At 70.2% G+C, this 53,351-nt stretch carries 58 protein-coding genes and 1 riboswitch (2 of these 59 cut by a window edge); of the genes, 24 read left to right on the forward strand and 34 right to left on the reverse strand.

The features are described 5' to 3' along the window. The 5 genes from recF to aroC form a co-directional block, all read right to left on the reverse strand. Window positions 1-27, reverse strand: partial view of a DNA replication/repair protein RecF gene (gene recF / locus DFP88_RS05270; protein WP_110813428.1) — the 5' portion only. Its footprint begins 1,128 nt before the window's first position; the window shows 27 of its 1,155 coding nt (coding positions 1-27); it begins with the start codon at window positions 25-27; its stop codon lies off the left edge, out of view. Continuing rightward, complete coding sequence (dnaN, locus tag DFP88_RS05275) at window positions 24-1,139, reverse strand: DNA polymerase III subunit beta (RefSeq protein ID WP_110813429.1); 1,116 nt, start codon at window positions 1,137-1,139, stop codon at window positions 24-26. Before dnaN ends, recF begins: the two co-directional genes overlap by 4 nt. A 90-nt stretch (window positions 1,140-1,229) precedes the next feature. After that, entirely contained in the window at window positions 1,230-2,600 is a 1,371-nt protein-coding gene (gene dnaA, locus DFP88_RS05280) for a chromosomal replication initiator protein DnaA (protein ID WP_110813430.1), read from the reverse strand. A gap of 746 nt (window positions 2,601-3,346) precedes the next feature. After that, window positions 3,347-3,610, reverse strand: coding sequence for a 30S ribosomal protein S20 (gene rpsT / locus DFP88_RS05285; protein ID WP_110813431.1), 264 nt, complete (start codon window positions 3,608-3,610; stop codon window positions 3,347-3,349). Between the two features lie 89 nt (window positions 3,611-3,699). Beyond that, window positions 3,700-4,800, reverse strand: coding sequence for a chorismate synthase (aroC, locus tag DFP88_RS05290; protein ID WP_110813432.1), 1,101 nt, complete (start codon window positions 4,798-4,800; stop codon window positions 3,700-3,702). A 133-nt stretch (window positions 4,801-4,933) separates the two neighbouring features. Continuing rightward, window positions 4,934-5,041: riboswitch (TPP riboswitch) on the forward strand. 34 nt (window positions 5,042-5,075) lie between these two features. Between aroC and thiB the strand changes: the two genes are divergently transcribed. The 3 genes from thiB to DFP88_RS05305 are packed head-to-tail and all read left to right on the forward strand — an operon-like array spanning window position 5,076 to window position 8,254. After that, window positions 5,076-6,062, forward strand: a complete 987-nt coding sequence (gene thiB / locus DFP88_RS05295) for a thiamine ABC transporter substrate binding subunit (protein WP_110813433.1) — start codon at window positions 5,076-5,078, stop codon at window positions 6,060-6,062. 1 nt (window position 6,063) lies between these two features. Further along, on the forward strand, window positions 6,064-7,572 hold the full coding sequence (locus DFP88_RS05300) for an ABC transporter permease family protein (protein WP_110813434.1): 1,509 nt from the start codon (window positions 6,064-6,066) through the stop codon (window positions 7,570-7,572). Continuing rightward, window positions 7,559-8,254, forward strand: coding sequence for a thiamine ABC transporter ATP-binding protein (locus DFP88_RS05305; RefSeq protein WP_110813435.1), 696 nt, complete (start codon window positions 7,559-7,561; stop codon window positions 8,252-8,254). Before DFP88_RS05300 ends, DFP88_RS05305 begins: the two co-directional genes overlap by 14 nt. A gap of 59 nt (window positions 8,255-8,313) precedes the next feature. Here DFP88_RS05305 and DFP88_RS05310 read toward each other — a convergent pair whose 3' ends face one another. The 3 genes from DFP88_RS05310 to petA are packed head-to-tail and all read right to left on the reverse strand — an operon-like array spanning window position 8,314 to window position 11,129. Next, the gene (locus DFP88_RS05310) at window positions 8,314-9,168 is read right to left on the reverse strand and encodes a cytochrome c1 (protein ID WP_110813436.1); all 855 of its coding nucleotides are present in this window, start codon (window positions 9,166-9,168) and stop codon (window positions 8,314-8,316) included. Between the two features lie 11 nt (window positions 9,169-9,179). Further along, window positions 9,180-10,523 carry a cytochrome b gene (locus DFP88_RS05315; RefSeq protein ID WP_110813437.1) on the reverse strand — a complete coding sequence of 448 codons (1,344 nt, stop codon included), beginning with the start codon at window positions 10,521-10,523 and terminating at the stop codon, window positions 9,180-9,182. A 9-nt stretch (window positions 10,524-10,532) separates the two neighbouring features. Then, the gene (petA, locus tag DFP88_RS05320; protein ID WP_220032293.1) at window positions 10,533-11,129 is read right to left on the reverse strand and encodes a ubiquinol-cytochrome c reductase iron-sulfur subunit; all 597 of its coding nucleotides are present in this window, start codon (window positions 11,127-11,129) and stop codon (window positions 10,533-10,535) included. A gap of 277 nt (window positions 11,130-11,406) precedes the next feature. Here petA and DFP88_RS05325 point away from each other — a divergent pair, with 277 nt between their 5' ends. Continuing rightward, window positions 11,407-12,054: an outer membrane beta-barrel protein gene (locus tag DFP88_RS05325; protein ID WP_110813439.1), complete on the forward strand. Its 648-nt coding sequence runs from the start codon at window positions 11,407-11,409 to the stop codon at window positions 12,052-12,054. A 4-nt stretch (window positions 12,055-12,058) separates the two neighbouring features. Here the strand turns inward: DFP88_RS05325 and DFP88_RS05330 are convergent, their stop codons facing one another. Beyond that, complete coding sequence (locus tag DFP88_RS05330; RefSeq protein WP_110813440.1) at window positions 12,059-12,664, reverse strand: glutathione S-transferase; 606 nt, start codon at window positions 12,662-12,664, stop codon at window positions 12,059-12,061. A 68-nt stretch (window positions 12,665-12,732) separates the two neighbouring features. Then, complete coding sequence (pip, locus tag DFP88_RS05335) at window positions 12,733-13,698, reverse strand: prolyl aminopeptidase (protein WP_245904704.1); 966 nt, start codon at window positions 13,696-13,698, stop codon at window positions 12,733-12,735. Window positions 13,699-13,775: 77 nt separating this feature from the next. On the opposite strand from pip, the gene ubiG reads away from it, so the two are divergent. Beyond that, entirely contained in the window at window positions 13,776-14,525 is a 750-nt protein-coding gene (gene ubiG, locus DFP88_RS05340; protein ID WP_110813442.1) for a bifunctional 2-polyprenyl-6-hydroxyphenol methylase/3-demethylubiquinol 3-O-methyltransferase UbiG, read from the forward strand. Here the strand turns inward: ubiG and DFP88_RS05345 are convergent. The 5 genes from DFP88_RS05345 to DFP88_RS05365 are packed head-to-tail and all read right to left on the reverse strand — an operon-like array spanning window position 14,522 to window position 17,586. Next, on the reverse strand, window positions 14,522-15,307 hold the full coding sequence (locus DFP88_RS05345; protein ID WP_110813443.1) for a GNAT family N-acetyltransferase: 786 nt from the start codon (window positions 15,305-15,307) through the stop codon (window positions 14,522-14,524). The genes ubiG and DFP88_RS05345 overlap by 4 nt on opposite strands. Further along, window positions 15,307-15,750, reverse strand: coding sequence for a MarR family winged helix-turn-helix transcriptional regulator (locus DFP88_RS05350; protein WP_110813444.1), 444 nt, complete (start codon window positions 15,748-15,750; stop codon window positions 15,307-15,309). Before DFP88_RS05350 ends, DFP88_RS05345 begins: the two co-directional genes overlap by 1 nt. A 1-nt stretch (window position 15,751) precedes the next feature. Beyond that, complete coding sequence (locus DFP88_RS05355) at window positions 15,752-16,582, reverse strand: carbon-nitrogen hydrolase family protein (protein ID WP_110813445.1); 831 nt, start codon at window positions 16,580-16,582, stop codon at window positions 15,752-15,754. Next, complete coding sequence (gene grxC, locus DFP88_RS05360) at window positions 16,582-16,839, reverse strand: glutaredoxin 3 (RefSeq protein WP_110813446.1); 258 nt, start codon at window positions 16,837-16,839, stop codon at window positions 16,582-16,584. The genes DFP88_RS05355 and grxC overlap by 1 nt, the downstream gene beginning before the upstream one ends. A gap of 33 nt (window positions 16,840-16,872) precedes the next feature. After that, window positions 16,873-17,586 carry a ComF family protein gene (locus DFP88_RS05365; protein ID WP_110813447.1) on the reverse strand — a complete coding sequence of 238 codons (714 nt, stop codon included), beginning with the start codon at window positions 17,584-17,586 and terminating at the stop codon, window positions 16,873-16,875. 28 nt (window positions 17,587-17,614) lie between these two features. Here DFP88_RS05365 and DFP88_RS05370 point away from each other — a divergent pair, with 28 nt between their 5' ends. Beyond that, window positions 17,615-18,424, forward strand: coding sequence for a methyltransferase domain-containing protein (locus DFP88_RS05370; protein WP_110813448.1), 810 nt, complete (start codon window positions 17,615-17,617; stop codon window positions 18,422-18,424). 13 nt (window positions 18,425-18,437) lie between these two features. Then, window positions 18,438-19,508: a ferrochelatase gene (gene hemH, locus DFP88_RS05375; RefSeq protein WP_110813449.1), complete on the forward strand. Its 1,071-nt coding sequence runs from the start codon at window positions 18,438-18,440 to the stop codon at window positions 19,506-19,508. 71 nt (window positions 19,509-19,579) lie between these two features. Here hemH and DFP88_RS05380 read toward each other — a convergent pair whose 3' ends face one another. Both DFP88_RS05380 and DFP88_RS05385 read right to left on the reverse strand, forming a co-directional pair. Continuing rightward, window positions 19,580-20,176: a L,D-transpeptidase gene (locus tag DFP88_RS05380; protein ID WP_110813450.1), complete on the reverse strand. Its 597-nt coding sequence runs from the start codon at window positions 20,174-20,176 to the stop codon at window positions 19,580-19,582. Beyond that, window positions 20,176-20,586, reverse strand: a complete 411-nt coding sequence (locus DFP88_RS05385; RefSeq protein WP_181418566.1) for an ACT domain-containing protein — start codon at window positions 20,584-20,586, stop codon at window positions 20,176-20,178. The genes DFP88_RS05380 and DFP88_RS05385 overlap by 1 nt, the downstream gene beginning before the upstream one ends. A gap of 177 nt (window positions 20,587-20,763) precedes the next feature. Between DFP88_RS05385 and dalA the strand changes: the two genes are divergently transcribed. Further along, the gene (dalA, locus tag DFP88_RS05390; RefSeq protein ID WP_110813452.1) at window positions 20,764-21,276 is read left to right on the forward strand and encodes a divisome-associated lipoprotein DalA; all 513 of its coding nucleotides are present in this window, start codon (window positions 20,764-20,766) and stop codon (window positions 21,274-21,276) included. Window positions 21,277-21,309: 33 nt separating this feature from the next. On the opposite strand, the gene DFP88_RS05395 is transcribed toward dalA, so the two are convergent. The 5 genes from DFP88_RS05395 to DFP88_RS05415 all read right to left on the reverse strand — a co-directional run bounded on the left by DFP88_RS05395 (window position 21,310) and on the right by DFP88_RS05415 (window position 28,684). Then, on the reverse strand, window positions 21,310-21,807 hold the full coding sequence (locus DFP88_RS05395) for a L,D-transpeptidase family protein (RefSeq protein WP_110813453.1): 498 nt from the start codon (window positions 21,805-21,807) through the stop codon (window positions 21,310-21,312). A 73-nt stretch (window positions 21,808-21,880) separates the two neighbouring features. After that, complete coding sequence (locus DFP88_RS05400) at window positions 21,881-23,083, reverse strand: class I SAM-dependent RNA methyltransferase (protein WP_110813454.1); 1,203 nt, start codon at window positions 23,081-23,083, stop codon at window positions 21,881-21,883. Next, window positions 23,080-24,915, reverse strand: coding sequence for an ABC transporter ATP-binding protein (locus DFP88_RS05405; protein ID WP_110814143.1), 1,836 nt, complete (start codon window positions 24,913-24,915; stop codon window positions 23,080-23,082). Before DFP88_RS05405 ends, DFP88_RS05400 begins: the two co-directional genes overlap by 4 nt. A 38-nt stretch (window positions 24,916-24,953) precedes the next feature. Continuing rightward, on the reverse strand, window positions 24,954-26,846 hold the full coding sequence (locus DFP88_RS05410) for an ABC transporter ATP-binding protein (protein ID WP_110813455.1): 1,893 nt from the start codon (window positions 26,844-26,846) through the stop codon (window positions 24,954-24,956). Continuing rightward, on the reverse strand, window positions 26,846-28,684 hold the full coding sequence (locus DFP88_RS05415) for an ABC transporter ATP-binding protein (RefSeq protein ID WP_110813456.1): 1,839 nt from the start codon (window positions 28,682-28,684) through the stop codon (window positions 26,846-26,848). The genes DFP88_RS05410 and DFP88_RS05415 overlap by 1 nt, the downstream gene beginning before the upstream one ends. Before the next feature lie 308 nt (window positions 28,685-28,992). Between DFP88_RS05415 and DFP88_RS05420 the strand changes: the two genes are divergently transcribed. Genes DFP88_RS05420 through DFP88_RS05430 form a run of 3 tightly spaced genes read left to right on the forward strand, consistent with a single transcriptional unit; the run spans window position 28,993 to window position 31,539 of the window. Continuing rightward, the gene (locus tag DFP88_RS05420) at window positions 28,993-30,102 is read left to right on the forward strand and encodes an isochorismate synthase (protein ID WP_110813457.1); all 1,110 of its coding nucleotides are present in this window, start codon (window positions 28,993-28,995) and stop codon (window positions 30,100-30,102) included. A gap of 19 nt (window positions 30,103-30,121) precedes the next feature. Continuing rightward, window positions 30,122-30,772, forward strand: coding sequence for an isochorismatase family protein (locus DFP88_RS05425; protein WP_110813458.1), 651 nt, complete (start codon window positions 30,122-30,124; stop codon window positions 30,770-30,772). Continuing rightward, entirely contained in the window at window positions 30,772-31,539 is a 768-nt protein-coding gene (locus DFP88_RS05430) for an SDR family oxidoreductase (protein ID WP_110813459.1), read from the forward strand. Before DFP88_RS05425 ends, DFP88_RS05430 begins: the two co-directional genes overlap by 1 nt. 65 nt (window positions 31,540-31,604) lie before the next feature. On the opposite strand, the gene DFP88_RS05435 is transcribed toward DFP88_RS05430, so the two are convergent. From DFP88_RS05435 to hslO, 3 genes are read right to left on the reverse strand one after another with little or no spacing between them, the layout of a single operon-like run. Then, window positions 31,605-32,774 (reverse strand): CCA tRNA nucleotidyltransferase, encoded by a 1,170-nt coding sequence (locus DFP88_RS05435; protein ID WP_110813460.1) that lies wholly within the window; start codon window positions 32,772-32,774, stop codon window positions 31,605-31,607. Beyond that, window positions 32,765-33,382: an NUDIX hydrolase gene (locus tag DFP88_RS05440; protein ID WP_110813461.1), complete on the reverse strand. Its 618-nt coding sequence runs from the start codon at window positions 33,380-33,382 to the stop codon at window positions 32,765-32,767. The genes DFP88_RS05435 and DFP88_RS05440 overlap by 10 nt, the downstream gene beginning before the upstream one ends. Continuing rightward, window positions 33,375-34,388 (reverse strand): Hsp33 family molecular chaperone HslO, encoded by a 1,014-nt coding sequence (hslO, locus tag DFP88_RS05445; protein ID WP_110813462.1) that lies wholly within the window; start codon window positions 34,386-34,388, stop codon window positions 33,375-33,377. The genes DFP88_RS05440 and hslO overlap by 8 nt, the downstream gene beginning before the upstream one ends. Window positions 34,389-34,462: 74 nt before the next feature. Here hslO and DFP88_RS05450 point away from each other — a divergent pair, with 74 nt between their 5' ends. Beyond that, window positions 34,463-34,912: an NUDIX domain-containing protein gene (locus DFP88_RS05450; protein ID WP_110813463.1), complete on the forward strand. Its 450-nt coding sequence runs from the start codon at window positions 34,463-34,465 to the stop codon at window positions 34,910-34,912. Here the strand turns inward: DFP88_RS05450 and DFP88_RS05455 are convergent. The 3 genes from DFP88_RS05455 to motA are packed head-to-tail and all read right to left on the reverse strand — an operon-like array spanning window position 34,909 to window position 36,442. Further along, window positions 34,909-35,334, reverse strand: coding sequence for a hypothetical protein (locus DFP88_RS05455; RefSeq protein WP_110813464.1), 426 nt, complete (start codon window positions 35,332-35,334; stop codon window positions 34,909-34,911). The two genes, DFP88_RS05450 and DFP88_RS05455, sit on opposite strands and share 4 nt — an antisense overlap. Beyond that, window positions 35,334-35,579 carry a hypothetical protein gene (locus DFP88_RS05460; protein WP_110813465.1) on the reverse strand — a complete coding sequence of 82 codons (246 nt, stop codon included), beginning with the start codon at window positions 35,577-35,579 and terminating at the stop codon, window positions 35,334-35,336. The genes DFP88_RS05455 and DFP88_RS05460 overlap by 1 nt, the downstream gene beginning before the upstream one ends. Beyond that, on the reverse strand, window positions 35,576-36,442 hold the full coding sequence (gene motA / locus DFP88_RS05465; protein ID WP_110813466.1) for a flagellar motor stator protein MotA: 867 nt from the start codon (window positions 36,440-36,442) through the stop codon (window positions 35,576-35,578). The genes DFP88_RS05460 and motA overlap by 4 nt, the downstream gene beginning before the upstream one ends. 123 nt (window positions 36,443-36,565) lie before the next feature. Here motA and DFP88_RS05470 point away from each other — a divergent pair, with 123 nt between their 5' ends. From DFP88_RS05470 to DFP88_RS05500, 7 genes are all read left to right on the forward strand, one after another. After that, window positions 36,566-37,546, forward strand: a complete 981-nt coding sequence (locus DFP88_RS05470) for a hypothetical protein (protein ID WP_110813467.1) — start codon at window positions 36,566-36,568, stop codon at window positions 37,544-37,546. Between the two features lie 430 nt (window positions 37,547-37,976). Next, window positions 37,977-38,432: a Ros/MucR family transcriptional regulator gene (locus DFP88_RS05475; protein WP_110813468.1), complete on the forward strand. Its 456-nt coding sequence runs from the start codon at window positions 37,977-37,979 to the stop codon at window positions 38,430-38,432. Window positions 38,433-38,493: 61 nt separating this feature from the next. Further along, the gene (locus DFP88_RS05480) at window positions 38,494-39,435 is read left to right on the forward strand and encodes a flagellar motor protein MotB (protein WP_110813469.1); all 942 of its coding nucleotides are present in this window, start codon (window positions 38,494-38,496) and stop codon (window positions 39,433-39,435) included. 179 nt (window positions 39,436-39,614) lie between these two features. Continuing rightward, window positions 39,615-40,361 (forward strand): hypothetical protein, encoded by a 747-nt coding sequence (locus tag DFP88_RS05485; protein WP_146227427.1) that lies wholly within the window; start codon window positions 39,615-39,617, stop codon window positions 40,359-40,361. An 89-nt stretch (window positions 40,362-40,450) separates the two neighbouring features. Next, entirely contained in the window at window positions 40,451-41,194 is a 744-nt protein-coding gene (locus DFP88_RS05490) for a sigma-70 family RNA polymerase sigma factor (protein ID WP_110813471.1), read from the forward strand. Window positions 41,195-41,211: 17 nt separating this feature from the next. Then, window positions 41,212-42,336, forward strand: coding sequence for a flagellar hook-length control protein FliK (locus DFP88_RS05495; protein WP_181418567.1), 1,125 nt, complete (start codon window positions 41,212-41,214; stop codon window positions 42,334-42,336). A gap of 8 nt (window positions 42,337-42,344) precedes the next feature. Continuing rightward, complete coding sequence (locus DFP88_RS05500) at window positions 42,345-43,004, forward strand: flagellar hook assembly protein FlgD (RefSeq protein ID WP_110813473.1); 660 nt, start codon at window positions 42,345-42,347, stop codon at window positions 43,002-43,004. Between the two features lie 4 nt (window positions 43,005-43,008). Here the strand turns inward: DFP88_RS05500 and DFP88_RS05505 are convergent, their stop codons facing one another. From DFP88_RS05505 to flgF, 5 genes are read right to left on the reverse strand one after another with little or no spacing between them, the layout of a single operon-like run. Next, complete coding sequence (locus DFP88_RS05505) at window positions 43,009-43,509, reverse strand: hypothetical protein (protein WP_110813474.1); 501 nt, start codon at window positions 43,507-43,509, stop codon at window positions 43,009-43,011. Window positions 43,510-43,549: 40 nt separating this feature from the next. Next, window positions 43,550-44,299, reverse strand: a complete 750-nt coding sequence (locus DFP88_RS05510; RefSeq protein WP_245904705.1) for a flagellar basal body L-ring protein FlgH — start codon at window positions 44,297-44,299, stop codon at window positions 43,550-43,552. Beyond that, window positions 44,296-44,988 carry a flagellar basal body P-ring formation chaperone FlgA gene (flgA, locus tag DFP88_RS05515; RefSeq protein ID WP_110813475.1) on the reverse strand — a complete coding sequence of 231 codons (693 nt, stop codon included), beginning with the start codon at window positions 44,986-44,988 and terminating at the stop codon, window positions 44,296-44,298. The genes DFP88_RS05510 and flgA overlap by 4 nt, the downstream gene beginning before the upstream one ends. After that, the gene (gene flgG, locus DFP88_RS05520) at window positions 44,985-45,770 is read right to left on the reverse strand and encodes a flagellar basal-body rod protein FlgG (RefSeq protein ID WP_110813476.1); all 786 of its coding nucleotides are present in this window, start codon (window positions 45,768-45,770) and stop codon (window positions 44,985-44,987) included. The genes flgA and flgG overlap by 4 nt, the downstream gene beginning before the upstream one ends. A 19-nt stretch (window positions 45,771-45,789) precedes the next feature. Further along, complete coding sequence (gene flgF, locus DFP88_RS05525; protein ID WP_110813477.1) at window positions 45,790-46,530, reverse strand: flagellar basal-body rod protein FlgF; 741 nt, start codon at window positions 46,528-46,530, stop codon at window positions 45,790-45,792. A 130-nt stretch (window positions 46,531-46,660) separates the two neighbouring features. On the opposite strand from flgF, the gene DFP88_RS05530 reads away from it, so the two are divergent. The 4 genes from DFP88_RS05530 to DFP88_RS05545 all read left to right on the forward strand — a co-directional run bounded on the left by DFP88_RS05530 (window position 46,661) and on the right by DFP88_RS05545 (window position 52,124). Further along, window positions 46,661-48,301: a hypothetical protein gene (locus DFP88_RS05530; protein ID WP_110813478.1), complete on the forward strand. Its 1,641-nt coding sequence runs from the start codon at window positions 46,661-46,663 to the stop codon at window positions 48,299-48,301. A 77-nt stretch (window positions 48,302-48,378) separates the two neighbouring features. Beyond that, window positions 48,379-49,671, forward strand: a complete 1,293-nt coding sequence (locus tag DFP88_RS05535) for a flagellar hook protein FlgE (protein ID WP_110813479.1) — start codon at window positions 48,379-48,381, stop codon at window positions 49,669-49,671. Window positions 49,672-49,689: 18 nt separating this feature from the next. Further along, entirely contained in the window at window positions 49,690-51,105 is a 1,416-nt protein-coding gene (gene flgK, locus DFP88_RS05540; protein ID WP_110813480.1) for a flagellar hook-associated protein FlgK, read from the forward strand. An 11-nt stretch (window positions 51,106-51,116) separates the two neighbouring features. Continuing rightward, window positions 51,117-52,124: a flagellin gene (locus tag DFP88_RS05545; RefSeq protein ID WP_110813481.1), complete on the forward strand. Its 1,008-nt coding sequence runs from the start codon at window positions 51,117-51,119 to the stop codon at window positions 52,122-52,124. Window positions 52,125-52,134: 10 nt separating this feature from the next. Here the strand turns inward: DFP88_RS05545 and DFP88_RS05550 are convergent, their stop codons facing one another. Continuing rightward, window positions 52,135-52,851 (reverse strand): response regulator transcription factor, encoded by a 717-nt coding sequence (locus DFP88_RS05550; RefSeq protein ID WP_110813482.1) that lies wholly within the window; start codon window positions 52,849-52,851, stop codon window positions 52,135-52,137. Window positions 52,852-53,057: 206 nt separating this feature from the next. Between DFP88_RS05550 and DFP88_RS05555 the strand changes: the two genes are divergently transcribed. Further along, window positions 53,058-53,351 carry the 5' end (the start) of a flagellar basal body P-ring protein FlgI gene (locus tag DFP88_RS05555; RefSeq protein ID WP_425450819.1) on the forward strand. It continues 789 nt past the right edge of the window, so the window shows 294 of its 1,083 coding nt (coding positions 1-294); it begins with the start codon at window positions 53,058-53,060; its stop codon lies off the right edge, out of view.

The following is a 53,351-nucleotide window of genomic DNA, read 5'->3' on the forward strand; positions in this document are numbered from 1 at the left end:
GGGATCGGCCTGATCGCCCGGCGTCACACGCGCATCGGCATCACGACGTAGACGGCGCTGGTGTCATTGCCTTCGCGCATCAATGTCGGATCGCCGGAGGAATTGAACAGGAAGACCGCGTTCTCGCGATCAACCTGAGAGGCGATCTCGAGCAGGTACTTCGCGTTGAAGCCGATCTCCAGCCGCTCGTCGCCATAGGCCACGGCCAGCTCTTCCTCGGCGGCGCCGCTGTCGGGCGCATTGACCGACAGCACCAGCCGATCCTCGTCGAGCGCCAGCTTCACCGCCCGGCTCCGCTCGGAGCTGACGGTGGCGACGCGGTCGACGGCGCGGGCGAACTCGCTCGCGTCGACCTCGAGGCGCCGGGTGTTGCCCTGCGGAATGACGCGGCTGTAATCGGGGAAGGTGCCGTCGATGACCTTCGAGGTCAGGGTGATCCCCGGCGCGACGAAGCGGACCTTGGTCTCGCTGACGCTGACCACGATCTCGGCCTCGTCGTCGTCCAGCAGCTTGCGCAGCTCGCCCACGGTCTTGCGCGGGACGATGACGCCCGGCATCCCCTCGGCCCCGTCGGGCAGCGGCGCGTCGATCCGCGCGAGCCGGTGCCCGTCGGTCGCCACGCAGCGCAGCATCTGCCCGCCGTCGCCCTCGGCGACATGCATGTAGACGCCGTTCAGGTAATAGCGCGTCTCCTCGGTCGAGATGGCGAACTTCGACTTGTCGAAAAGCCGCCGCAGCACGGGCGCGGGGGCGCTGAAGCTCACAGCGTATTCCGAGCTCGCCATGACCGGGAAATCCTCGCGCGGGAGCGTCGCGAGGTTGAAGTTCGAGCGGCCCGCGTCGATCGTCACGCGGCCCTGCCCGGTATCGGTCAGGGTGACCAGCGCGCCGTCGGGCAGCTTGCGCACGATCTCGTTCAGCAGGACGGCGGCGACGGTCGTGGCGCCGCTGCGCTCGACCTGCGCCGGGGCGCTGTCGACGACCTCGACGTCAAGGTCGGTCGCGCGGAAGCAAACCTCGGACCCCTCGGCCTCGATCAGCACGTTGGCCAGGATCGGGATGGTGTTGCGGCGCTCGACCACCGACTGCGCCTGGGCGACCGCCTTGAGAAGCGCCGCGCGCTCGATGCTGAATTTCATGTCTCTCGCTCCGCTGTCCGGCACGCATGCCGCCCGAAGGGAAAACCTGACCGGTTTTCCAATCACGCTCAAGTGTTAGCCTGTGGAAAGTTATTCTTCCAGCGCCCGGCGCAACAGCTCCAGGTCATCGGCGATCTGCGCGTCGGTCTGCTTCAGCTCTTCGATCTTGCGCACCCCGTGCAGGACGGTGGTGTGATCGCGCCCGCCGAAGCGGCGCCCGATCTCGGGCAGGGACCGGCTGGTCATGGATTTCGCGAGGTACATCGCGATCTGCCGCGGCCGCGCGATGGAGCGCAGGCGCTTGGGCCCGACCAGATCGCTGAGGCGGATGTTGAAATGGTCCGAGACCTTCCGCTGGATCACCTCGATGCTGATCTTGCTGTCCGAGCTGCGCAGGATGTCCGACAGGCAGTCCTGCGTCATCTCCATCGTGATCTCGCGCCCGACGAGCGATGCGAAGGCAAACAGCCGCGTCAGCGCGCCTTCCAGCACCCGCACGTTCGACGAGATGCGATGCGCAAGGAATTCGAGCACGCCCGGCGCGATGGTCAGCCCCGGGTACTGCTGGCGGTAGAGGTCGGCCTTGGACTGCAGGATACCGACGCGCAGCTCGTAATCGGTGGGATAGAGATCGACCACGAGCCCCGAGGCGAGGCGCGAGGTGATGCGCTGCTCGACGTCCTTCATCGCGCCCGGCGCCCGGTCGGCAGAAATGATGATCTGCTTGCCGCCCTCGATCAGCGCGTTGAAGGTATGGAAGAATTCCTCCTGCGTGCTGTCCTTGCCGGCGAGGAATTGCACGTCGTCGACCATCAGAACGTCGACGCTGCGGTAGAGCAGCTTGAAATCCATCATCCGCTTGTCGCGCAGCGCGGTGATGAAGCGGTACATGAACTGCTCGGCCGAGGTGATGACGATCTTCACCTCCGGATCGCGCGCCTTCAGCTCATGCGCGATGGCATGCATCAGGTGCGTCTTCCCGAGGCCGACGCCGCCGTAAAGGAACAGCGGGTTGAAGCCAGAAGGACCGCCCTCGGCCACGCGCTTGGCGGCGGCATGGGCCATCTCGTTCGGCTTGCCGACTACGAAGCGGTCAAAGGTGAAGCGCGCGTCGAGCGCGGTGCTCAGCCCCGACTCATCGGCGACGGCAGGCGCCGCGGCTTCGGCGGGCGCCGGCGCGGCGGGGGCCGGTGCCGAGGGGCGCGGCGCGGCGCGGCGCGGCTGGCCGGCGGTAAAGGCGACACGCTGCGCCTCGGCGCCGTGACGTTGCAGCTGGCTCAGGATGCGGTCGGCGAATTCTTTCTGAACGAAGCTTCCGTGGAATGTCGTCGGCGCCACGAAGCGCGCGACACCGTCTTCGATCCCGTCGAAGCAGAGCGGCGCGATCCAGCTCTTGTAGTTGTTGTCGCCGACTGCGGGAATCAGGGTCTCACTGACCCGGGCCCAATCCTGTTCGTTCATCTGTCCCATCCGTCCGTCTCTTATGCCTGCTCCGCAGCCCTCTGCCGGGGCCACCTGGCGAGACATGCCGTTCCGGCACAGGACGACCGTTCCGCGGACAGGAGTCCGCGGCCACAGATCGAAATCGCAAGTCGGGACGTCGCAACAGAGACTTCGCGGATGCACCGAGCCCGAGGTGGGCGGTGCTCATCCGCGCAGACCCGCAACATCCCTCGGCGATGGACAGGGTGTCTGCGCGGACCGCCCTCGGGCAGCCCGCGCAAGACACGGACAACAGCACTGCAAGGGGTGGCAGCCCCTCGCCTCGCCGGTCCGAGGCGCCGCACGGCCCTTGCCCCTTGTCCGATCCCTGGCAGGGGATCAGCGGCAAAGTCGGTGCGGCCCCTCGCCATGTTCCCCCAGGAACGACGTGAATCGCTTGAGCAAGCTACCCGCGCCGTCTCGCCCCCTCAACCGAACAAGGCGCTTGACCGGCAACTGGCTCGCAGCGAATCCCGCGACTCGCTGAATCCGCTACGGCATCCTGAGGCCGCCTTGCGCAGCCGACACGCAGCGCCGCAATTGTCATGAAGGGATCGTCACGGCTGCTTGACAACTGCGCGTCAGCGCACAGCCGCAGCCCCGGCTGCTGAGTCTCGGAAGACGCCGCCACAGGGGGGAGCGAACGACAGAAAAGGGGGCGCGGCAGATGCCGCGCCCCCTGGGCCGTCAGAAACTGGCGTCGCGCCGGAAGACCGGCCGATAGATCAGGCCAGCGCCTTCACGCGATGCGTCAGGCGCGACATCTTCCGCGCCACGGTGTTCTTGTGCAGCACACCCTTGGTGACGCCGCGCATCATCTCGGGCTGGGCCTCGCGCAGCGCCGTCGCGGCGACGGTCTGATCGCCGGAGGCGATCGCCTCCTCGACCTTGCGCAGGTAGGTGCGGATGCGCGAGCGGCGCATGCGGTTGATCGTTTCACGACGCTCGTTCTGGCGGGCGCGCTTCTTGGACTGGGGCGTATTTGCCATGTCGGATAGGTCCCGTCTTACTGGACTGCGTTCTGAAGTCGCGCACTTACAGGCGACTCGCCGCCAGGTCAACAGCCCTGCACAGGCTGTCAGCCGATGAGGCCTCGTTTTCCGCCCGTCTGACCCCGGTCCAGCAGCAGGTGGTCCAGAAGGACGCAGGCCATCATCGCCTCGCCCACCGGCACCGCGCGGATGCCGACGCAGGGATCGTGGCGGCCCTTGGTGACGATCTCGGTCTCGGTCCCGTCCTCGCGGATGGTCCGGCGCGGCGTCAGGATCGAGGAGGTCGGCTTCACCGCAAAGCGCAGGACGATCTCCTGTCCCGTCGAAATGCCGCCCAGAATGCCGCCGGCGTGGTTCGACAGGAACTCCGGGCCGTCCGGCCCCATGCGAATCTCGTCGGCATTGTCGCGCCCGGTCAGGGCGGCGGCAGCCATGCCTTCGCCGATCTCGACGCCCTTCACCGCGTTGATCGACATCATCGCGGCGGCGAGATCGGTGTCGAGCTTGCCGTAGACCGGCGCGCCCAGGCCGGCGGGCACGCCGCTCGCCGTCACTTCGATCATCGCGCCGACCGAATCGTGGTCCTTGCGCAGGCGCGTGATCTCCTCGGCCCATTCGGCGGCGCGCTCGGCATCGGCGCACCAGAAGTCGTTGCGCTCGATCTCGGCGGCGTCGTAGCGTGCGGGATCGATCCGGCTGGCGCCCATCTGCACCATGGAGCCGGTGATCCGCAGACCCGGCACCAGGTCGGCCAGCACCGCCCGCGCCACGCCGCCGGCCGCGACCCGTGCCGCCGTCTCGCGCGCGCTGGACCGTCCGCCGCCGCGGTAGTCCCGCAGCCCGTACTTCAGGTGATAGGCGATGTCGGCATGGCCGGGGCGAAAGGTATTGGCGATCTCGCCGTAATCCTTCGACCGCTGGTCGGTGTTGCGGATCATCAGCTGGATCGGCGTGCCGGTGCTGCGCCCCTCGAAGACGCCGGAGAGGATCTCGACCGCATCGGCCTCCTGCCGCTGGGTGGTCATCTTCGACCGCCCCGGCCGCCGCCGCTCCAGCCAGTGCTGGATCGCCTCCGCCTCGATGGTGACACCCGGCGGGCAGCCGTCGATCGTCGCCCCCAGCGCCGGCCCGTGGCTTTCGCCCCAGGTGGTCACGCGAAAGAGGTGACCGAAACCGTTTAGCGACATGCACGCACCCTCCTGACAAGCGCCCATAGCCCTAGCCCAAGCGCCGCGCTGGGGCAATTCGCGCGCCGCCCCGCTTCATGTTTCCACAAATACTCAGGCCCGGCTTGCCGCCGCGCGCCGGCCTGCTAGTCTTCGCGCCACCTCGGGGTGCCCGTCACGGGCTGAGATGCGGAAGATACTCCGCGAACCCGTCGAACCTGAACCGGCTCATACCGGCGGAGGGAAGGCACAGGGCTTCGGCTCCTCCCTTGCTCCGCCCGCAACAGGAGGATGCCATGCATCGCACCATTGCGGGTCTCGCGCTCGGCCTCATTGCAGGTCCCGCGCTGGCCCAGGACTCCGCGTCCCAAACGCTCACCGTCTACGCCCCCGACTATTTCGCCTTCGAATCCGGCCCCGGACCGGCGATCAAGCAGGCCTTCGAGGCCGAATGCGGCTGCACCCTCGATTATGTCCTGGGCGAGGTCGTGCCGCAGATCCTGCTCGAAGGGGACCGGACCGAGGCCGACATCGTCATCGGCATCGATTCGACCCAGGCCGCGCAGGCGCGCGGCACCGGCCTTTTCGCGCCGCATGGCGTCGATGCCGCGGCACTGACGCTGCCGATCGGTTGGGAGGACGAGACCTTCCTGCCCTTCGACTGGTCCTACCTCGCCTTCGTCTACGACACCGAGGCGGTGGATAACCCGCCGACCTCCTTCGCCGAGCTGATTGCGCGGGACGATCTGTCCATTGCAATCCAGGATCCGCGCAGCTCTGTCTCCGGCCTCTCGCTGGCGCTCTGGATGGATACCGTCTTCGACGATGCCGAGCAGGCCTGGGCCGATCTCGCGCCGCAGATCGTCACCGTCACGCCCGGCTGGTCGGAAAGCTACGGCCTCTTCCTCGATGGCGAGGTCGACATGGTCCTCAGCTACACCACCTCGCCCGCTTACCAGAGGATGGCCGAGAACGACGATACCGTCGCCGCCGCCATCTTCGACGAGGGGCACTACATGACGATCGAGCTGGCGGCACAGGTGGCCGGCACGGACAATCCGGAGCTTGCGCAGCAGTTCATGGACTTCATCGTCACGCCCCAGTTCCAGTCGATGATCCCGACGGCGAACTGGTCCTATCCCGCCGCCCTCCCGCGCGAGGACTGGCCCGAGGGCTTCCGCGAGCTGCCGATCCCCGACAGCGCGATCTGGCACGACGAGGAGACCGCCGCCGAACGCCGCGATCCGGCGATCGAGGCCTTTCGCAGCGGCATGACCCGCTAGCATGCGGCGGCTGGCCGGCTGGCCCGGCGCCGCGGCCTCCGGCCTCGTGCTGGCGCTCGTCCTCGCGCCGCTCGGGGCCGTCCTCTGGCGCGCGGGCGGCGCCGGCTGGCCCGAGCCCGCCGATTGGGCGGCGCTGCGTTTCACCCTCTGGCAGGCGGCGCTCTCGGCGCTCCTGTCGGCGGCGCTGGCGATTCCCGTCGCCCGCGCCCTCGCCCGGCGCCGCTTCCCGGGGCGCGATCTGCTGGTGCTGGTGCTGGGCGCGCCCTTCATCCTGCCGGTGATCGTCGCGATCCTCGGGCTGATCGCCGTCTTCGGGCGCAGCGGACTGCTGAATGCCGCTCTCGGGCCGCTGGGGCTGCCGCCGCTGCCCATCTACGGCTGGCACGGCGTGGTGCTGGCGCATGTCTTCTTCAACATGCCGCTGGCGGTGCGGCTGATCCTGCAGGGCTGGCTGGCGATCCCGGCCGAACGCTTTCGCCTAGCCGCCAGCCTGAACGCCCCGGTCTGGCGCCTGCTCGAGGTGCCGATGCTGGCGCGGGTGCTGCCCGGCACGCTCGCCGTGATCTTCCTGATCTGCCTGACCTCCTTCGCCGTGGCGCTGACCCTTGGCGGCGGGCCGCGCGCCACCACGGTGGAGCTTGCGATCTACCAGGCCCTCCGCTTCGACGTCGATTTCGGCCGCGCCGTAACGCTGGCGCTGATCCAGGTCGCGCTCTGTGCCAGCGGCGCGGCGCTGGTGCAGCGGGCGAGGCTGCCCGATGCCTTCGGCGCCGGGCTCGGCCGGTCGGTCCAACGCTGGGACGGAGGGCACGTGCTCGACGCGCTGGTGCTGGGGCTGGCCATGCTCTTTCTACTGTCCCCCATGACGATGATCGCCTGGCGCGGGGCGCCGGGCCTCCTCCATCTGCCGCCCGAGGTCTGGGGCGCGGCGCTGCGCTCCCTCCTCGTGGCGCTGGCGGCGACGGCGCTGACGTTGGCGCTGGCCCTGCCCATCGCGCTCTGGGGCCGGTCCCTGGGCACCTTTGCCGCGCTCCTGCCGCTGGCGACGTCGGGGCTGGTGACAGGGACGGGGCTGTTCCTGCTGGTCCACCCCCTGATCGCGCCGCGCCTCGTGGCGCTGCCGGTCACGGTGCTCGTCAATGCCGCGATGGCCCTGCCCTTCGCCTGGCGCGCTCTGGCCCCGGCGATCGAGGCGGCCGAGGCGGGGCACGGGCGGCTCGCCGACAGCATGGGCCTGCGCGGCTGGACGCGGCTGCGCTGGTTGCTGCTGCCCGCCCTCGCGCGGCCGCTCGGCTTCGCGGCGGGCCTCGCGGCGGCGCTCTCGGCCGGGGATCTTGGCGTCATCGCGCTCTTCGCCGCGGGCGATCAGGCGACGCTGCCCTTGATGATGGCGCGCCTGATGCAGGCCTACCGGATGGAGGCCGCGGCCGGCGCCGCGCTGCTGCTGATCGCGCTCAGCCTCGGGCTGTTCTGGCTGTTCGACAAGGGGGGCCGCCGTGCTGCAGCTTGAGGATCTGGTGCTGGCTCAGGGCGATTTTCGCCTGCAGGCCGACCTCGCCGTGCCGGGAGGGGGGCGCGTGGCCGTCCTCGGCCCCTCGGGCGGCGGAAAGTCGACCCTGCTGGCCGCCATCGCCGGCTTCATCGCGCCGCAGCGGGGACGCATCCTCTGGCAGGGGCGCGACCTCGCGCCGCTGGCGCCGGGCGCCCGGCCCGTCTCGATGCTGTTTCAGGACGGCAACCTCTTTCCGCACCTGACGATCGAGCGGAACCTCGTCCTCGCGCTGGACCCGCGCGGCCGGCTGACGCCGGAGCGGCGCGCGCGGATCGAGGCCGCGCTGGCGCGCGTCGGCCTTGCTGGTTTCGGCCCGCGCCGTCCCTCCGCGCTCTCGGGGGGCCAGCAGAGCCGCGCTGCCCTAGCCCGCGCGCTGCTGTCCGAGCGGGATCTGGTGCTGCTCGACGAACCCTTCGCCGCCCTCGGGCCGGGGCTGCGGGCCGAGATGCTGGATCTCGTCACCGAGGTGCTGGGCGCGGCGGGGCGAACCATCCTGATGGTCACCCATGCCCCGGACGATGCCCTGCGTCTCGGCGATCTCGCCCTCGTCGTGGACGAGGGGCGGGCCGCGGCGCCCACCGGGGTGGAGGCATTGCTGCGCGATCCGCCCCCGGGCCTGCGCAACTACCTCGGCCATTGAAATGCAAAACGCCGCCCCGAGGGGGCGGCGTTTCAAGCCGTTCGGCCAAGCAGCGGCGATCAGTGATCACCGTCCTTGTACTTGTGCCGGGCCCAGAGACGCTTGTTCGTGAGGTACAGAAGCACCGCCAGCACGGTCAGGAAGACCACGCCGGTCAGGCCGGCCTGCTTGCGCTGCATCAGCTTCGGCTCGGCCGCCCACATCAGGAAAGCAGAGACGTCCTTCGCCTCCTGCTCCACCTCGGTGGGGGTGCCGTCGGCATAGACGACATCGTCGCCCATCAGCGGCGGCGGCATGGCGATCCAGCTGCCCGGCGCCTCGCGGTGGCCGTGGTCGTCCACGCATTCGCTGGGATAGCCGCCATTGGCAAAGGCGGTGTTGTAGTAGCCGTCGAAATCCTCGGGCGCGCATTCCGGCGCCTCGGCGTAGCCGGTCATCAGCGAGGCGATGTACTCGGGGCCGCCCATGCCGAAGAGGATCTGGTTGATCCCGGTGCCGTAGGGCCCGCTGAACCCGGCCCGCGCCTTCGCCATCAGGCTGAGGTCGGGGGCGTTTTCCAGCGCGCTGCGCGGGAAGTGGTCCTGCGGCGAGGCGGGGCCGAAGGTCCCGTCCTCTCCCTCCACCTCGATGCCGGCGGCATAGGCGCGCATCTGGTCCTCGGGCAGGCCGGGGCCGCCGTCGTCCGAGATGTTGCGGATCGCGACGTATTGCAGCCCGTGACACTGGGCGCAGACCTCGGTGTAGATCTGCAGGCCGCGCTGCAGCTGCAGGCGGTCGAAGCTGCCGAAGGGCCCCTCGAAGGGGAAGTCGTAGTCGTGGATCTCGGTCTCGACGTGCTGCGCGACGGCCGGCGCCGCGAAGGGCGCGGCCAGACCGGCAGCCAGACCGAGGGCGAGCGGAAGGCGGTTGAGCATCTGGCGATCCCTCACTCGGCCGGGTTGACGGCGGTATGGGTTCCGCCGGCCTTGGGCGCGTAATGCGCGTTGAAGTCGTCCTCGATCGTCGCGGGCGGGGTCAGCGGCTTCTCGATCACGCCAAGCAGCGGCAGGATGATCAGGAAGTAGGCGAACCAGTAGGCCGCGCCGATCAGGGCGATGATCGGGTAGATGCCCTCGGCCGGCATGGCGCCCGCCCACATCAACACCACGAAATCCAGCGCCAGCAGGCCGAACCACCACTTAAACATCGGGCGGTAGCGGCCCGAGCGCACCGAGGAGGTGTCGAGCCAGGGGGTCAGCGCCATCACCGCGATCGCGCCGAACATCGCCAGCACGCCGAAGAACTTGGCGTCGATGATGCCGCCGGTGACCCAGCTCGCCGCGATGACGACCCAGACGTCGGCGGTGAAGGACCGCAGGATCGCGTAGAAAGGCAGGAAGTACCATTCGGGCACGATGTGCGACGGCGTCGCCAGCGGGTTCGCCTCGACGTAGTTGTCGGGGTGGCCGAGGAAGTTCGGCATGAAGCCGACGATGGCGAAGAAGACCGCCAGGATCACCGCCAGCGCGAAGAGATCCTTGATCACGAAGTAGGGCCAGAAGGGCAGCGTATCGCGCGAAGCCTCTTCCTTGGAGGTGCGGCGGACCTCGACCCCGGTCGGGTTGTTATTGCCGGTCGAGTGGAAGGCCCAGACGTGCACGATCACCAGCCCGGCGATCACGAAGGGCATGAGGTAATGCAGCGAGAAGAAGCGGTTCAGCGCCGGCTGGCCGACGGCCGATGCGCCCAGCAGCCAGGTTTGGATCGCCTCGCCCACGAAGGGGATGGCGCCGAAGAGGCCGGTGATCACCGCGGTGCCGTGGAAGGACATCTGACCCCAGGGCAGAACGTAGCCCATGAAGCCGGTCGCCATCATCAGCAGGTAGATCAGCATGCCGATGATCCAGGTCACCTCGCGCGGCGCCTTGTAGGAGCCGTAGTAGAGGCCGCGGAAGATGTGCAGGTAGACCGCGAAGAAGAACAGCGACGCGCCGTTGGCATGCATGTACCGCAGCATGTAGCCGCCGTTCACGTTGCGCATGATCGCCTCGACGCTGGCGAAGGCCATGTCGACATGCGGCGTGTAGTGCATCACCAGCACCACGCCGGTGGCGATCTGCAGCACCAGCGCGAAAACCAGGACGACGCCCCAGATCCACATCCAGTTCAGGTTCTTCGGCGTCGGGATGAAGAGGGTGTCGTAAAGCAGCGACAGGACGGGCAGCCGGCCGTTCAGCCAGCGCTCTCCGCCCGTCTTGGGCTCGTAATGATCGTGCGGAATACCGGCCATCTGGCTCCCCTACCCGAGCTGAATCGTATTGGCGTCGACGAATTGCGCCACCGGAACCGGCAGGTTCGTCGGCGCCGGGCCGCTGCGGATGCGGCCGGCCGTGTCGTAGGTCGACCCGTGGCAGGGGCAGAACCAGCCGTTGTAGACGCCCTGCTCGCCCAGCGGCACGCAGCCGAGGTGGGTGCAGACGCCCATCATCACCAGCCATTCCTCGCTGCCCTCGGCCGGGGCCTCGCCCTCGGCGGCGAAGGGCGGCAGGGCGCGGTTCTCGTCCGCCGCCAGGGCCGCGTCCTCGATATTGGCGTTGCGCGCCAGCGGATCGGGCAGGTCGGCGGGATCGACGTCGCGCGCGGCCTCGATCTCTTCCTCGGTACGGCGGCGGATGAAGACGGGCTTGCCCTGCCACAGCACGGTCAGCTGCGTGCCGCTCTGCACGCCGGAGATGTCGACGCGGATCGAGGCAAGCGCCCGCACGTCGGCAGAGGGGTTCATCTGGTTCACCAGCGGCCAGACGGCAGCACCGGCGGCCACGGCACCAGCCGCGGCAGTCGCGTAGTAGATGAAATCGCGACGGGTGGCGCTGTGTGGCTCGTCAACTTGTGACACGAAGCTGCATCCTCGTTCTTCTAGGGGCCGCCGTTTCAGGCTGTTTACCGACAGCACACCCCAGCGTCTAGCGGACATTCTGCCCGTTACCCGCGTGGGGCGACAGTTTTTACGGCAAAAGCTGAAGATTCCGCCGCTGCGACCCTTTTGCCATGGCGCCGCGCTTTTCGTGCGGCCTGTCCGAATCCGACCTTGCCCGCCCGACGCGCGCCTCCTAAATCCCGTTGCAATTGACACCTCCGGGGCCGCGCCGCGACCCCTTTTGCCGGAGCCTTCGATGCGCCTCAGCCTGTGCCTGCCGTTTCTCGCGCTGATCGCGACCCCCGCAGCGGCGGAGATCGAGCTCGGCGTGTATGGCGGTGCGCAGAGCGCCCCCCATTCCGAGGTCGAGATCTCGGACGACAGCGTGATCGGCGACACCTCCTTCACGGCGGGCTGGGACGGCAACTCCTTCGAGGCGCCGCCCTACTACGGGGTGCGCGGCACCTGGTGGCGCAGCGAGAGCCTCGGCTTCGGCCTCGACTTCACGCACCAGAAGATCTACGCCGACGACGAGACGCTGGCCGAATCCGGCCTCGACCGGCTCGAGTTCACAGATGGGCTGAACGTGCTGACGGCGAACGTCTGGTACCGCTGGCCCGAGGCGGCCGCGGGGCTGACGCCCTACGTCGGCGGCGGGCTCGGCGTGGCCGTCCCGCATGTCGAGGTCGAGACCGAAGGGTCGAGCACGGGTGAGTACCAGATCACCGGCCCCGCCGCGGCGGTCGTCGCGGGCGCGAGCTGGTCGCTGAACAGCCGCTGGTCGGTCTTCGGCGAGTACAAGGGCACCTATTCCCAGAACGAGGCCGAGCTCGACACCGGCGGCACGCTGGACACCGACGTTGTGACCAACGCGGTGAACCTGGGCGTCAGCTTCAACTTCTAGGGTTTCAGCCTTCCGGCGGGCGGGTGGCGATCATGCTCTCCCGCTGGGCGAACTTCGCTTCCCATGCGGCGAGGCCCGGCGCCGTATCGCGCCAGCCGCGACCCGGGTGCCGCAGGTCGAGGTAGCCCAGCGCGCAGCCCATGGCGATCTGGCCGATGTGCAGCGGCCCGCTCAGATGGCTGATCCAGCGCGTCTCGGCAGCCTCCAGCGCGCGCTGCACCTTCTTCCACTGCCCTTCGACGATCTCGTCCGACTGCCCCTCGGGCGCGCGGAACTTACGCTCGTAGACCATGGCAATCGCGGCATCCATCAGCCCGTCCGCCGTCGCCTCGAGAGTCAGGACCTCCCATTGGCCGCGCTGCGGATACAGGCCACCGCCGGCGCGGTCGTCGAGATAGCGGGTGATGACGCGGCTGTCGTAGAGCGCGGGTCCGTCATCGCGCACGAGCGCCGGGATCTTGCCCAGCGGGTTCGCTCCGCTGACGGTTGACGGATTGCCCAGCGGATCGGTCGTGACCGCGATTTCCTGAACGCCGGTCTGGCCGGTCTCGCGCAGCACGACCCGCACCTTGCGCGCGAAGGGCGAGGCGGGCGACATCAGAAGCTGCATGGGACGGGCCTTTCCGGTGGGGTCGATACGCCTCTACCTAGAGGCGGCGCCTGCCCCGGCAAGCCGCCTCAGCGCGGCAAGGTCTCGGCCATCTCCTGCATCGCCTGCACCAGCGCGGCGGTGATCCCTGGCTCCGACAGGGCGTGCCCGGCGCGCGGGATCATCTGCAGCCGCACCTTCGGCAGGCCCTGCGACAGCTTCCAGGCGCCCGAGGGTGGGCAGATCATGTCGAAGCGGCCCTGCACGATCACGCCCGGGATGTCGCGGATGCGGTCCAGCCGGTCGAGGATGCCCTGCCCCTCGGCCAGGAACCCGCCGTTCGAGAAATAGTGGTTCTCGAGCCGGGCAAAGGCCCGCGCCGTGGGGCTCGCGCCGTCGCCCGTGGCGCCGTCGTTGTCGATGGAGGCGAGCGCGTTTTCCCAGCCGGCCCAAGCGCGGGCAAAGCGGGTCTCTTCGGCCAGATCGCCGGAGAACAGCCGCCGGTGATAGGCGGCGATGGGATCGGCGCGCTCCTCCTCGGGCAGGTGGCCGATGAACTTGTCCCAGAGCTCGGGCCAGAACTGGCCGGCGCCGCCGCGGTAGAACCAGTCGAGTTCCGCGGCGGTCATCAGGAAGGTGCCGCGCAGCGCCATGGCGCGGGTGCGCGCGGGGTGCTCCTCGGCGTAGATCAGCGCCAGCGTGGCGCCCCAGCTTCCGCCGAAGAGAACCCAGGCCTCGATGCCCAGCACCTCGCGGATCGCCTCCATGTCGGAGACGAGGTCCCATGTGGTGTTGTTCTCGACGCTGGCCGTGGGCCGCGAGCGACCGCAGCCGCGCTGATCGAACAGGATCACGCGCCAGACTGCCGGGTCGAAATAGCGCCGCATCGCCGGGCTGCAGCCGCCGCCCGGACCGCCGTGCAGCACGACGACCGGAATACCCTCCGGGTTGCCGCATTGCTCGACATAGATCGTATGGCCGCCCGGCACCTCCAGCATCCGCTGGTCGAAGGGATCGAGTGGCGGGTAAAGCGGGCTCGGCGCGGGGTGCGGCATTCTGGGGGCGGATTTGTCCATGCCCGTCCTATATAGAAGCCCAGCGCCGCCCGCAAAGACGACAAGAGGATCCCGCCATGAGCAGAACCACAATAGACCCCGACGAAGTCGCCAAGTTCGAGGCGATGGCCGAAGAGTGGTGGGACCCGGAGGGCAAGTTCAAGCCGCTGCACATGCTCAACCCCTGCCGGCTGGACTACATCACCGCGCAGATCGCCGCGCAATACGGGCGCGACCTCGGATCGGAGGCACCCTTCGAGGGGCTGCGCCTGCTCGACATCGGCTGCGGCGGCGGGCTGCTGGCCGAGCCGATGGCCCGTCTCGGCGCCACCGTCGTCGGCGCCGATGCCGCCGAGCGCAACATCCCCGTCGCGCGCACCCATGCCGAATGGTCGGGCCTCGAGATCGACTACCGCCACACCACCGCCGAGGCGATGGCCGCCGCGGGCGAGCGCTTCGACGTGGTGCTGAACATGGAAGTGGTCGAGCATGTCGCCGATCCGCTCGACTACCTGACCGCCTGCCACGACCTGCTGAAGCCCGGCGGGCTACACATCTGCTCGACCCTGAACCGCAATCCCAAGAGCTTCATGATGGGGATCGTCGGCGCCGAATGGGTGATGCGCTGGCTGCCCAAGGGCACGCACGACTGGAAGAAGTTCATCACCCCGGACGAGCTTTATGACCTGCTGCGCCGCGCCGGGATGACGCCGGTGGACCGCACCGGCATGGTCTTCAATCCGCTGGGGTGGAGCTGGTCGCTGTCGAAGCGCGACCTCTCGGTGAACTACGTCACGGCCTCGGTCCGGCCCGAAGAGCCCGCCTAGTACCCCGGCCGGCAGGCATGGACGAGCGTCTCGGCCGGCGCGAAGCCATGCCGCCGGTAAAGGCGCCCCGGCGCCTGATCGGCCAGCGCGACGATGACCGGGACCGCCCCCGGACGGCGCGCGGCGACCCAGTCATATGCCATGTCCAGCAGCGCCCCGGCGATGCCCCGCCGCCGGTAAGCGGCGCGGGTGGCGACGGCCTGGTATCGGGCGACCCGCGCATCGGCGAGGATACCGAGCGACCCGGCGAGGTTCTCTCCGTCGAAGGCACCGAACCAGGCGCCGTGCCCGGCCTGCACCTGCCGCCGCTCCGCCGCGACGCGCCCCGCGATATAGGGGCCATGGGCGGCGGGATCGTAGCCCTCCTCGAGGTCCACTTCCATGCGCAGATCGGCCAGCTGCGCCCAGTCTTCCGCGCGGCCCAGCGCCCGCAGGACCAGCCCCTCGGGCGCGGCGCTGCGGATCAGCGGGCTTGTCAGCGTCAGCACGTCCACGGGCTCGATCTCGAAGCCCAGCGCCTCGAGCGCCGCGTGGCCGGGGCCGGGCCGCATCGCCGGATCGTCCCATTGCAGGGTGCAGTGCGGCGCGCCCGGGAAATCTGCCTCGAACTGCGCGATCTGCGCGCCTGAATCGACCCGCCCGTGCCGGAAGATCAGGCTGTTGCCGTCCCAGTAATCCGGCTGGCCGGGCGTGCGCAGGATCAACCGATCCTCCCGCACCTCGACCACCGTCTCCGCGCCCATCGCCAGAAGATCGCTCGCCAGGCCGAGGGCGCGCAGCATCAGTCCACCTCGCCCAGCCGCAGCCGCAGCTCGCGCAGGATCGGCAGGGCGGCGCGCGCGCGTTCGGCCCCGACGCGGTCCACCACGTCCGAGATCAGCGGCGTGATCGAGGCCACGGCGGCATCGCGCGCCACCTGCCCCGAGGCGCTGATCGAGACCATCTTGCGGCGCGCATCCTCCCAATCCGGGCGGATATGCACCCAGCCGTTCCATTCCAGCTTGCCCAGCGTGTTGGTCATCGCGCTGCGCGAGAGGTGGAAGGTGCGCGCCAGCTGCGCCGGAGAGCGTTCGCCCTGCGCGAAGGCGAGGTGGTTGAGCACCGAGAAATGCGACAGCTCCATCCCCTTGGGCAGCACGCGGGCCATGGTATTGCGGGCGAGCTGATCGACGGCGAGGATCTCGCTGAACAGCGACACGGCAAGGGCTTCGGTCGGGCGGCTCATCTCATGGCCCCTCGAAGGCACGGTCGTGGGTCAGCGCCGGGATGCGGGCGCGGGCCGTCTCGCAGGCCGGAATGTCGAGGTCGACGTAACCGACGCCCGGCGCCTCGCCCATGTCCAGCCGCACCTCGCCCCAGGGGGCGACGGCCATGGAATGGCCCCAGGTCTCGCGCGCCTTGTCGGTGCTGGTGGGATGCGTGCCGCTTTGCGCCGCGGCCAGAACCCAGGCGCCGGTCTCGATCGCGCGGGCGCGCAGCAGCACCTCCCAATGGGCGGCCCCGGTCGGGCGGGCGAAGGCCGAGGGGACGAGCAGCACCTGCGCCCCCGCCTGCGCCAGCGCCCGGTAGAGGTAGGCAAAACGGATGTCGTAGCAGATGCTCAGCCCGAGCCGTGCGAAACCGGCATCGGCGATGACCGCCTGCGCGCCGGGGCGATAGCCGGCGGATTCGCGGTAGGTCTCGCTTTCGCTGACCGTGACGTCGAACATGTGCATCTTGTCGTAGCGCGCCGCGATCTGCCCGTCGGGGGCGATCAGGAAGCTGCGGTTGGCAAAGCGCCCGTCGGCATCGCCGGTCTTCAGCGCCAGCGATCCGACCGACAGCCATATGCCGGCGCGGGCGGCTTCGTCCCGCAGGGCGGCGAGGGTCGGATCCTCGGCCTCGGTGCGCAGCACCTCCTGCTGCCGCGGGCGGCTGGCGCTGACGCAATTGGTGACCTCGGGCGTGCAGACGAACCCGGCGCCTCCTGCCGCAGCCTCGCGCAGCATGGCGCGGGTCGCGGTCAGGTTGGCCTCCGGGTCGTCGCCCGAGCACAGCTGCAGCAGCGCGGCGCGCATCAGCGCCCCAGAAGCCCGTCCAGAGCGCCCCTGTCCTCGAGCGCGAAAAGCTCGTCGCAGCCGCCGATATGCGTCCCGCCGATGAAGATCTGCGGCACGGTGCTGCCGCCATTGGCGCGGCGGATCATCTCGGGGCGCTTGTCCGGATTGGCGGCGATGTCGGTTTCCTGGTAGCCGACGCCCTTCTGCGCCAGCAGCCGCTTGGCGGCCTGGCAGAAGCCGCAGGTGGGCTTTGTATAGAGTTCGACCTCTGGCATCGGGGTCTCCTGTCCTTGCGTGTCCCCCTTTACCTATGCGTCCTTGACCACGCGGGCCAGTGTCAGAACGTCGATCCGCGCCGCACCGGCCCTGCGCGCCGCCTCGGCCGAGGCCGCCAGCGTCGCGCCGGAGGTCATCACGTCGTCGACGATCACCACCGAGCGGCCCCGCATCAGCGCGCCGCGGCGCGGGTGCGGCGCGATCGCGCCGTCGAGCGCGGCAAAGCGGGCCTCGCGCCCGTGCCCGTCCAGCGGGCGAGTGGCACGAAGGCGGATCAGCGCATCGGGGCAATGCGCGGCGCCTACCGCCCGCGCCGCAGCCCCGGCCAGCAAGGCGGCCTGGTTGTAGCGCCGCCGCAGAAGCCGCAGGGGATGCAGCGGCACCGGCACCAGAAGCACATCGGGCCCAAGGATGCCGCGCCCCGCCCGCGCCATCCACCCGCCGAGGGTGCGCACGAGGTCGGTCCTGTCGCCATGCTTCAGCGCCAGCACCATCCGCCGTCCGCCGCCCGCGTAGACCAGCGCGCTGCGGCCCCGGCCCCATGGCCGCGCCAGCACGAGGCAGTCGTCGCAGCGCTCGGATCCATCGCCCTCGCCCGGCAGGGGCGCGCCGCATTGATCGCAGCACAGGCCGGCGGCGAATCGCGTCTCGCCCCAGCAGAGGGGGCAGAGGGCGAAGTCCGCCTCGGTCAAATCGCCGCAGAGGACGCATCTGGGCGGGTAGATCAGCCGCACCGCGCTTTCCATCGCTGCCAGCACCGCCTATCTCCCCCTCATGCCGCTGTTCGATCCAGATGCCATCGCGCGCCACCGCGCCCGCGCCGCCCGGCAGGGCCCCGCTCTGTTCCTGCACGAGGAGGTCGCCGACGGCCTTCAGGAGAGGCTGGAAGAGGTTAAGAGAACCTTTACCGCCCCCGCCGTCGTGACCCCCTGGCCGCAGGTCTGGGAGGGGCGCCTGCCCGGCGCCCGCGTCCTGCCCGACACCGAAGTGCTGGATCTGGCGGAGGGCGCGCATGACCTCGCGATCCATGCGCTCTCGCTGCACTGGCACGAGGATCCGGTAGGCCAGCTGGTGCAGCTGCGCCGGGCGCTGCGGCCCGACGGGCTGCTGATGGCCGTGCTCTTCGGCGGCGAGACCCTGGCCGAGCTGCGGGCCGCGCTGACCCATGCGGAGGTCGCGGTGACCGGCGGGCTGTCGCCCCGCGTCGCCCCGATGGGCGAGATCCGAGAGCTGGGCAGCCTGCTGCAACGCGCCGGGCTGGCGCTGCCGGTGGCCGACAGCTTTACCCTGACGGTCAGCTACGAGACGCCCTTCCACCTGATGCGCGATCTGCGCGCCATGGGCGAGACGAACGCGCTCGAGGCGCGGCTGCGCCGCCCGACGGGCCGCGCGGTCCTGGCCGAGGCGGCGCGCAGCTACGCGGAGCTGCACGCCGGCCCCGACGGCCGCGTGCCCGCCAGCTTCGAGATCGTCACGCTGACCGGCTGGGCGCCGCACGAAAGCCAGCAGAAGCCGCTGCGCCCCGGCACCGCCACCCATTCCCTAGACGATGCCCTGCGCCGCGTGCAGCAGGGCGAGACCTGAAGGATCCGCGCCGATGAAAGACTTCGTCAGTTCCAGCGATGCCGCCGCCCAGCGTCCGGCCCATGCGCCCGGCGACCATCCGAAGCTGCCGCCCGAGCGGATCGGCATCCTGATCGCCAACCTCGGCACGCCGGACAGCCCCGGCTACCGCGACATGCGGCGCTACCTGTCGGAGTTCCTGTCGGACAAGCGGGTCGTCGATTACTCCGCCTGGCTCTGGCAGCCGCTGCTGCAGGGGGTGATCCTGTCGCGCCGGCCGCAGAAATCCGGCGCCGCCTACCGCTCCATCTGGAACGAGGAGGCGAACGAGAGCCCGCTGATGACGATCACGCGCCGGCAGAACGCGGCCCTGCGCGCCCATTTCGAGGCGCTTTACGGTGACCGGGTGCGGGTGGAGTTCTGCATGCGCTACGGCAACCCCTCGACCAAGGACGTGCTGCGCAAGATGGAGCAGGAGGGCTGCCGGAAGATCGTCTTCTTCCCGCTCTACCCGCATTACGCCGGGGCGACGACGGGCACCGCCTGCGACCAGCTGTTCCGCGTGTTGATGAAGGAGAAGTGGCAGCCGAGCGTGCGCACCGTCGCGCCCTACTACGACCGCCCCGACTACATCGCCGCGCTGGCCGAGTCGGTGCGCCGCGCCCATCCCGAGACGCGGCCCGAGGTGCTGGTCTGTTCCTACCACGGGCTGCCGCAGCGCTACCTGCGCGAGGGCGACCCCTACCACTGCCAATGCGCCAAAACGACGCGGCTGCTGCGCGAGGCGCTGGGATGGGACGACGTGCGTATCGTCACGACCTTCCAGAGCCAGTTCGGCCCCGAGGAATGGCTGCAGCCCTACACGGTCGAGGAGGTGGCGCGGCTGGCGAAGGAGGACGGCGTGCGGCGATTGTCCGTGATCTCGCCGGCCTTTTCCTCCGATTGCATCGAGACGCTCGAAGAGATCAACGAGGAAATCCGCGAAAGCTACGAGCATGCGGGGGGCGAGAGCTTCACCTACGTGCCCTGCCTCAACGACGATCCCGAGCATATCGCGGTGCTGGCGCAGGTGATCGAGGAGAACCTCGGCGGCTGGATCGGCTGAGGCGGCGGAAGCGGGGGGCCAGCCCCCCGCGCCCCCCGGAGTATTTATCGAAACATGAAGAGGCGCGCGCCTCAGATCAGCACGACCTGCGTGCCGACCTGCGCCAGTGCGAAAAGCTGCTCGATATGCTCGTTGTAGAGGCCGATGCAGCCGTTCGAGCTGCGGCGACCGATCTTGCGCGTGTCGTGGGTGCCGTGGATGCGGTAATACTGCCACGAGAGGTAGAGCGCGTAGGGGCCGAGCGGATTGCCCGGATCGCCGCCCTCGACCACCTCGGGCCACTCGGGGTTGCGCTGGCGCATCTCGGGCGTGGGGCGCCAGGTCGGGTTGGTGACCTTCTGCGTGACCGATGTGCTGCCGAGGCGCGTCAGCTCGGGCGTCAGCGGCACGCTGGTCGGGTAGAGGCGGTAGATCGATTCGTCCGCGCTCCAGTAATGCAATGCGCGGCTTTGCGTGTCGCAGAGGATCGCGCCGCCGGCGAGGCTGCTGAAGTAGGGCCGCCAGTCCAGCGTGCGGAAGGCCGAGACATTGTGCCGGACCGAGGAGGAGACGGAGGATTCGATCTCGGTCGAGCCGGCCATCTGCGCCAGCGCCGGCGCGGCGAGGGCGCTGCCCAGCGCGGCGGCGGACCCGGCGAGAAAGCGGCGGCGGGTGGATGGGGTGGTCATCAAAGGGGCTCCTTGGGATCGGGCGAAAGGGTGTAGCCGGCCTCGCGCCAGGCCGAGGCGGCGCGCGGCATGTCGCCCTGGGCGATCAGGACGAGATCGCGCGAGGCGGTGGAAAGGACGAAGAGGCCGAGGCCGGCGCGGGCGATGGGCGCGCTGACCGAGGCCACGACGCCGGGCGCGTCGATGGGCCCCGACTGCTCGACCCGAAGGGCGGTGAAGGGCCCCTCGGCGGCGAGGTCCGGCGGGGCCATGCCGGCGGGGCAGAGAACGGTCGTCTCGTCGGGCTCGGCGATCAGGGCCCAGACGGGGCCGGGGCGCAGCCAGTCCGGCAGGCCGGCGCCGGCGGGAAGGCGCACCACCTCGTGAAGGCCGGGCAGGACGGTCAGGCGGCGGTCTGTCTTCGGGGGCATCGGCGGCGGTCGGTCGCGCAGCGGCCCGCGGGCGTGGGGCCTCTGGCGGGCATAGCGCCGCGCCGGGCACCGCGTCCACTCACGGCGCGGTGAAGGCGGCGGCGGACCGCCGATAGGCTTTTGACCTGTGGCCCGGGCGCCGCTAAAGCGGATCGGTTCATGCCGGAGTTCCCCTGAATGCATCGCCGCGCCTTTCTGATCGGCCTTCCCGCCCTTGCAGGCCTTGCCGCCTGTGGTGTCCCCGCCTCGCAGCTGGGGCCGGACGGCCTGCCCCTGCCGCAGGTCTACCGCATCGACGAGGCCGTCGCGGGCGAGATCCCCTTCCGCATGCTGGACGGGCTGAACTCCCTGCGGCAGGCGCGCGGCGTGCCCGCCGTGCAGCTCGACCCGCAGCTGACCGCCGCGGCGGCGACCCATTCGCGCGACATGAGCGTGCAGAACCGGCCGTGGCACTTCGGCTCTGACGGATCCTCGCCGCTGGATCGGCTGCGGCGGGTCGGCTATCAGGGCCGGCTGATCGGCGAGGTCATCTCGGAAAGCTACGAGACCGAGCTCGAGACGCTGGCCGCCTGGGCCGGAGACCCCGAGACGCGGGCGATCCTTCTCGATCCGCAGGCGGTACGGATGGGGGTGTCCTGGCTGCAGGAAAGCTCTGGCAAGATCTGGTGGACGATGGTGCTGGGCGCCTGACGGCGCGCGTCCTTGATCAGCCCCCCTCGCGCCTCAGGGCGCGAGGATGATCTGCGTGTTGTCGCGGACCATGGCGTAGATCTCGTCCATCTCCTCGTTCATCACGGCGATGCAGCCGGCGGTCCAGTCGGGCCGCCCCGCGACCTGGGCGGGCGTGCCGTGGATGAAGATATCGCCGCCCGGCTCGCGCCCCATCGCCCGCGCCAGCGCGCGGTCGTTCGCGTTCGGATAGGAGATGCCGATCGAGAGGTGATAGGCGCTGTTGGGGTTGCGCCGGTCGATGCGGTAGACGCCCTCGGGCGTGCGACCGTCGCCTTCCCAGCGCTTCGGCCCCTGCGGGTTGAAGCCAAGCTGGAACTTGTAGGCCTTCAGCGTCTCGCTGCCGCTCATCAAATAGAGGCTGCGGGAGGATTTGAAGGCCATGACGCTGGTGACCGGCGGCCCGCTATAGGTCGGGATGGTCTGCCGCGCCCCGCATGCCGCGAGAAGCGCGGGTGCGCCAAGGATCATGGTCCGTCTGGTGATGCTCATGGATATGCCTGCCCCGGTCTTGCGCCGAATGAGACCCGCGATACAGCGATTCTGAACGTCGGGGAAGCGGGCTTCAGCCGTTTAGCCGGAAAGATGTCGCCAATTCGACATGGCTCGACCAGCGGAACTGGTCGACCACGGTGATGGGCGCCATGGCATAGCCCGCCTCGATCAGCACCTTCGCGTCGCGGGCGAAGCTGGCGGGGTTGCAGGAGACGGCGGCGATCACCGGCACCCGCGCCTCGGCCAGTGCCTGCACCTGCGCCGCGGCACCGGCGCGGGGCGGGTCCATCACCGCCGCGTCATAGCGCTGCAGCTCGTGCGGCAGCAGGGGCCGGCGGAAGAGATCGCGTGCCTCGGTGCTGACGCGCTTCAGCCCCTGCGCCCCGCGCCAGCCGCGATCCAGCGCCGCGAGCATCGCGGCCTCGCCCTCGACCGCATGAACCTCGGCCCGCGCGGCGAGCGGCAGGGTGAAGGTGCCGCAGCCGGCGAAAAGGTCCACCACCCGCGCGGCATCGCCGACGGAGACCTGCACGCAGGCCAGAAGCGCCGCCTCGCCCTGCCGCGTGGCCTGCAAGAAGGCGCCGGGCGGCGGCACGACGCTGGCGGTGCCGAAGCGCTGGGCCGGCCCCTCTTCCATCGCGACAGGCTCTGTCCCCCATGTCAGCCGCGAGAGGCCATGCGCCTGCACGAGGCGGCCCAGCTCTTCGCGCAGGTCCTGCGTCAGCGCGCGATCGGTCTCGACCGCGACGTCCGGCCCCTGCGGCGAATCGGTGACGGTCAGCCCGACCTCGCCCTTGCGCGAGGCGGCGAGCATCGTGATCGCCTCGAGCGCGGGGAGGGCGGCCTTGAGGCTGGACAGCAGCAGCCGGCAGTCCGGCGTCTCGATCAGCGTGTGGCTGGCGCGGGCGTGGAAGCCGACGATGGCGCCCTTCTTGGTGCGCCGCCCGGCCAGCCGCGCGCGGCGGCGGCTGTCGGGGGGCGAGGTCTCGACCCCCGCGATCGCGGCCTCGAGGCCCTGCGCCTGAAGCGCGCGGCGGACGATGCCGGCCTTCCACTCCGCCACGAAGGGGTCCGAGGCGTGCTGGACGGCGCAGCCGCCGCAGGCGCCGTAATGGCGGCAGGGGGGCGCGACACGCTCGGGCGCGGGCTCGATCACCCGGGGACTGCCGTCCTCGCGCAGCTCGACCTTCTCGCCGGGCAGGCTGCGGGGGACCAGCGTGCCGTCCTCGGCCCGGCCCATGCCGTGATGTGTCAGCGCCTCGATCCGCATCATTCGGCGGCCTCCTGGATGAAGCCGCCCGATTGCCGCGCCCAGTAGCGGGCGTAAAGCCCCTCCTGCGCCAATAGCGCGTCATGCGTGCCCTGCTCGACGATGCGGCCCTGGTCCATGACCACGATCCGGTCCATCTGCGCCAGCGTCGAAAGGCGGTGCGCGATGGCGATGACGGTCTTGCCGACCATCGCCTGTTCCAGCGCCGCCTGAATCTGCGCCTCGACCTCGGAATCGAGGGCCGAGGTCGCCTCGTCCAGCACGAGGATCGGCGCGTCCTTGAGCATGGCGCGGGCCAGCGCGATGCGCTGGCGCTGGCCGCCCGAGAGCTTTACCCCCCGCTCGCCCAGATGCGCGTCATACCCCTCGCGTCCCTTGAAGTCCGAGAGAAGGCGGATGAAATCGTCCGCCTCGGCCTGGCGGGCGGCGGCGACGATGTCGCCCTCCTCGGCGTCCGGGGCGCCGTAGCCGATGTTCTCTCGCGCGCTGCGGTTGAACATGGCGGTGTCCTGCGTGACCATCCCGATCCGTCGGCGCAGGCTGTCCTGCGTGACATGGGCGATGTCCTGCCCGTCGATGGTGATGCGCCCCTGCTCCAGATCGTAAAGCCGCAGCAAAGCCGCGACGAGCGTCGACTTGCCCGCGCCCGAGGCGCCGACGAGGCCCAGCTTCTCGCCCGCGCGGATATCGAGGTCGATGTCGCGGATGCCGCCATGCGGGCTGTCGTAGGTGAAGCTGACGCTATCGAAGCGGATCGCGCCTTCGGTCACCTCCAGTTCCGTGGCATCGGGGGCGTCGGTCAGGGCATGCGGCGGGGCGAGGGTCTGCATCGCATCCTCGATCTCGCCGACGTGGGAATACATCGCCATCAGGGTGAAGCTGACCCATCCGGTCATCTGCGACAGGCGCAGCGCGATGGCGCCCACGGCGGCGATATCGCCCGGGCTGGCCTGGCCGCGCGTCCAGAACCAGAGGGTCGATCCGACCAGCAGCACCGGCAGCGTGCCGGCCAGCGTCATCAGCCAGAAGCGAAAGCCGGTGGAGACGAGGCCGAAGCCGGTGGAGCTGTCGCGAAAGCGGCCCATGGCCTGGATCGCGGCGCGATCCTCATGAGCGGAATGGCCGAACAGCTTGACCGTCTTGATGTTGCTGATCGTGTCGACGACCTGCCCCGTCACCATGGCCCGCGCTGCCGCCCGCGCCTTCGAATTGGCGCGAATCTTCGGCATGTAGATGCGGATCAGCACGACATAGGCGAAGAACCAGACCGACAGCATGAGCGCGGCCCAGACATCGATTCCGGTCAGCAGCAGCAGCGATCCCACGACCGAGGCGATGGCAAAGAGGATCGTGTTGATGAAGTCGGTCGCCAGATCCGTCGCCGCCCGCGCCGCCTGCATCTGCTTCTGGCTGATCCGCCCGGCGAAATCGTTGTCGAAGAAGGTGACGGCCTGCCCCAGCGTGTGCCGGTGCAGCCGCGACAGCACCAGCGTGAAGGAGCTTGGCGCGACAGCGACCGATTGCAGCAGCGCGTTCAGGCCCTGGCTAAGCGGGCGGGCGACGATGAAGAAGACCGCCGCCCCGATCATCAGCCACAGGTTCTCACCGAAGAGGGACGAGGCCTCCGAGGCCAGCGCCACGTCGATGACATGGCCCAGGATGCCCGCAGCCAGCACCTCGAGGATGCCGGCCACGACAGAGACGGCGCCAGCGACCGCCATGATGCCGAAGCTGCCGGTCAGCGCCCAGCGCAGGAAGGGCACCAGATCGCGCGGCGGCGGGCCGTCGCCGGGGGTGAAGGGCGCGATGCGGTCGGCCAGCCAGCCCAGCCGCATCGGCGCGCGCGGCTGCGAGGCGCTGTCTGACGGATCGCTCATGCGGTCGGCTCCTGTTCGGGGGTATCCTCGGCGGCGCCGAGAAACCCGCCCGACTGCCGCGCCCAGAACCTAGCGTAGAGGCCCTCTTCGGCCAGAAGCGCCTCATGGGTGCCCTGCTCGACGATGCGGCCGGCCTCCATCACCACGATCCGGTCCATCTGCGCGATGGTCGACAGCCGGTGGGCGATGGCGATCACGGTCTTGCCCACCATCATCCGGTAGAGCGTCTCCTGGATCGCGGCCTCGACCTCTGAATCGAGGGCAGAGGTCGCCTCGTCGAGGATCAGGATCGGCGCGTCCTTCAGGATCACCCGGGCCAGCGCGATCCGCTGCCGCTGCCCGCCCGACAGCTTCACGCCCCGCTCGCCGACATGGGCGTCGAACCCGCGCCGGCCCTGCCCGTCCTCGAGCCCGAGGATGAAGTCATAGGCCTCGGCGCGCTTCGCCGCCTCGATCATCTGCGCCTCGGTCGCATCCGGGCGACCGTAGAGCAGGTTGTCGCGCACCGAGCGGTGCATGAGGCTGCTGTCCTGCGTGACCATGCCGATCCGCGCGCGCAAGCTATCCTGCCGCACCGCGCCGACATCCTGCCCGTCGATGGTGACCCGCCCCGCCTCGACATCGCGGAACCGCAGCAGAAGCCCGACGAGTGAGGATTTGCCCGCCCCCGAAGGGCCGACAAGGCCGATCCGCTCGCCCGGGCGGATCGTCAACGAGACATGGTCCAGCCCGCCCGATCCGCGCCCGTAGTGGTGGCTGACGTCCTCGTAGCGGATCTCGCCGCGGGTCAGGGCCAGCGGCGCGGCGCCGGGCGCATCGGTGACGGTCTGCGGCACGGCAAGGCTTTGCAGACCCTCGCGGATCGTGCCCAGATGCTCGAAATAGCGGACCGTCATCCACATCAGCCAGCCGGTCATCGTGTTCAGCCGCAGCGCCATGGCGACGGCGGCGGCGACCTCGCCGACAGACAGCCGCCCGTCCGACCAGAGCCACAGCGCAGGGCCCACGACGAAGAGCAGCGCGGCGGAGTTGAAGACCGCCAGCGCCCCCTGCTGCGCCGCGAAAAGACGCATCAGCCGGGCAAAGCGCAGGTGCAGCCGCGCGATGGCGCTGCGGGCAAAGCCTTCCTCGCGCTCGGCATGGGCGAAAAGCTTGACCGATTCGATGTTGGCGTAGCTGTCGACGATCCGCCCGGTGACCCGGCTTTTCGCGTTGCTGAACCGCTCTGAGGCCTCGCCCGCCTGCGGCGCGAACCACAGCACGAAGGCGATGTAGAGCACGATCCAGCAGGCCAGCGGCAGCGCCAGCCAGGGGCTGAAGCCGATCAGCACGATCAGCGTCACGATGGCAAAGACCGCGCCTTGCCAGAAGGCCTCGAAACACAGGAAGACACCGTCCTCGACCGCCGCGCCGACCTGCATGACGCGGTTCGACAGCCGCCCGGCGAAGTCGTTCTGGAAGAAGACGACGGGCTGACCCAGCAGGTGCCGGTGCGCGCGCCAGAGGGTCTGCGCCAGCAGGTTGGTCGAGATGCCCGAGAACAGGATCATCGCGTTCAGCGCCACGACGAGGGGGCGCAGCACCAGCAGCAGCAGTGCCGCGCCAACGAGTTCCATCCCATTCTCGGCCCAGAAGCTGTCCGGCCCGGCGGCCATCAGGTCCACGAGGCGCCCGCCGTACCAGATCAGCGCCAGTTCCAGCACCGCGACGCCCAGCCCCGCGAGGGAGGCAAGGATCAGGATCCGCCGCAGCGGCGCCAGATGCGTGCGCACGAAGCCGGTCGCCGTGCGCGGCGGCGTCGCCGCCTCGTAGGGGGCGAAGGGATCGACCTGATCCTCGATCCAGCGGGCGACGGGGCCGCGCGCGGCCCGTCTGACACGTCCCAACATTATTCCGCTGCCTCCGCACCAAGGAACCCGCCCGACTGCCGCGCCCAGAGACGGGCATAAAGGCCGCCCTCCTCCAGCAGCGCGCCATGCGGGCCATCTTCGACGATGCGCCCGCCTTGCATGACGATGACGCGGTCCATCCGGGCGATGGTCGACAGCCGGTGCGCGACGGCGATCACCGTCTTGCCCTCCATCATCCGGTAGAGCGTCTCCTGAATCGCGGCCTCGACCTCCGAATCCAGCGCCGAGGTCGCCTCGTCGAGGATCAGGATCGGCGCATCCTTCAGGATGACACGGGCCAGCGCGATCCGCTGCCGCTGCCCGCCGGACAGCTTCACGCCCCGCTCGCCCACCTGCGCGTCGTAGCCGCGCCGCCCCTGCGCATCCTCGAGGGTCAGGATGAAGTCATGCGCCTCGGCCTTGCGGGCGGCGGCGATGACCTCATCCTCGCTGGCATTGGGCCGGCCATAGAGGATGTTGTCCCGGACCGAGCGGTGCAGAAGGCTGCTGTCCTGCTGCACCACGCCGATGGCCTGGCGCAGACTGTCCTGCGTGACATGGGCGATGTCCTGCCCGTCGATGGCGATCACGCCACGTTCCGCGTCGTAGAACCGCAAAAGCAGCTTCACCAGCGTCGACTTGCCCGCCCCCGAGGGGCCGACGAGGCCGACCTTCTGGCCCGGCGCGATAGACAGGTCGATCCGCTCCAGCCCGCCGGTCTCGCGCCCGTAGCGATGGGTCAGCCCCTCGATCGTGACCGCGCCGCGCGGCACGTCGAGCGGGCGCGCGCCGGGACGGTCGAGCAGGGTCACCGGCTGGGCAATCGTCTCCATACCCTCGGCGACGACGCCGAGGTTGCGGAAGAAGGTCGAGACGGCCCACATGATCCAGCCGGTCATCGCGTTCAGCCGCAGGCACAGCGCGGTCGCCGCGGCGACCACGCCGACGCTGGCCGAGCCGATGGACCACAGCCAGATCGCCCAGCCCACGACGCCGACGATCAGCAGCCCGTTCAACAGAACGAGCGAGCCGTCCATGATGGTGAAAAGCCGCATCTCGCCCTGGTTGGTGCGGCGCGCGTTCTCGATCGCCTCGTGGGCGTAGTCGACCTCGCGCTGGTGATGGGCGAACATCTTCACCGAATGGATGTTGGTGTAGCTGTCCACGACGCGCCCCGTGACCTGGCTGCGCGCGTCCGAGGCCGCCTCGGAGGCCGGGCCGACCCGGCGGATCGTCCAGCGCAGAAGGCACAGGTATAGGCCCAGCCAGACCGCCATCGGGATCAGCAGCCGCGCATCCGCGTCCAGCAGCAGCACCGCGGCGCCGATGACATAAGCCATGGCGAAGGTGATCGCGTCGAACATCTGGAACACCGCCTCGCCGGCGGCGGGCGGGGTCTGCATGATCCGGTTGGCGATGCGCCCGGCAAAGTCGTTCTCGAACCAGCCGACGGACTGGCGCAGCACGTGCCGATGCGCCCGCCAGCGCACGATGGTGGCAAAGTTCGGCACGATTGAATTGTTCAGCAGCGCCACGTTGCACAGCTGGATCGCGGGCCGCAGGATCAGGATGAACAGCGCCACGGCGATCAGCTCGGCCCCGTGGGCGCGCAGCACCTCGGAGGGATCGCCGGCCAGCAGGTTCACGAGGCGGCCCATGTAGGCCAGCAGCCAGATCTCGATGGCCGCGACGATCACCGCCGTGACGGCGGCGGCGGCGAAGACGCGGCGAAAGGGCCGCATGTACTGGCGCAGGAACGGCCAAAGCCGCGTCGGCGGGCGATCCGTTTCGTCATAGGGGACGTAGGGATCGACGAGGGTTTCGAACAGGCGGAACACGGGCGGAAGGCTCTCAAAGAAAGGAATGGCGGCGCGTTGGATGCAGGCGGCGGGACAAGATCCGGGCCACCAGGAACGGGATCTGTCCGGTCAAAGCCGGTGCTTGATAAACCCGTTATCCATGCGCGATTCCTCCTTTGGACGGATTTGGCTTACACCCGGCTGCTGCAGCTGTCACCCCTCTTGGCCGCGCCGGCGCCGAGGCGGCGATTGACAGGCCGTCGGGTGGCGCCTAACAAATACCCGACAAGTTTTGTCTGATACGGCGTGGCACCCAGTGCCGCCCCGCCGGGTCCGGAGGCGCCGGCATGACCAAGCAGCACAGTTTCCCCGCCGATCAGGGCCTGCCGGCCGATGCCCTCGGCCAGCCCGTCCTTCTGGGCCGCAGCTTCGGCCGGGTGACGCAGGCGCATGCAGGCTCTCTCGAGCATTTCGCGCAGGCGGGCCTCCCCCGGACCGAAGAGGACCTGATCGGCGCCTTTCCCTTCGCCCGCGGCGCGCCGGGCCATCTCTATGCCACCGCGCCGGAGGCGATGCCCGACCGGCGCGACGCGCCGCCGGCGCTATGCGCACCGCCCGTCCCGGTCCCCGAGCCCGCGCTCTATGGCGAGGCGGTGCGCAGCCTCGCCGCGCGGATCCGCCAGGGCGGGCCGCTGAAAAAGGCCGTGCTCGCCCGCATGCTCGAGGTGCGGACCGATCGCCCGCTCGACCCCCTGCAGGTGGCCCTGCGGCTTTGCGAGGATCCCGACATCACCGGCTACTGCTTGCCGCTGCCGCCACGCGGGGCCGGCGCGCGCTGGCTGGTCGGCGCCACGCCCGAACTGCTGCTGGACAAGCGGGGCGCCGCCATCCGCTCGCATCCCTTCGCCGGCTCCGCCCAGCGGTCGGAAGACCCTGCGCAGGACCGCGCCGCCGCCGGGGCCCTCGAAGCTTCGGCCAAGGACAGGGCCGAGCATCGGCTGGTGGTCGAGTACATCCACGACATCCTCGCCCCTCATTGCCGCCACCTGTCGGTGCCGAAGGGGCCGGCGCTGCACCGAACAGCCTCGCTCTGGCACCTCGGCACCTTGATAGAGGGCGAGCTGGCGGATCCCGAGACCCCCTGCCTCGCGCTTCTGGCCGCGCTGCACCCGACCCCCGCTGTCGCCGGCCAGCCGCTGGCCCCCGCGCTCGACAGCATCGGCGCGGCAGAGCCCTTCGAGCGGGAGTTCTACGCCGGAACGCTGGGGCGGGTGACAGCGCAGAACGACGGCACATGGTACGTCACCCTGCGCTGCGCGATCATCGAGGGCTGCCTCGCCCGCCTCTTCGCCGGGGCCGGCATCGTCGGCGCCTCCGACCCTGTCTCCGAGATCGCCGAGACCTCGGCCAAGTTCACCGCGATGTGCCGCGCACTCGGCCTCGATACCCCAGATTGACCCACGAAGAGGCGTCCCCTTGGCCCTGCCGACGATCCCCGACTACCCGCTGCCGACCAATCTGCCCGCCCCGCGCGCGCCCTACGCCTTGCAGCCCGGCCGGGCCGCGCTGCTGATCCACGACATGCAGCGCTACTTCTGCGCCGCCTACGGGCCTGACGCGCTGGAGCGTGACGCCTCCCCCCTCGCGCAGGCCGCGCAGGGCATCGCGCGGATCGCGGCGGCGGCGCGGGTAGCGGGGATGCCGGTCTTCTACACCGCGCAGAAGGGCGACCAGTTCCGCCCCGACCGCGGGCTGCAGGCCGATCTCTGGGGGCCGGGCATGCAGGCGATCCCCGAGCATGAGGCGATCATCGCCCCGCTCGCCCCCGAGGCCGGCGACATCACCCTCGTGAAGCATCGCTACAGCGCCTTTCAGCGCTCCAACCTCGAGAGGCTGCTCAGGGCGCGGGGGCGGGATCAGCTCGTGATCACCGGCATTTATGCCCATATCGGCTGCCTCGCCACGGCGGCGGAAGCCTTCCAGCGCGACGTGGAGCCCTTCTTCGTCGCCGATGCCCTCGCCGATTTCTCGCGCGAGCGGCACGAGATGGCGGTCAATTGGGTCGCCTCCTGCGCCGGGGTGCCGCTGAGCGTGGCGCAGGCCACGGCGCGGATCGAGGGCGCGTGATGCAGCTGACGGGGTTCGAAGGACAGGCCGCCTTCGTCGCGGGCGCCGGCGGCGGCGTCGGCCGCGCCGTCACCGCCCTGCTGGCCGAGGCCGGGGCGCGCGTCATGGCGACCGACCTGCCGGGCGTCATGGGGGACGCGCCGCAAAGACCGGGCGTGACATGGGCCCCGCTCGACGTCACCGACGCCGAGGCCGTCGAGGCCGCGCTCGAGGCTGCTGAGCAGGCCTTGGGGCCGATCCGGCACGGCATCTTCTGCTCCGGCATTCTGCAGACACAATCGCTTCTGGACACCAGCGCCGAGGATTGGCGCCGCGTCATCGAGGTGAACCTGACGGGCGGCTTTACTGTCTGCACCGCGCTGGGGCGGCGCATGGCGGCGCAAGGCGCGGGCGGAATCGTCGCCGTCGGCTCGAACGCTGCGGGCATCCCGCGCCTCGGCATGGGCGCCTATCCGGCCAGCAAGGCCGGGCTGCACATGCTTATCCGCTGCCTCGGGCTGGAGCTGGCGCCGCATGGCGTGCGCTGCAACATCGTCGCCCCCGGCTCGACCCTGACGCCGATGCTGAGGGGGATGTGGGCCGATCCCTCGGGCGCCGAGGCGACGATCGCCGGCAACCTCGCGACCCACAGGACCGGCATCCCGCTGGGCAAGCTGGCCCGGCCCGAGGATATCGGCCAGAGCGTGCTCTTCCTGCTGTCGGACCAGGCCGGCCATGTCACCATGGCCGATCTCTACGTCGACGGGGGCGCCACGCTTCGGGGCTGAGGCGCGGCCGCGCAGCGGGCGCCCGGCGGCACGGGGCTCGATGCCCCGCGCCGCCGGCCCCCCTTTCAGGGCAGGGCCAGCAGGGCCTGTCGGTCCAGCGCAAAGCCAGAGGCGATCCAGGCCTCTTCCAACTGCTTCAGACGCGCGCCCAGCGCCGCCCCCTGCCAGTCCGGCATCAGGTCCTTCGCGGCTATCGGGAATTCCGCCCCTGCCCCGGTCTTCGCCGCCTCCGCGGCCTCGCCCGGCAGTTCGCGCCCCTCCATCGCCGCGCGCACCGCCAGCGCGTCGAGGCCATCCGCGGCGCCCAGCCTGTAGCCCAGCGCCAAGGGGCTATCGACGCCCGAGGCGCCCTCACGCAGCCGATCCAGCCGGGCAGCCTGCGCCTTCGACAGCCGCAGCATCGTCTCGGGCTCCTGCCCGCCGATCATCGCCAGCCGCCGGAGCGGATCGGGCGCACGCCCGACCGATTGTTCCACGTGAACCAGAACCGCCAGCGCACTGCCCCCGGCGCCGGGCAGGATCTGCCCCAGCGCCCCGCAGCGCGCCATGGAGGCCAGCGCCGGCGCCGGATCGGGCGCGGCCAGCAGCTTGAGCAATTCCGCCCCCACCCGCTCCTTCGAGAGGGCGGCAAGATCCTCGACCGCCTCGGCGCAGGCGGCGAGGCCATCGACGTCGATGCCGCTGCCGGTATCGCCGTACCAGGCGTAGAACCGGAAGAAGCGCAGGATGCGCAGGTGATCTTCCGCGATGCGCGCGGCCGGATCGCCGATGAAGCGGACATGCCGCGCCTGAAGGTCGGGCAGGCCGCCAAGCGGGTCGTGGATCACCCCGTCCGATGCGGCATATAGCGCGTTCATCGTGAAATCGCGCCGCGCGGCATCCTGCGCGATGTCATCGGTGAAGGCGACGCGGGCCTTGCGGCCGAAGGTCTCGACATCGCGGCGGAAGGTCGTGACCTCCACCGGCTCGCCATGGGCGACGACGGTGACGGTGCCATGCGCGATGCCCGTAGGCACCGGCTTCAGCCCCGCAGCCTCGGCCAGGGCGACGACCTCTTCGGGGCGGGCGTCGGTGGTGAGGTCGAGGTCGCTGACCGGCGCGCCGATCAGCGCGTTGCGCACGCAGCCCCCAACGAAGAAGGCCCGGTGTCCCGCCGCCTCCAGCATCCCCGTCACCGCCCGCGCGGGCGGCGCGGTCAGCCAGGGGGCGGTCAGTTGCGGCACCCCTAGCGGCATCTGTCCATCCGCTCCGCCAGGCCCTTCAGCATGCGCGCCGTCGCGCCCCAGATGTAGTTCGGTCCCCATGGCACCACGACGTAGCGTCGCATCGCGCCCTGCCAACGGCGGCCGTCGATGCGGTAATTGGCGGGATCGGCCAGATGGGCCAGCGGCACGGTGAAGATCTCGGCCACCTCGCCCGGCTCGGGCCGCCCCTCGAAGGGGCCCTCCAGCAGCGCCAGAACGGGCGTGATGCGAAAGCCGGTGACGGTGACGTGCTGCGGCAGGGTGCCCAGCACCTGTGGCAGCCCCCGCGGCAGGCCGATCTCCTCTTCCGCCTCGCGCAGGGCGGCGGCGACGGGTCCCTCGTCCTCGGGTTCGACCTTGCCGCCCGGAAAGGCGATCTGCCCGGGATGATGCTTGAGCAGCGGAGAGCGCTTGGTCAGGATCACCTCGGCCCGCCCGGCCTGCCGCACCACGGCGATCAGCACCCCGGCCTCGCGCGGGGGCCGCGGCGCAGCCTGCGCGGGCGCGGGGTTCAGCTCCCAGTCGGACGTGCCGCTACCGGGCGCATCGAGCGCCCGGCGCAGCCAGCCTTCGACAGGGTCCGGGGCGGTGTCAGTCATTCCCGCCCGCGGCATCCGGGCCCTCGGTCGCCTCGAACCCGAGCGTCGCGGGATCGAACTCGTAATGGGCGCCGCAGAACTGGCAGTCGGCGGTGACGATCCCCTCGTCCGTGGTCATCGTGGCGATGTCCTTGGCCGAGTAGATCGACAGGCTCTGCCGCACCTTTTCCGCCGAGCAGGAGCAGCCGAAGGCCACCGGCTGCGCGTCGAAGACGCGCGGCGTCTCCTCGTGGAACAGCCGCACCAGCAGTTCGGTCGGGGTGACCGAGGGGCCGATCAGCTCGAGCGCGTCGACCGTGTCCAGCAGCATGTTGGCGCGGGTCCAGTTCTCGCCGTCCTCGCCCTCGAGGATGTCGTCCGAGGCCAGAAGCCCGTCCTCGCCCGATCCGCCCTCGCCGCCCTTCATCAGGGGACTGGCCTTGGGCATGTGCTGCAGCATCACGCCGCCGGCGCGCCAGCCCTCGGGCTGACCCGGCACCTGGCTGCGCCCGAAGCTGAGCGAGAAGCGTGTCGGCAGCTGCTCGGACTGGGCGAAATAGGTCTCGGCGCAGGAGGCGAGGCTGCCGCCGGCGATCGGCGTGATCCCCTGGTAGGGCGCCATGCCCTCGCCCTGGTCGATCAGGATCGCGAAGTAGCCCTTGCCGATCAGGTCGAAGGGATCGCCCTGGTCGCCCAGGCGGTCGGCGTCGTAGCTGGCCCAGGCGCGGATGCGCGCAGGCTCGCCCTCGGCGGTGGGGGCGTAGTAGTCGGTCGCGATCAGCCGCGCCGGCCCGTCGCCGCGCACCTGCAGCGACAGCTTCCAGCGCAGCTTCATGGTCTGGCCGATCAGCGCGGTCAGCAGCGTCATCTGCGCCACCAGCGACTCGATCTGGGCGGGATAGTGGTGCTGCTGCAGAACGCGGTCGATCACCCCGTCGAGGCGGGCGACGCGGCCACGGATGTCGGATCGGTCGAGCTGGAACGGCAGCACCGTGTCGTCCCAGGCAATGCGGGCGCCAAGGCTCATGGGCTTTCCTTGCGGGTCGGGGATGTGGTTTACTGGCGCGATGTAGGGACTGAACGGCAGGGGGAAAAGGGGGCATGATCAGGCGCTACGGTGAGACGCCCCGCCCGGGGCAGGTCTATCGCCGCCGTCCGGGGGTCTATGCGATCCTGCCGATGCGGGGCGGGCTGCTGCTGACGGCGCAGATGCCGGGGCCGGATCTGCAGCTGCCCGGCGGTGGTATCGACCCGGGCGAAAGCCCGCTGCGCGCCCTGCACCGCGAGGTGATGGAAGAAACCGGCTGGCGCATCGCGGCGCCGCGCCGGCTGGGCGCCTTTCGCCGCTATGTCTGGATGCCGGAATACGGTCTCTGTGCGGAAAAGCTGTGCCACGTCTACCTCGCCCGGCCCGTTCGCGCGCATGGCCTGCCGACCGAGGCGGGGCATGTGCCCTTCGTCGCGCCGCTCGAGCTGGCGGCCGAGATGCTGGGCAATGCCGGCGACAGGGCCTTCGTCGCCGCCTTCGCCCGGCAGTCCGCGTCCCGCTAGCCTGCGGCGCGGGTCCAGCGGATCAGCGCCAGTTCCTCGGCCTCGGCATCTTCCTTGCGGGCGCGCTCCTGCGCCTCGGCCCGCTGGGCCGAGAGGCGCGCCATCTCGTAGGTCTTGACCTGGCGAAACCCCTCGCGCACGCCGTCTTCCAGCCCCTCGGCCTCGGCCTCGGCGCGGGTGGCCGCGGCCTCCAGCGCGGCGACCTCGGCCCGCACGGCGCGCATGTAACCGGGCAGATAGGCGGCCGTCTCGAGGTGCAGGTCCTGCGTCTCCTCCTGCATCCGCGCGACCAGCGCCGCCCCGCCGCGCCGCTTTTCGGCGGCCTCGGCGCGCAGGGCCGCAAGGCGGCGCGCCTCGCCCTCCATCTCCTGCCGGGCCAGCCGCTCAAGCAGGCTCAGCGCGCGCTGACGGGATCGGGCCATCAGCGCGCCGGGGCCTGCGGCAGGGCAGGCGCCTCTGTGGGCTCCGGCACCGCCCCCTCGTCAAGCGCGAGCAGCCGCGCGCGCATCTGGACGAGGATCGCCTCCGGCAGCGGATGGGCCGCCTCGGGCGGCGTCACGGGGCTGGGCCGCGGGCCCGGCGCGGCGGCCCCCGCCGCCTGAGGGCCCGCCAAGGCCGGGCCGCCTGCCAGACCCGCGATCAGGCCCGCCGCGGCCAGCGCCCTCATGGTGCCGGAAGCGCCTTTTGCGCGGCCTCGACGGTGTAGAAGTCCGGCTGCTTCGCCGACGGGATGCTGCCGCGCCCGATCTCGACGCAGATGTTCGGCGGGTGGTTCGCCACGACGGCGACGAAGATGTCGCGGATGATCATGTAGAAGGCGCCTTCCTCCTCCTCGATCTGGCGCAGGCGCATGCTGATCGGCTGCACCAGGCAATAGGCGAGGAAGACGCCGAGGAAGGTGCCGACAAGGGCGCCGCCGATCATCGCGCCAAGGATCTCGGGCGGCTGGTCGATCGAGGACATGGTCTTGATCACCCCCAGCACCGCGGCGACGATGCCCAGCGCGGGAAGACCGTCGGCCATGATCTGGATCGCCGAGGCGGTGGCGAGCCTTTCCTTGTGATGCTTCTTGATCTTGCGATTCAGCACGTCCTCGGTCGCGAAGGGATCGTCAAAGCTCATGGAGAGCATGCGGAAGCTGTCGGTAATCAGCTCCAGCGCGAAGGAATCGGCCATGATCCTTGGGTAGCGGGCGAAGATCTCGCTGGTCTGCGGATGCTCGACATGCTCGTCCAGCGCCAGGATGCCCTTGACCTTGTAGAGGCGCGCCAGCTCGAACATCAGGTTCAGAAGCTCGGTGTAATCCTCCGCCTTCCAGCGCGGCCCCTTCAGGACCTTGAAGAGACCGGCGACGGATCCGCGCAGGATGCCGAAGGAATTGGCGATGACGAAGGCGCCCAGCGCCGCGCCGACGATCATCATCCCCTCGAAGGGCAGCGCGTGCAGGACGATGTCCAGCTTGCCGCCAGAAAGAATGAAGCCGCCGAAGACCAGCCCGAAGGCCAGGGCGATCCCGAGGACCAGGGTCATGTTTACCGTTCCAAATACACAATGCTCTGACAGCAGTATTCTTGCAGCATTGACGATATACCATGTAAAGACAAGTATAGTTTACGGCGAGATTGGCATCTCGTCTGCGCCGATGAGGGACCCATGACCGAGACCGCGGACCGCCTGGCCTTTTTCCTGGACGAAACGGATCTGCGCGGGCTTCACCCGGGCTGGCCGCAGGGGGTCAAGCTCGTCCTCTGCGTCGAAGAGGCCGCGTCGCAGGCGGCGCCTGCCTTCGTGCTGTACCACGAGGACGAGGTCGAGCAGGTGCTGCGCCGCGTCTCCGATGTGCTGGACCGGCCCGCGGGCAGCTTCGCCGTCGTGCCCGAGGTCGAGGGCCATCCGACCCGCCGCGTCCTCTATTCCGAAGAGCAGCAGCTTCTGGCGCATCTCGCGGCGAACGACCGGCTGGGCGAGTTGGCGCAGGACTACCTCATCAACTACCGCTTCGCGCTGGAAGAGGGGCTGGACCCAGCCCAGGTGACGCTGGCGCCGCAAAGGCCGGTCCCGACCGACCGCGCCGATCCTCGGCCCGCGGAAAGGCCCGAGCCCCCCGCACCGGAGCCGGAGGTCGAAAGCGCATGGGCCCCGCTGGGCGCGCGGGACGGCGAGGTGCTGTACCTCGAGGGCCGACTGACCCGCGATGGCGACACGGTGCTGCTGGCGATCGGGCCGGTGACGGCGCAGACACCGATCGTCTGGACCCAGTCCCTCGCCTTCCGGGAGGATTTCCGCAGCTTCCTGCTGCCGCCGGACCTCGCCCGCGGGGCAGAGGCGCAGTGGATCGGCTTTCCGGCAGACCGCCTGCCCCCCGCCATGGCGGCCCTGCTCGAGCGCGGCTGTGCTGCGCGGCTGACGCTTTCGGGCCGCGGGCTGCTGGTCGCGCCCGACCTGCCCTCGGGCAGCCAGGCACCCGCCCCGGCCCTTCCCGCGCCCGCCACGCCCAAACCGGCATCCAAACGCCCTCGCTGGGCCGGCCTCGCCGCCGCCTGCGTGCTGGCCGGCGTCGCCGGGATGGCGACACGCCTTCCCGCCGCCGATGTGACGCAGGCCCCGGCACCGACGCCCGTCGCGGCGGAGTGATGGCGGGCGAGGATTGGCAAGGAACAATCCTCTATTCTTCAGAGTTTGTTAACCAATCTGTATAATATTACTTGTCAGTTCATGTCTGACAGCTTTGACCGACCCATCATGCCCGCCTCTGCCGCCCCAATCCCAGCGAGACTTCGCCAAGGCCATGGCCTGATTCCCATGGCTGGCGGCGTCATCTTGGACGGCGGCCGCCTGTGGCGCGATGCCATCGCCGCTGACGAGGACGGCCTGACCAAGGGATCGGATACCGGTCGAAGCATATCGGCTCAGAAAGAGCCTTCTGTTCGGGTGCACAGGGCAGGGCCGAGGCCATCAATCCTTGACGACCAAGGACCCTGTCGACATTGTGGCAATTTCTTGACATAGATAATCAGACGTTTACTCAGTGCATTCAATTCTTAGCCAAAGCCGGGGATGGTCCATGACCAATACGGATCGCGATACGGATATCATTGCTGAAATCGTTGCCGCCTATGCGGCGCGCCCCGATGTCGGGCCCGACGAGATCGTCGAACTGCTGTCCAAGCTGCGCCAAGAGGTCGGCGGCAAGCCGGTCGAGGCCGCCCCTGCCCCCGCGCCCGCCGCGCAGAAGCCGGTCCCGGCCATGCCGATCGAGCGCGCGGTGACCGAGGATCGCATCTACTGCCTGTGCTGCGGCAAGGGCTTCAAGATGCTCAAGCGCCACCTCGGCTCCGAGCACGGGCTGACCGAGGCTGCCTACCGCCAGATGTTCGACCTTCCCGACGACATGCCGCTGGTCGCCCCCAGCTACAGTCGCAGGAAGGCCGATTACGCCAAGCAGGCCGGCTTCGGCAAATATGACCGCGCCGCCCAGCAGGCCGAGGCGCAGCGCGTCCCCGGCGAGAACATGGCCTAGGCCGCAGCGCTTAACACTTTGGTAACCCTCGGCTGCCACTTCGGCTCCGAAGGGGATCGCGATGCAACGCAACAGGCCGATCATCATCCGCCGCACCGAAGAGGACGGCCACGAGCATCACCATCATGGCGGTGGCTGGAAGGTGGCCTACGCCGACTTCATGACGGCGATGATGGCCTTCTTCCTGATCATGTGGATCATCACCGCCTCGGACGAGAAGCAGCTGCACAGCCTCGCGGAATACTTCACGCCGAGCATCGTCTTCGCCGATGGCGCGGGCAGCGGCCTGCTGCCCGACGAGGCCGCGGAAGCGGAGGATAAGGCCCCCGCCGATGCGGAAGGCCGCGAGGGGCAGCCGCTCTCGCCGAGCTTCGGCGCGGAAAGCCCGCTCCGGGTCTTCGACAGCCGCCTGCGCGAGCAGCCGGCGACCCCGCAGGAGGAGGCGGCGGAGCAGCCCGCGGGGACGGAAGACGGCCAGGAGCAGGCGGCAGAGCGCCAGGAGCGGCTGACCGAGATCGCCAGAGACATCTTCGAGGCCGTCGCGGCCCAGCCCCGCCTCGCGGATCTCGCCCAGAACTTGCGCTTCGCGGTGACCGAAGAGGGCCTTCAGATCGAAGTCGTCGACGATGCCGGGCGGTCGATGTTCCCCTCCGGCAGCGCGGTGATGGAGGCGACGACGCGCGCGCTCCTCTCCGAGATCGGCGCGGCGATCAGGGCGCTCCCCTATCCGATCGAGGTCACGGGCCATACCGACGCCGTCCCCTTCAGCGGGGGATCGCGGCGGGACAACTGGGCTCTTTCGGCCGATCGGGCCAATGCCACCCGGCAGGCGCTGACCAGAGCGGGGGTTGATTCGGGCCGATTCGGCCGAATCAGCGGCCTTGCCGCGACGCAACCTCTGGATCCAGTACGCCCCGAGGCGCCCGAGAACCGGCGCATCGGCATCCTGCTTCGGGATGGCACGAAAGATGCTGTCGCGCAGGGCGCGCCGGAGGCACGCTGACCCGCAAGGCGAAGCGGATTGTCACAACATCCGGTTGCAGCCCCCCGGCCTGTTGCCTTTCCGCGTCATGGGTCGATCCGCGACATAATAGATGCCATCGCCAGGTTTGCCCGTGCAATTGTTTTGCGTACAGTTCTTTTCACAGCAGGTAAAAACCGTAGCCGAAGGTTACATCGACCATGACGATTGGCCCCCTTCTCGAGCTGGTGTGGCAAGGTGCCCTCCGGCCGTCGAGCGGCGCTGCAGAGCAGCGCGCCCAGCGGATGCTCGAGGCGGTTCTGCCCGTCAGGACCATCAGCCTCACGGCATCGCGCGGCATGACGGCGGCCTATGTCCAGCCCGAGAATATCGAGCTGATGCCGGCGCTGTCGCTTGGCGATGTCCTTGCCGAAGAGCTTGACCTCGAGGTGCCCTACGGCGCGCTCGTGGCCATCGCGCCCGCGAATTTGGCGGCCAGCCCTGACGACGAGGCTCTGTCCCGCCGCACCGGCATGGTGCTGGGCGAGGCGCTGCTGGGCGCCATGGAGCGGGGCGCCTTCCCGCTGGCCCACGAGGGCGAATCGCTGGACATACTGGCCTGCGCCTATGGCGCGCTGGCCGGCGGCCCCGAGGCGCAGCGCAGCGGCCTTGTCGCAGGCGCGTTCAGAGCCGGCCTCGCGGCGTCCCTCTCGCGGCACCCGGCCTGCGACCAGCAAGTCGCGGCGGTCGGCACTGCCCGGGACGCCGCAACTGACCCCCGGGCCACCCGCCCCTTCCTCGACATGCACGAGTTGGGCGCGGCGCCGGAAGCGGCGCAGGTGCTGCCGGACCTGCTTCGCTGCGAGGCAGGACTGGATCACGAGGCCTGGATGGCGATGCTGTCGAAGACGGTCTGCGCGGCCCTCGCGGACGGCACCGCCCCGGCCCTGTCCCGCCGCGGCTTCTAGGCCACGGCTTAACCCGCCCGTAACCAAGAAATTCTTCCAAAACGACGCCGGTTGTGGTCATCTATTCTTGTGATAGCAAGGATAGATGGATGATCGCGACCAGCCATCGGGCGGCGCTGAACGAGCCGATGCTCGCCCCCGATGCGGAGCGCGCCGCGATCTGCGCCTGGCAGGACCACCGCGACCCGCGGGCGCTCGAGCTTCTTCTGCGCAGCCATGCCCGGCAGGCTTGGTCCCAGGCCGCCCGCTGGTCCGATACGCCGAGCCAGCTCGAGGATCTGGTCGCGGAAGGCATGATCGGCCTGATGCGCGCCGCGGATCGCTTCGACCGGGCGCTGGAAGTCCGATTCTCGACCTATGCCGCCTGGTCGGTCATGACCTGCGTCACCGCCGCGATCGCCCGCGTGAAGACGGTGATCGACATCCCCGCGCGCACCTACATCGACGCCCGGATGGGCCGACTGACGGGCGAGGAGGCCGACCTGGCGCGGCTGGTCCTGCAAGAGCCCATCGCCCTCGACACCCCCACCTCGGACGGGGCGCCGACGCCCTCCGAGCGGCTGGCCTCGCTCGAACTGACGCCGGAGGAGCGTGTCACCGCCAACTCCTCTGCCGCGGCTCTGGCCCGGCTGCTGAACGCGGCGATGGAGGAGCTGAGCGAGGAGGAGCGCGTGATCATCACCCGCCACAAGTTGCAGGGCGAGGACCGCGACGCGATCGCCGCCGATCTCGGGATCACCCGCGCGCGCCTGCGCCAGCTGGAAGGGCACGCGCTGACGGTCCTGCAGCGGCGGCTGATCGCGCTGGGGTTCACAAGGGCGATGCTGCAATGATCGCGCCGCTGTTGCAGATGGCGCGCTTGCCCGCGTCCGAGGCTGCCCCCGACCCCGCCGCCGCGCCGGATGGCTTTGCCGCGCTCCTGGCCCTGACCCCGCAGACCGGGCCCGCGCCGCAGGCGCCCCCCGCCCCCGCCCCTGCCGAAGTCCTGGCCGAGACCATCGCCGCCCTGCGCGAGGTGATCGAAGCGCGGCTGGAGCAGGCCGAGAGCCCGGAGGAGGCCGCGGTGATCGCCGGGCAGGGGCAGGCGCGCCTCGCGACCCTGCTTCAGGACTTCGACGCGGTCCATGGCACCGCCTTCGCGGCCTTGCTGCAGGAAGAGGCTGCCTTGCAGGAGGGCGCCGATCCCCAAGACGGCCTCCCCGCCCTTTTCGACCGGGCCGGCGCCCTGCTGACGGAGCCCGCACAGCCCGCCGACCTCGCAGGTCCAGCGCCCGCCGGGCATATGGCCGTGCCTCCCCTGCCGGGCCCAAGGCCCTCGGCACAGTGGAGTATCGAAGCGCCGCTGCACCCGGGATCCGGGGTGCCTGCCCGAGCGGAGCCCAAGCCCTCGGCGCAACCGGACCTCGCGCTTCAGGCACCTACCGCCGTCGAGCAACTCTCTGCTTCGCCGCCGCAGGCCGCCGCGCCGCAAAGCCTTCCCCTGCAAGCCCAGCCCCTGCAGACCCAGCCCCTGCAAGCCCTGAGCCAGCCGCCCGCGGCAGCGCAGCCGCCGCACCCCCCCGAGGCGCCGCCGATCCCCACGCAGATCGCCGAGCCGCTGCGCCGGCTGAGCCACGAGGAGGAGCGGACCCGGGTCGAGTTGATGCCCAAGGGCCTCGGCAGCATCGAGATCGAGGTTCACCGCGCCGAGGATGGGCGGCTTCAGGTCGTGCTGCGCGCCGACAACTCCGCCACCCTCGCGGCCCTGCGCGGGGATCGCGAGGGGCTTCTGGGCGCGCTCGGCCAGAGCGGGATCACCGATGCAGACCTCGGCTTCGGCAGCTTCTCGGATCCCCGCCGCGGCGGGCAGACCCGGCGCGAGGCCAGCCCCCGCGACGCAGCGCCCCTGCCCTTTGCCGGCGCCGCGCCCCTGACCCCTGAAGCCCCCGCTTCGGCGCCGCGGACAACCGCGGGCCGCATCGACATCATCACCTGAGGACGGACATGGCCATCGACAGCATCACCCCGACCGGCGCCCCGACCGTTGCAAGCGCGGCGAAAAGCCAGATCTCGGCCGATTACGAAAGCTTCCTGACGCTGCTGACCGCGCAGATCCAGAACCAGAACCCGCTGGAGCCGATGGATTCGACCACCTTCGTCTCGCAGCTCGCGCAGCTGAGCCAGGTGGAGCAGGCGGTGCAGACCAACACCAACCTCGAGGAGATCGCATCGCAGCTGGCGCAGGCCGGCGCCCTGTCGGGGGTGCAGATGCTGGGCCGCGAGGTCAGCACCGCGACGGAGGCGCTGGTGCTGGAGGATGGGACGGCCACCTACGACTACCGGCTTGCCGCACCGGCGGCGCAGGTGACGGCCCGCATCCTGTCCAGCGACGGCACCCTCCTGCGCGAGTTGACCGACCTTGCGACCTCCGCCGAGGACCGCCACCGGATCGAATGGGACGGCCTCGATTCCGAGGGGCTTCCCGTTGTCGGCAGCGGCTTCACCATCAAGATCGACGCCCTCGATGCCGACGGGGCAGCGGTGGGCTACGCAGGCTTCGCAAGCGGGACGGTCACCGGCCTGACCTTCGCCGAGGGCGTGCCGGTGCTGGTCCTTGGCGACGGCACGAAGATCCCCGCGAGCCGCGTCGAGACGGTGAACTGACCGCCTAGCCGCGCGGCACCTCCTGGCTGTAGAGGCCCAGGACCAGCACCTCGGCCCCCTCCGCCAGACCCTCGGGCAATGCCGCGCGGATCGTGGCGCGCAGCGCGGCCTCGTCGATGGGATCACCGGCCAGCGCCGGCCCCTCTGCCGCGGCGGTCAGCGCGGCCAGGATGCCGTCGCGCAGCCGGACCTTGCCCCCGCGCAGGCGCGCCGCCTGCTGCGCATCGCGCGCCGCGAGGGCGAGATCGAGGACCACGTATCGGACGGCCTCCGGCTTCTGGACCGGCAGCGTCATCCGTCCGAGGTCGATCACCAGGCGCCCCTCAGCGGCTTTGGCGCGCGCCCCGTGCTCCACCGCCGGCGCAGCGCCCGCTTCGGCGGCATCCGGCAGAGCGGGACTGTCCGCGACCTCGGGGGGCGGGGGGGCAAGCAGCATGCCGCCCCCGTAGCCGGCCACGCCGGCAAGCAGCGGAAGGCCGATCAGCAGCACTAGGGTCGTCTTCATCGGCGGCCGGCTCCTTGTCATGGGGCTGCGCCCCCGCGCCTCAGAAGGGCAGGATCACGTCGAGCGCATCCTCGCCGTAGCCGCGGGTGACCTGCCGGCTCAGCTCTCCGCGGCCGCCGTAGGCGATCCGCGCTTCGGCGATCTTGTCGTAGGCGATGGTGTTGTCCATCCAGATGTCCTGCGGGCGGATGATGCCGGCGACGCGCAGCTCGCGCAGCTCTCCGTTCACCTTCACCTCCTGCCGCCCGGCGATCACCAGGTTGTCGTTCGGCAGCTTGCGCACCACCAGCGCCGCGATGCGCAGGTTGATCTCCTCGTCGCGGTTGATCGTGCCAAGCCCGCCCGTTGTCAGCGAGGCGTCGAGGTCGACGAGGTTTCCGCTGGGCAGATCCTCGGGGCCGACGCCGGGCAGCACCCGGTCGATCTGGCTGCCGTAGCCGAAGAGGCTGCCCAGCTCGAGGCCCGCGCCGCCCTGGCGGCTGCGGGCGGTGGCGTTGCGCAGGCTGGCGCCGTCGTCGATGTCGATGACGATGGTCAGGATGTCGCCGACCCGGCTGGCGCGCTGGTCGCCGAAAAAGCCGCTCGATCCCGTCTCCCACAGGCTCGCCGCCTCGGCCCGCTGCGGGATGCGCACCGGCTCGGGGTCCGGCATCGGCACCTGGATCATCGCCGCCTCGGGCACCGTTTCTGGCGTCAGGTCGAGGTTCGACAGGCTCGGGTCGCGGTTGAAAGCCGGAGAGGCGCAGCCGGCGAGCGTGCCGGCCGCCATGACAAGGGCGATGCGTTTCAAGGCCGGGTCTCCCGCGTGATTTCGACGAGGCCGTCGCTGACGGCGATGGCGGTGAGGGATGCATTGCTGACGAGGTTCACGACCCGCAGGTCCTGCCCGCGGTGGGCATCGGACATGGCGCGCCCCGGCGCTGTGAGTTCGAGCAGACCGTCGCTGTAGCGGATGCTGACGCGGTCGCCGCGGCCGATGACCAGCGGCTCGATCACCGATTGCGTCATCACCGGGCGCCCCTGCACCAGCACGCGGCGGACCTGCTTGCCCACCAGCGCTTCGGGATCGGTCACGGCGAAGGCGCCGACGCGGCCCAGCGGCAGGCGCAGGGTCTGAAGATCGGCCTCGGCGATGATCTCCTCGGGCAGCAGGCGCCGCGTGGGCACCGGCACCGGCACCGTCACCAGCGCAAGGCCGGTGACGCGCTGCACGGTGCCGCCGGGCAGCACCGCATCGGCGACGAACTGCCCCGTGCTCTCGTCCATCCAGAACTCTGCCAGCATGACCGCGTCCAGCGTCTCCTCGGTCTGCAGGGCGATGTCGAAGGCCGCCGTCTGGGGCAGCGCGGCGCCCAGCCGGTCGCGCGCGCGCTCCTCGACCAGCACCTCGAGCAGCTCGGCCCGGGCCGCGGACGGGGTGACCAGCGCCGTGAGCACCAGCATGAACAGAAGCGGGAAGACCGCCGCCCCGCGGCTCATTTGATCTGGTTCGCCGAGGTCAGCATCTGATCCGCCGTCTCGATCGCCTTGGAGTTCATCTCGTAGGCCCGCTGCGCCGAGATCAGGTCGGTGATCTGCTGGATGATGTTGACGTTCGATCCCTCGAGGTGGCCCTGCCGGATCACGCCGACGCCCTCGTCCCCGGGATTGACGGCGACCGGCTCGCCCGAGGCATCGGTGGCAATCAGGATGTTGTTGCCGACCTGCCGCAGCCCGGCGTCGTTGGTGAAGGTGGTCAGCGTCAGCTGCCCCAGCTCGACCGGAGCGGGATCGTTGCCGACATAGGCCATCACCGTGCCGTCCTGCCCCACGGCGACCTGCGTCGCCCCCTCGGGGATGACGATGCCGGGATCGACCTCGTTGCCGTGCAGCGTCACCAGCTGCCCCTCGGCCGACAGCTGGAAGCTGCCGTCGCGGGTGTAGCCGGTCGATCCGTCGGGCATCGCGACGGTGAAGTAGCCGCGCCCGTCGATCGCCATGTCGAGCTGGTTCTCGGTCGCGATGAGCCCGCCTTGGGTGTTCAGCCGCACGGTCCCGGCGGCCTGCACGCCAAGGCCGATGTCCACGCCGACGGGGCGCGCTGTCCCCTCGGCCGAGGTCAGGGACCCCTCGCGCTGCAGGCTCTGGTAGATCAGGTCCTGGAACGCCGCGCGGGAGGATTTGAACCCGGTGGTATTGGCGTTGGCGATGTTGTTCGAGATGACGTCGACATTGGTCTGCTGCGCGAGCATGCCGGTGGCGGCGGTTCCGAGCGCTTTCATGATGGGTCCTCTCGGCCGGTCAGGCGGTGTCGCCGAGACGCTGCAGCATGCTGCGCTGCCGGTCGTCTTCGGCTTGGATCAGGGTGGTGGCGCGGTCGTAGGCCTTCTGGATCGCGAGCATGCGCGTCATCTCCAGCACCGGCTCGACGTTGCTGGTTTCGATCGCGCCCTGCACGATACTGCTTTGCATGTCGGGCAGCGGCGCCTGCGCGTCCTCGGGCGGAAGCAGCAGGCCGCCGCCGATTCGGCTGTAGGATTGCAGGTCCGGCAGATCGAAGAGGCCGATCTGCGCGATCGGGCCGAAGCCCTGGGCCGAGATCGTGCCGTCAGCGGCGATGCTGACGCTGCCGGCGGCATCGGGCGGAATGGCGATCGGCGCGCCGCCCCGGTCCAGCACCGGCGCGCCCGCGGCGGTCACGAGGCCGCCCTGCGCATCCAGCGTCAGCTGGCCGTTGCGGCCATAGGCCGTCTGCCCGTCCGGCGTGCGATAGGCCAGCCAGCCGCTGCCCTGCACCGCCAGATCGAGCGGATTGCCCGTCTGGCTCAGGCTGCCGGGCCGCGCGTCGATGTAGCTGCCGCGGTCGATCACGTAGCTGACCGGCGCCTGCCGCGCCTCGCCGCGCACCACGAAGCTGTCGAAGGCCACCCGCTCGCCCTTGAAGCCGGCGGTGCTGGCATTCGCGACATTGTTGGCCGTGACATCGAGCTCGCGCTGCAGCGCCCGCGCCAGCGACACGGAGACGTAGGTGGAATTATCCATGCCAAACTTCCTTATCGTCCCAGCAGGCTAAATTTATATTTGCAGTAGAGGTCAAGCTATCTATGTTAATACATGAATAGAAAACGTCTGATCAAGGTAAGGCGGACACATCCTGCGGTTTACCTTTCCCATGCTGCTGTCGATCCTGGCCGCCCCCGCCTGCGCGGCGGGGGACCTGGACCTGCCGGTCCCGGGGGGCTTCGTCGCGGCCCGCGCCGAGGCGACCGCGCGGCTGGCCGGGGCGGAGGGTGCAGCCTCGGAGGCCGAGGCCCTTGTCGAGATGGCGGCCCTCTCGCTGGCCGAGGGCCTGATCCCCGAGGGGCTGTCGCTGGTGCAGGCGGTGGACCCGGCGCAGCTCGCCGATCCGGCGCGCCATGCGGCCCTTCTCGCCGCCCTGCGCCTCGCGGATGGCACGGCCCCGCCTGACGGGACGCTGCCTGATGACCCGCTCTGGGATGTGCTGGACCGGATTCGGCGGGGCCAAGAGACCGCCGCCGACCTAGCCGCCGCCTGGGATGTGCTGGCCGGCTATCCCGACCCGCTGGCCTCTCGGCTGCTTCTCCCGCTGCTCGAGGCGGCGGTGGAGGCGCGGCGCATGCCGCTGGCCGAGACCATGGCCCGGCGGGCCGAGGCGATGCCCGAGCTGCGGCGCAGCGGCCATCTGGGCTATATCCTTGGCCGGGCGGCAGAGCTGAACGGCGATCTGCCCGCCGCCTTCCAGGCCTGGAACGACGCCGCGGCCCTTAGTGACGCGGGCGCGCAGCGGGCGCGACTCGCCCTCGTCGGCCTCGGGGCGCGGACCGGCACCCTGACGCTGGACGAGCAGCGCGAGATGCTGCGTGCCATGCTGCCGCTCTGGCAAGGCGATGCGCTGCACCGCGAGGCCCTCGACCGCCTCGCCGCGGTCGAGCATGCCCTTGGCGACGATCTCGCGGCGCTCGAGGTGCTGGCCGAGGTCCTCTCCCGCTGGCCCGGCGACACCCGCGCCTCTGCCGAGGCCCGCGCGCTGCTGCAGGGCTGGTACGGCGATGCCGCCACCCGCGACCTCGGGGCGCTGATCGCGGGCCACGACCGCCTCGATCCCCGCTTCGGCTTTTTCCCCGGCTACGACCGGCAGGCAGAGGTCTATGCCCGCCGCCTGTCCGAGAGCGGCGCGAGCGGGCGCGCCGCCGCGGCCTTTGGCACCATCCGCGGCCGTCTCGAGGTGCTGCGCCGGCTAGGGGTACAGGAGGTCGCGCCAGAGCGGATCGACGCGCTGCGCCTCGCCGAGGCCGAGGCCCTGCTGCAGGGCCAGCAGATCGAGGCGGCGGCCGCCCTGATGGAGACCCCCTTCACGGCGCAGGATCCGGGATTGCGCATGCGGATCGACCACCTGCGCCGGGTCATCGCCGCCCGGAGCGGCGGCGCGCTGTCACCCGAAGAGACGGCCCGCCTCGACGCCGAGACGCAGCGCCTCGTCGCCGCGGATCGCCTGGCCCAGGGCGACTGGGAGGGGGCGAAGACGCTCTACATGGCGCTCTGGCAGGCAGAGGCGCTGGAGGTGGGCGACAGGATGAACCTGCTGCTTGCCGCGCACCGCAGCGGTGACGACGCCGTCCTCGCCTCTCTGGCCGAGGCCTTTCCGGCCATGACCGATCTTCCGGTCTGGCCACAGATCGGACAGCAGGCCGCCGGCCCGCCGCCGCAGGTGCCGATGCAGCGCTCGCAGGTCCGCGAGGCGCTGGAGGCCAGCGCCGCGCGACTGCGGGCGCTGATCCCCGCCCCGGAGTAAACCTTTAACCCCCATGAAATGATCTGCCGCAATCTATTGAAACGAGCGGTCCAGATCACAGCAGGCAAGGACAGACCATGAGCATTTCCAGCGCCATGCAGACAGGCGTCTCGGGCCTGAAGGCCTATTCGACCTCGGTCGGCAAGATCTCGGACAACATCGCGAACGCCAATACCGACGGCTATCACCGCAGCTTCGCGCAGATGGTGACCTCGACCACCGGGCCCGATGCGCCCGCCGGCGTGCGGGCCGTCGCCGGCACCGATGTCGGCAATGCCGGCGCGCTGCGCCCGACCGACCGCGCCACCGACCTCGCGCTTCAGGGCGACGGCTTCTTCCTCGTCTCGAAGACGCCGAACGATCCCGTCGCCTCGAACTACTTCCTGACGCGGGCCGGCTCCTTCACCGCCGACAGTGAGGGCAACCTCGTCAATGCCGCCGGCTACTACCTCTCCGGCTGGGCGATGGGCGAAGACGGCACCACCGGCACGGTGGACCGCAACGGGATCGGCAGCGTCAGCACCGTGAACCTTGCCGGCCAGACCGTGCAGGGCAGCGCCAGCACCGAGATGGCGCTGACCGGCAACCTGCCCTCGCAGGAGACCGGCCTCGCCCAGCCCGGCGACCCCTTCGTCTCCACGGCCGAGTACTTCACCCCGCTGGGCGAGGCAGAGCGCCTGACGATGAGCTGGCAGCCGGGCGCGGATGACAACTCCTGGACGCTGACGCTGAGCGATGCCGAGGGCGCGGCCCTCGGCTCCGTCGATGTGACCTTCGCCAACAGCGGCCCGGGTGCCGGCGCGCCGCTGTCCTATTCCAACGCGACCAACCTCGCCACCGCGCCGGCCGGCTTCGCCTTCGACCCCGCCACCGGCACGGCCACGCTGACGCTGGACAACGGCGATGCGCCGCAGCCGATGACGCTGTCGCTGGGCGCCCCGGGCAGCTTCGACGGGCTGACGCAGTTCGCCGGGGACTATGCGCTGAACACCCCCGCGGTGGACGGCGCCGAGGCCGGGGCCCTGCAGCGCACCGAGATCGCGAATGGCATCGTCTACGGCGTCTTCGACAACGGCACCCGCTCTGCCCTGTTCGAGATCCCCGTGGCGCAGGTCGCCAATGTCGACGGGCTCGAGGCGCAGGACGGCAACGCCTACCGCACGACGATCGAATCGGGCGACTGGCGGCTGGGCAATGCCGGCAGCGGCAGCCTTGGCACCATCGCCTCCGGGGCGCTCGAAAGCTCGAACGTGGATATCGCCGAAGAGCTGACCGACCTGATCGCGACGCAGCGCGCCTATTCCACCAGCGCCAAGATCATCACCACCGCCGACGAGATGCTGGAAGTCACCACCCAGCTCAAGCGCTAGCCCTAGGGGACCCCCGCCATGAGCCTGACCGGCGCCCTCCTCTCCAGCCGCAGCGGCCTGAGCGCCGCGGCCGCGCGGTCGCAGACCGTCGCAGGCAATATCGCCAATGCCGGGACGGACGGCTACGTCCGCCGCAGCACCATCGTCACCTCGCGGCAGCTTGGCGGCGGCGCGGGCGTCGAGGTCACGGCGATCCGACGCGACGCGGATGCCGCGCTGGACCGGCTGCACCGGCTGGCGATGTCCCGGCAGGCGACGCAGGATGCGGCCTCGGCCACGCTGGTGCCCTATGCCGCGATGCTGGGCGATCCCGGCGACGCGGGCACGCTCAGCGCCGATCTGACGGCGCTGCAGACCGCCTTCGACACGCTCTCGGTCACGCCGGCCTCCTCGGCGCAGCAGCTGGCGGTGCTCGATGCCGCCCAAGGGCTGGCGGGGCAGCTGAATGGGCTGGCCGGCAGCCTGTCGCAGGCCGCCGAGGATGCCCGCGGCGCCGTCGCCCGCGACGTGGACCGGGCGAACGGGCTGCTTTCGCAGATCGCCGCGCTGAACGACCGGCTCGCCGCCGATACGAGCCCGACGGCAAGCCGCGCCGCCCTGGGCGACGAGATGGACGCCGCGCTCGATGCGCTGGCCCCGCTGATGGCGTTTTCCGCCAGCACCGGCGCGGACGGGCGGGTGACGCTGCGCACCAGTGGCGGCGCCGCGCTGGTCGAGGGCGGCGAGGCGCAGACGCTGGCCTATACCCCGGCCACCGGCAGGCTGACCGCGGGCGGCGTCGACATCACCCCGAGCGAGGCCGGCTCTCGCGGGGCGTCCGAGGGCAGCATCGCCGGCCGCCTCACGCTGCTGTCGGACGACATGCCGCGCCTGCAGGCGCAGCTGGACGAGACGGCGCGGGTCCTGATCGAGGGCTTTGCCGCGGCGGATGCCAGCCTCGCGCCGGGGCAGCAGGGGCTTTTCGTGGATACCGGCGGCGCCGGGAGCGATTCGCAGGGTCTTGCCGGGCGCATCGGCGTGAACGCCTCCGTCGATCCGGAGCGGGGCGGCGCGCTTTGGCGGATCCGCGACGGCGCCGGCGCCCAGACCGAAGGCGCGGCCAGCGACGGCACCCAGATCGCCGCCTTCATCGGAGTTCTTGAGGCCGATCACACCGTCGACCCCGCCGCCGGCCTTGGCGCGCGCCTCGGGCTGCCGGCGCTGGCGGCGGGCGTGATGACCGATGCGCAGGGCCTCAAGGCGCGCGCCGCAGAGGCGGCCTCGGCCGCCGCGGTGACCACCGCCGCGATGGGCAGCAGCCGCGAGGCCGCCGAAGGCGTCTCGATCGACGACCAGCTCGGCCAGCTTCTCGAGATCGAGCAAAGCTATGCTGCCAATTCCAAGGTCCTGACCAGCGTCGCCGAGATGATCGACACGCTGCTGGCCGCCGTCTGAAGGAGACCCCGATGAGCAGTATCTCCGGCCTGTCGAGCACTTACATCATGCGCGCCCAGCGCGACCACGTCGCCCGGCTGCAAGGCCAGCTGGACCGCGCCGCCCAAGAGGTCGCGACCGGCCTGACCGCCGATCCCTACGGCGATCTCGGCGCCGGGACCGCCGTCTCGCTCGAGCTGCGGGCCGGGCAGGATCGCACTCTTGGGCTGATCGGCGCCAATACCGCCCTCGCCGGCCGGATGGAGGCGACGGCGCTGGCGCTTTCGGAGATGCGCGATACCATCACGGCGGTGATGTCCCCCGCCGCCAGCGCCAGCGCCACCAAGACCGTCGGTGCCGCGCAGCTGCAGGCGCTGGCGCAGGGTGCGCTTGAGCAGGTGGCGGCCCAGCTGAACGGCAGCTACGGCGGCAGCCACCTGTTCTCGGGCGCCGCCAGCGACCGCCCCGCCATCGACTGGGACGACGCGGTGCTGGCCGCGGCCGCCGGCGCGCCCCCGGCGACGGAGGCCGGCGCACGCCAGACGGCGGCCGATATCGCCGCGCTCTTCACCGAAGAGGGATTCGCCGCCTTCTACCGGGGCACCCCGGCCTCCGAGGGGCCGCGCTCGAGCGCCCAGATCGACGAGGGCGTGAGCCTGACTTACGGCGTGCAGGCCGACGATCCGATGATGCGCGAGGCGCTGCGCGGGCTGTCGATGCTGGCCGCCATCGACGTCTCGCAGATCGACGACGAAGAGGCCTATGCCGCCTACATGGAAGAGGCGCTTTCGGCCCTCTCGTCGGGCGTGTCGGGGCTGACGCAGACCGAGACGCGGCTGGGCACCCAGCAGGCGCGGCTGGACCGGACGATCGCCGTGCAGCAATCGCGCAGCGACCTCTACCAGCAGCAGGTCCTCTCGCTCGAAGCCGTCGATCCCTACGAGGCCGCGACCCGCGTGAGCGAGCTGGAGACACGGCTTCAGGCGACCTACGCCGTCACCGCGCGGCTTTCGGGGCTGAGCCTGCTGAACTTCCTCTGATCCGCCGCCGTCAGACGGCGGCGGCGCAGCCGTCCAGCGGCATCCCGGAGGACAGCTTGTAGCCGCGGCCATGCACCGTCTCGATGTATTGGCGCCCCGTTTCGGCGGCGGCATCGATCTTCTTGCGGATCTTGCAGATGTAGACGTCGATGACCTTGTCGAAGGGCTGCGCCTCGGCCATGCCGTAGACCGCGTCGTAGATCGCCGCCTTCGACACCACCTTCTCCGCGTTCAGCGCGAGGTGGTGGAAGATCGCGTGCTCGCGGCGCGACAGCTTGATCCTCTGGCCCGCGACCTCGGGATCGCGCCCGTCGAAGAAGGCCGTCACCTCGCCCAGTTGCAGGCTTTCGGCGGCATGGCCGCTGGCGCGGCGCTGGATCGCGTGGATGCGGCTGCGCAGCTCCTGCGCCTTGATCGGCACCACCAGGTCGTCGTCCGCCCCGGCATCCAGCAGCGCCGCTGCATGGGCGGAGTTGCGCATGTCGCGCATCGTCAGCACCGGGTTCATGCAGCCCGCCGCGCGCAGCGCCCGCACATGACCGGCCACCTCTGGCGCCGCGACCGACAGCAGGAAGGGCCGCCCCTGCGCCCCTCCCTGCAGCAAGAGGCCCAGATCCCGGCGAAAGAAGCTCTCGTCGATCGGGACGGCCACCAGCCGGGCCGAGGCCAGCTCGGCCGTCAGGCCGGCATGCCGCTCGAGCCGCGGCTCCAGGATGTAGAGGTGCATGGGCTGTCCCGCTCTGGCTTCGGTCCGAAGAACATGAATAGCTTTGACCTTTGTCGCGAATAGGTCAAGTATAGGAATAGATATGCTTGCCTGAAGACAGGTTTATACTTGTGATGCGCGGACACCGCTTCGATATCGTGGACGACCCCTTCCCCTGGAGGCAGGTGCTGATGGCGATCCCTCCCCTCATCCTGCGGCTCGTCGGAATGCTTCTGCTGATGATCGCCTGCCTGACGGCGGTGGCGGCGCAGGCGGATGTGCGGATCAAGGACATCGCCTTCTTCGAGGGGATGCGTGAGAACCAGCTCGTCGGTTACGGCCTTGTGGTCGGGCTGAACGGCACCGGCGACACGCTGCGCAATAGCCCCTTCACCGAGCAGAGCCTTGAGGGGATGCTGCAGCGCCTCGGCGTCGGCAACCTCTCCGAAGAGGACATGCGCACCAGCAACACCGCCGCGGTCATGGTCACCGCGATGCTGCCGCCCTTCGCCCGGCGCGGG

This window comes from Pseudoroseicyclus aestuarii (assembly GCF_003217255.1).
GTDB classification, from domain to species: Bacteria; Pseudomonadota; Alphaproteobacteria; order Rhodobacterales; family Rhodobacteraceae; genus Pseudoroseicyclus; species Pseudoroseicyclus aestuarii.

Coding starts and splice junctions, on each gene's coding strand:
- dnaN (WP_110813429.1), bottom strand. CDS start 1,139: ATGAAATTCAGCATCGAGCGCGCGGCGCTTCTCAAGGCGGTCGCCCAG.
- dnaA (WP_110813430.1), bottom strand. CDS start 2,600: ATGAACGAACAGGATTGGGCCCGGGTCAGTGAGACCCTGATTCCCGCA.
- rpsT (WP_110813431.1), bottom strand. CDS start 3,610: ATGGCAAATACGCCCCAGTCCAAGAAGCGCGCCCGCCAGAACGAGCGT.
- aroC (WP_110813432.1), bottom strand. CDS start 4,800: ATGTCGCTAAACGGTTTCGGTCACCTCTTTCGCGTGACCACCTGGGGC.
- thiB (WP_110813433.1), top strand. CDS start 5,076: ATGCATCGCACCATTGCGGGTCTCGCGCTCGGCCTCATTGCAGGTCCC.
- DFP88_RS05300 (WP_110813434.1), top strand. CDS start 6,064: ATGCGGCGGCTGGCCGGCTGGCCCGGCGCCGCGGCCTCCGGCCTCGTG.
- DFP88_RS05310 (WP_110813436.1), bottom strand. CDS start 9,168: ATGCTCAACCGCCTTCCGCTCGCCCTCGGTCTGGCTGCCGGTCTGGCC.
- DFP88_RS05315 (WP_110813437.1), bottom strand. CDS start 10,523: ATGGCCGGTATTCCGCACGATCATTACGAGCCCAAGACGGGCGGAGAG.
- DFP88_RS05325 (WP_110813439.1), top strand. CDS start 11,407: ATGCGCCTCAGCCTGTGCCTGCCGTTTCTCGCGCTGATCGCGACCCCC.
- DFP88_RS05330 (WP_110813440.1), bottom strand. CDS start 12,664: ATGCAGCTTCTGATGTCGCCCGCCTCGCCCTTCGCGCGCAAGGTGCGG.
- pip (WP_245904704.1), bottom strand. CDS start 13,698: ATGCCGCACCCCGCGCCGAGCCCGCTTTACCCGCCACTCGATCCCTTC.
- ubiG (WP_110813442.1), top strand. CDS start 13,776: ATGAGCAGAACCACAATAGACCCCGACGAAGTCGCCAAGTTCGAGGCG.
- DFP88_RS05345 (WP_110813443.1), bottom strand. CDS start 15,307: ATGCTGCGCGCCCTCGGCCTGGCGAGCGATCTTCTGGCGATGGGCGCG.
- DFP88_RS05350 (WP_110813444.1), bottom strand. CDS start 15,750: ATGAGCCGCCCGACCGAAGCCCTTGCCGTGTCGCTGTTCAGCGAGATC.
- DFP88_RS05355 (WP_110813445.1), bottom strand. CDS start 16,582: ATGCGCGCCGCGCTGCTGCAGCTGTGCTCGGGCGACGACCCGGAGGCC.
- grxC (WP_110813446.1), bottom strand. CDS start 16,839: ATGCCAGAGGTCGAACTCTATACAAAGCCCACCTGCGGCTTCTGCCAG.
- DFP88_RS05365 (WP_110813447.1), bottom strand. CDS start 17,586: ATGGAAAGCGCGGTGCGGCTGATCTACCCGCCCAGATGCGTCCTCTGC.
- DFP88_RS05370 (WP_110813448.1), top strand. CDS start 17,615: ATGCCGCTGTTCGATCCAGATGCCATCGCGCGCCACCGCGCCCGCGCC.
- hemH (WP_110813449.1), top strand. CDS start 18,438: ATGAAAGACTTCGTCAGTTCCAGCGATGCCGCCGCCCAGCGTCCGGCC.
- DFP88_RS05380 (WP_110813450.1), bottom strand. CDS start 20,176: ATGACCACCCCATCCACCCGCCGCCGCTTTCTCGCCGGGTCCGCCGCC.
- DFP88_RS05385 (WP_181418566.1), bottom strand. CDS start 20,586: ATGCCCCCGAAGACAGACCGCCGCCTGACCGTCCTGCCCGGCCTTCAC.
- dalA (WP_110813452.1), top strand. CDS start 20,764: ATGCATCGCCGCGCCTTTCTGATCGGCCTTCCCGCCCTTGCAGGCCTT.
- DFP88_RS05395 (WP_110813453.1), bottom strand. CDS start 21,807: ATGAGCATCACCAGACGGACCATGATCCTTGGCGCACCCGCGCTTCTC.
- DFP88_RS05400 (WP_110813454.1), bottom strand. CDS start 23,083: ATGATGCGGATCGAGGCGCTGACACATCACGGCATGGGCCGGGCCGAG.
- DFP88_RS05405 (WP_110814143.1), bottom strand. CDS start 24,915: ATGCGGCTGGGCTGGCTGGCCGACCGCATCGCGCCCTTCACCCCCGGC.
- DFP88_RS05410 (WP_110813455.1), bottom strand. CDS start 26,846: ATGTTGGGACGTGTCAGACGGGCCGCGCGCGGCCCCGTCGCCCGCTGG.
- DFP88_RS05420 (WP_110813457.1), top strand. CDS start 28,993: ATGACCAAGCAGCACAGTTTCCCCGCCGATCAGGGCCTGCCGGCCGAT.
- DFP88_RS05430 (WP_110813459.1), top strand. CDS start 30,772: ATGCAGCTGACGGGGTTCGAAGGACAGGCCGCCTTCGTCGCGGGCGCC.
- DFP88_RS05435 (WP_110813460.1), bottom strand. CDS start 32,774: ATGCCGCTAGGGGTGCCGCAACTGACCGCCCCCTGGCTGACCGCGCCG.
- DFP88_RS05440 (WP_110813461.1), bottom strand. CDS start 33,382: ATGACTGACACCGCCCCGGACCCTGTCGAAGGCTGGCTGCGCCGGGCG.
- hslO (WP_110813462.1), bottom strand. CDS start 34,388: ATGAGCCTTGGCGCCCGCATTGCCTGGGACGACACGGTGCTGCCGTTC.
- DFP88_RS05450 (WP_110813463.1), top strand. CDS start 34,463: ATGATCAGGCGCTACGGTGAGACGCCCCGCCCGGGGCAGGTCTATCGC.
- DFP88_RS05455 (WP_110813464.1), bottom strand. CDS start 35,334: ATGGCCCGATCCCGTCAGCGCGCGCTGAGCCTGCTTGAGCGGCTGGCC.
- DFP88_RS05460 (WP_110813465.1), bottom strand. CDS start 35,579: ATGAGGGCGCTGGCCGCGGCGGGCCTGATCGCGGGTCTGGCAGGCGGC.
- motA (WP_110813466.1), bottom strand. CDS start 36,442: ATGACCCTGGTCCTCGGGATCGCCCTGGCCTTCGGGCTGGTCTTCGGC.
- DFP88_RS05470 (WP_110813467.1), top strand. CDS start 36,566: ATGACCGAGACCGCGGACCGCCTGGCCTTTTTCCTGGACGAAACGGAT.
- DFP88_RS05475 (WP_110813468.1), top strand. CDS start 37,977: ATGACCAATACGGATCGCGATACGGATATCATTGCTGAAATCGTTGCC.
- DFP88_RS05480 (WP_110813469.1), top strand. CDS start 38,494: ATGCAACGCAACAGGCCGATCATCATCCGCCGCACCGAAGAGGACGGC.
- DFP88_RS05485 (WP_146227427.1), top strand. CDS start 39,615: ATGACGATTGGCCCCCTTCTCGAGCTGGTGTGGCAAGGTGCCCTCCGG.
- DFP88_RS05490 (WP_110813471.1), top strand. CDS start 40,451: ATGATCGCGACCAGCCATCGGGCGGCGCTGAACGAGCCGATGCTCGCC.
- DFP88_RS05495 (WP_181418567.1), top strand. CDS start 41,212: ATGGCGCGCTTGCCCGCGTCCGAGGCTGCCCCCGACCCCGCCGCCGCG.
- DFP88_RS05500 (WP_110813473.1), top strand. CDS start 42,345: ATGGCCATCGACAGCATCACCCCGACCGGCGCCCCGACCGTTGCAAGC.
- DFP88_RS05505 (WP_110813474.1), bottom strand. CDS start 43,509: ATGAAGACGACCCTAGTGCTGCTGATCGGCCTTCCGCTGCTTGCCGGC.
- flgA (WP_110813475.1), bottom strand. CDS start 44,988: ATGAGCCGCGGGGCGGCGGTCTTCCCGCTTCTGTTCATGCTGGTGCTC.
- flgG (WP_110813476.1), bottom strand. CDS start 45,770: ATGAAAGCGCTCGGAACCGCCGCCACCGGCATGCTCGCGCAGCAGACC.
- flgF (WP_110813477.1), bottom strand. CDS start 46,530: ATGGATAATTCCACCTACGTCTCCGTGTCGCTGGCGCGGGCGCTGCAG.
- DFP88_RS05530 (WP_110813478.1), top strand. CDS start 46,661: ATGCTGCTGTCGATCCTGGCCGCCCCCGCCTGCGCGGCGGGGGACCTG.
- DFP88_RS05535 (WP_110813479.1), top strand. CDS start 48,379: ATGAGCATTTCCAGCGCCATGCAGACAGGCGTCTCGGGCCTGAAGGCC.
- flgK (WP_110813480.1), top strand. CDS start 49,690: ATGAGCCTGACCGGCGCCCTCCTCTCCAGCCGCAGCGGCCTGAGCGCC.
- DFP88_RS05545 (WP_110813481.1), top strand. CDS start 51,117: ATGAGCAGTATCTCCGGCCTGTCGAGCACTTACATCATGCGCGCCCAG.
- DFP88_RS05550 (WP_110813482.1), bottom strand. CDS start 52,851: ATGCACCTCTACATCCTGGAGCCGCGGCTCGAGCGGCATGCCGGCCTG.